40 protein-coding genes (2 of these 40 running past the window's edge) are annotated in these 57,671 nt (G+C 73.1%); 12 read left to right on the top strand and 28 right to left on the bottom strand.

Annotated elements, in window-relative coordinates; translation table 11 throughout:
- Both SYYSPA8_RS15155 and SYYSPA8_RS15150 read right to left on the bottom strand, forming a co-directional pair.
- Nucleotides 1–572: the 5' portion of a thioesterase II family protein gene (locus SYYSPA8_RS15155; protein WP_323447675.1), read on the bottom strand. The gene continues 229 nt to the left of window position 1, outside the view; the window shows 572 of its 801 coding nt (coding positions 1–572); it begins with the start codon at nt 570–572; its stop codon lies beyond the left edge, outside the window.
- A 731-nt stretch (nt 573–1,303) separates the two neighbouring features.
- Complete coding sequence (locus SYYSPA8_RS15150; protein WP_323447674.1) at nt 1,304–2,140, bottom strand: AfsR/SARP family transcriptional regulator; 837 nt, start codon at nt 2,138–2,140, stop codon at nt 1,304–1,306.
- A 273-nt stretch (nt 2,141–2,413) separates the two neighbouring features.
- Here SYYSPA8_RS15150 and SYYSPA8_RS15145 point away from each other — a divergent pair, with 273 nt between their 5' ends.
- The 4 genes from SYYSPA8_RS15145 (at nt 2,414) to SYYSPA8_RS15130 (ending at nt 8,244) form a co-directional block, all read left to right on the top strand.
- Complete coding sequence (locus tag SYYSPA8_RS15145) at nt 2,414–2,776, top strand: TIGR04351 family putative TOMM peptide (RefSeq protein WP_323447673.1); 363 nt, start codon at nt 2,414–2,416, stop codon at nt 2,774–2,776.
- Nucleotides 2,773–5,139, top strand: coding sequence for a TOMM precursor leader peptide-binding protein (locus SYYSPA8_RS15140; protein WP_323447672.1), 2,367 nt, complete (start codon nt 2,773–2,775; stop codon nt 5,137–5,139). The genes SYYSPA8_RS15145 and SYYSPA8_RS15140 overlap by 4 nt, the downstream gene beginning before the upstream one ends.
- Nucleotides 5,140–5,266: 127 nt before the next feature.
- Nucleotides 5,267–6,970, top strand: coding sequence for a SagB/ThcOx family dehydrogenase (locus tag SYYSPA8_RS15135; RefSeq protein ID WP_323447671.1), 1,704 nt, complete (start codon nt 5,267–5,269; stop codon nt 6,968–6,970).
- 29 nt (nt 6,971–6,999) lie between these two features.
- Nucleotides 7,000–8,244, top strand: a complete 1,245-nt coding sequence (locus SYYSPA8_RS15130) for a sensor histidine kinase (RefSeq protein ID WP_323447670.1) — start codon at nt 7,000–7,002, stop codon at nt 8,242–8,244.
- A gap of 52 nt (nt 8,245–8,296) precedes the next feature.
- On the opposite strand, the gene SYYSPA8_RS15125 is transcribed toward SYYSPA8_RS15130, so the two are convergent.
- The 6 genes from SYYSPA8_RS15125 to SYYSPA8_RS15100 all read right to left on the bottom strand — a co-directional run bounded on the left by SYYSPA8_RS15125 (nt 8,297) and on the right by SYYSPA8_RS15100 (nt 16,560).
- Entirely contained in the window at nt 8,297–8,905 is a 609-nt protein-coding gene (locus SYYSPA8_RS15125) for a response regulator transcription factor (RefSeq protein WP_323447669.1), read from the bottom strand.
- A gap of 135 nt (nt 8,906–9,040) precedes the next feature.
- Nucleotides 9,041–10,126: a ScbA/BarX family gamma-butyrolactone biosynthesis protein gene (locus SYYSPA8_RS15120; protein ID WP_323447668.1), complete on the bottom strand. Its 1,086-nt coding sequence runs from the start codon at nt 10,124–10,126 to the stop codon at nt 9,041–9,043.
- A gap of 189 nt (nt 10,127–10,315) precedes the next feature.
- A complete protein-coding gene (locus SYYSPA8_RS15115) occupies nt 10,316–11,962 on the bottom strand; it encodes an FAD-dependent monooxygenase (protein WP_323447667.1) in 1,647 nt (548 codons plus the stop codon).
- On the bottom strand, nt 11,959–12,639 hold the full coding sequence (locus SYYSPA8_RS15110) for an HAD family hydrolase (protein ID WP_323447666.1): 681 nt from the start codon (nt 12,637–12,639) through the stop codon (nt 11,959–11,961). The genes SYYSPA8_RS15115 and SYYSPA8_RS15110 overlap by 4 nt, the downstream gene beginning before the upstream one ends.
- A gap of 403 nt (nt 12,640–13,042) precedes the next feature.
- Nucleotides 13,043–15,385: an MMPL family transporter gene (locus SYYSPA8_RS15105; protein ID WP_323447665.1), complete on the bottom strand. Its 2,343-nt coding sequence runs from the start codon at nt 15,383–15,385 to the stop codon at nt 13,043–13,045.
- Nucleotides 15,386–15,507: 122 nt separating this feature from the next.
- On the bottom strand, nt 15,508–16,560 hold the full coding sequence (locus tag SYYSPA8_RS15100) for a gluconolaconase (RefSeq protein ID WP_323447664.1): 1,053 nt from the start codon (nt 16,558–16,560) through the stop codon (nt 15,508–15,510).
- A gap of 546 nt (nt 16,561–17,106) precedes the next feature.
- Between SYYSPA8_RS15100 and SYYSPA8_RS15095 the strand changes: the two genes are divergently transcribed.
- The 5 genes from SYYSPA8_RS15095 to SYYSPA8_RS15075 all read left to right on the top strand — a co-directional run bounded on the left by SYYSPA8_RS15095 (nt 17,107) and on the right by SYYSPA8_RS15075 (nt 24,661).
- Nucleotides 17,107–19,023: a 2-oxoacid:acceptor oxidoreductase subunit alpha gene (locus tag SYYSPA8_RS15095; protein WP_407706007.1), complete on the top strand. Its 1,917-nt coding sequence runs from the start codon at nt 17,107–17,109 to the stop codon at nt 19,021–19,023.
- Nucleotides 19,013–20,086, top strand: coding sequence for a 2-oxoacid:ferredoxin oxidoreductase subunit beta (locus tag SYYSPA8_RS15090; RefSeq protein WP_323447663.1), 1,074 nt, complete (start codon nt 19,013–19,015; stop codon nt 20,084–20,086). The genes SYYSPA8_RS15095 and SYYSPA8_RS15090 overlap by 11 nt, the downstream gene beginning before the upstream one ends.
- 29 nt (nt 20,087–20,115) lie before the next feature.
- Entirely contained in the window at nt 20,116–20,442 is a 327-nt protein-coding gene (fdxA, locus tag SYYSPA8_RS15085) for a ferredoxin (protein ID WP_323447662.1), read from the top strand.
- A gap of 314 nt (nt 20,443–20,756) precedes the next feature.
- Nucleotides 20,757–21,821: an AfsA-related hotdog domain-containing protein gene (locus SYYSPA8_RS15080; RefSeq protein WP_323447661.1), complete on the top strand. Its 1,065-nt coding sequence runs from the start codon at nt 20,757–20,759 to the stop codon at nt 21,819–21,821.
- 89 nt (nt 21,822–21,910) lie between these two features.
- The gene (locus tag SYYSPA8_RS15075) at nt 21,911–24,661 is read left to right on the top strand and encodes an AfsR/SARP family transcriptional regulator (RefSeq protein WP_323447808.1); all 2,751 of its coding nucleotides are present in this window, start codon (nt 21,911–21,913) and stop codon (nt 24,659–24,661) included.
- A gap of 642 nt (nt 24,662–25,303) precedes the next feature.
- Here SYYSPA8_RS15075 and SYYSPA8_RS15070 read toward each other — a convergent pair.
- The 14 genes from SYYSPA8_RS15070 to SYYSPA8_RS15005 form a co-directional block, all read right to left on the bottom strand.
- Entirely contained in the window at nt 25,304–26,323 is a 1,020-nt protein-coding gene (locus SYYSPA8_RS15070; protein ID WP_323447660.1) for an alpha/beta fold hydrolase, read from the bottom strand.
- A gap of 3 nt (nt 26,324–26,326) precedes the next feature.
- Nucleotides 26,327–26,569, bottom strand: coding sequence for a hypothetical protein (locus tag SYYSPA8_RS15065; protein ID WP_323447659.1), 243 nt, complete (start codon nt 26,567–26,569; stop codon nt 26,327–26,329).
- Between the two features lie 130 nt (nt 26,570–26,699).
- Nucleotides 26,700–27,770: an alpha/beta fold hydrolase gene (locus SYYSPA8_RS15060; RefSeq protein ID WP_323447658.1), complete on the bottom strand. Its 1,071-nt coding sequence runs from the start codon at nt 27,768–27,770 to the stop codon at nt 26,700–26,702.
- Nucleotides 27,771–28,282: 512 nt separating this feature from the next.
- Nucleotides 28,283–29,212 (bottom strand): 4'-phosphopantetheinyl transferase superfamily protein, encoded by a 930-nt coding sequence (locus tag SYYSPA8_RS15055; RefSeq protein ID WP_323447657.1) that lies wholly within the window; start codon nt 29,210–29,212, stop codon nt 28,283–28,285.
- Entirely contained in the window at nt 29,145–30,002 is an 858-nt protein-coding gene (locus tag SYYSPA8_RS15050; protein ID WP_323447656.1) for a 2-oxo acid dehydrogenase subunit E2, read from the bottom strand. The genes SYYSPA8_RS15055 and SYYSPA8_RS15050 overlap by 68 nt, the downstream gene beginning before the upstream one ends.
- Nucleotides 29,999–30,226, bottom strand: a complete 228-nt coding sequence (locus tag SYYSPA8_RS15045) for an acyl carrier protein (protein WP_323447655.1) — start codon at nt 30,224–30,226, stop codon at nt 29,999–30,001. Before SYYSPA8_RS15045 ends, SYYSPA8_RS15050 begins: the two co-directional genes overlap by 4 nt.
- 133 nt (nt 30,227–30,359) lie before the next feature.
- Nucleotides 30,360–31,400, bottom strand: a complete 1,041-nt coding sequence (locus tag SYYSPA8_RS15040; RefSeq protein ID WP_323447654.1) for a 3-oxoacyl-ACP synthase III family protein — start codon at nt 31,398–31,400, stop codon at nt 30,360–30,362.
- A gap of 433 nt (nt 31,401–31,833) precedes the next feature.
- Nucleotides 31,834–34,872 (bottom strand): type I polyketide synthase, encoded by a 3,039-nt coding sequence (locus SYYSPA8_RS15035; protein WP_323447653.1) that lies wholly within the window; start codon nt 34,870–34,872, stop codon nt 31,834–31,836.
- Entirely contained in the window at nt 34,869–35,186 is a 318-nt protein-coding gene (locus tag SYYSPA8_RS15030; RefSeq protein WP_323447652.1) for an acyl carrier protein, read from the bottom strand. The genes SYYSPA8_RS15035 and SYYSPA8_RS15030 overlap by 4 nt, the downstream gene beginning before the upstream one ends.
- A gap of 34 nt (nt 35,187–35,220) precedes the next feature.
- On the bottom strand, nt 35,221–37,083 hold the full coding sequence (locus SYYSPA8_RS15025) for an acyl-CoA dehydrogenase (RefSeq protein ID WP_323447651.1): 1,863 nt from the start codon (nt 37,081–37,083) through the stop codon (nt 35,221–35,223).
- A complete protein-coding gene (locus SYYSPA8_RS15020; protein ID WP_323447650.1) occupies nt 37,077–39,056 on the bottom strand; it encodes an acyl-CoA dehydrogenase family protein in 1,980 nt (659 codons plus the stop codon). The genes SYYSPA8_RS15025 and SYYSPA8_RS15020 overlap by 7 nt, the downstream gene beginning before the upstream one ends.
- A 3-nt stretch (nt 39,057–39,059) precedes the next feature.
- The gene (locus tag SYYSPA8_RS15015; protein ID WP_407706006.1) at nt 39,060–40,913 is read right to left on the bottom strand and encodes a fatty acyl-AMP ligase; all 1,854 of its coding nucleotides are present in this window, start codon (nt 40,911–40,913) and stop codon (nt 39,060–39,062) included.
- Between the two features lie 314 nt (nt 40,914–41,227).
- The gene (locus SYYSPA8_RS15010) at nt 41,228–41,713 is read right to left on the bottom strand and encodes a DUF6059 family protein (RefSeq protein ID WP_323447648.1); all 486 of its coding nucleotides are present in this window, start codon (nt 41,711–41,713) and stop codon (nt 41,228–41,230) included.
- A complete protein-coding gene (locus SYYSPA8_RS15005; RefSeq protein ID WP_323447647.1) occupies nt 41,710–43,674 on the bottom strand; it encodes an HAD-IIIC family phosphatase in 1,965 nt (654 codons plus the stop codon). Before SYYSPA8_RS15005 ends, SYYSPA8_RS15010 begins: the two co-directional genes overlap by 4 nt.
- A 380-nt stretch (nt 43,675–44,054) precedes the next feature.
- On the opposite strand from SYYSPA8_RS15005, the gene SYYSPA8_RS15000 reads away from it, so the two are divergent.
- Entirely contained in the window at nt 44,055–45,866 is a 1,812-nt protein-coding gene (locus tag SYYSPA8_RS15000) for an ABC transporter ATP-binding protein (RefSeq protein WP_323447646.1), read from the top strand.
- A 3-nt stretch (nt 45,867–45,869) separates the two neighbouring features.
- On the opposite strand, the gene SYYSPA8_RS14995 is transcribed toward SYYSPA8_RS15000, so the two are convergent.
- Together SYYSPA8_RS14995 and SYYSPA8_RS14990 are read right to left on the bottom strand one after the other, a co-directional pair.
- Complete coding sequence (locus tag SYYSPA8_RS14995) at nt 45,870–46,961, bottom strand: NAD(P)-binding domain-containing protein (RefSeq protein ID WP_323447645.1); 1,092 nt, start codon at nt 46,959–46,961, stop codon at nt 45,870–45,872.
- Nucleotides 46,962–47,017: 56 nt separating this feature from the next.
- Nucleotides 47,018–48,199, bottom strand: a complete 1,182-nt coding sequence (locus tag SYYSPA8_RS14990; RefSeq protein WP_407706005.1) for an NAD(P)/FAD-dependent oxidoreductase — start codon at nt 48,197–48,199, stop codon at nt 47,018–47,020.
- Between SYYSPA8_RS14990 and SYYSPA8_RS14985 the strand changes: the two genes are divergently transcribed.
- A complete protein-coding gene (locus tag SYYSPA8_RS14985) occupies nt 48,198–48,620 on the top strand; it encodes a YjbQ family protein (protein WP_323447643.1) in 423 nt (140 codons plus the stop codon). The two genes, SYYSPA8_RS14990 and SYYSPA8_RS14985, sit on opposite strands and share 2 nt — an antisense overlap.
- Nucleotides 48,621–48,743: 123 nt before the next feature.
- Here SYYSPA8_RS14985 and SYYSPA8_RS14980 read toward each other — a convergent pair whose 3' ends face one another.
- Nucleotides 48,744–49,784, bottom strand: a complete 1,041-nt coding sequence (locus SYYSPA8_RS14980; protein ID WP_323447642.1) for a vWA domain-containing protein — start codon at nt 49,782–49,784, stop codon at nt 48,744–48,746.
- A gap of 461 nt (nt 49,785–50,245) precedes the next feature.
- On the opposite strand from SYYSPA8_RS14980, the gene SYYSPA8_RS14975 reads away from it, so the two are divergent.
- Nucleotides 50,246–51,274 carry an IS481 family transposase gene (locus SYYSPA8_RS14975; protein WP_323447641.1) on the top strand — a complete coding sequence of 343 codons (1,029 nt, stop codon included), beginning with the start codon at nt 50,246–50,248 and terminating at the stop codon, nt 51,272–51,274.
- A gap of 457 nt (nt 51,275–51,731) precedes the next feature.
- Here the strand turns inward: SYYSPA8_RS14975 and SYYSPA8_RS14970 are convergent, their stop codons facing one another.
- The 3 genes from SYYSPA8_RS14970 to SYYSPA8_RS14960 all read right to left on the bottom strand — a co-directional run.
- A complete protein-coding gene (locus tag SYYSPA8_RS14970) occupies nt 51,732–53,903 on the bottom strand; it encodes a hypothetical protein (protein WP_323447640.1) in 2,172 nt (723 codons plus the stop codon).
- 410 nt (nt 53,904–54,313) lie between these two features.
- Complete coding sequence (locus tag SYYSPA8_RS14965; protein ID WP_323447639.1) at nt 54,314–54,643, bottom strand: hypothetical protein; 330 nt, start codon at nt 54,641–54,643, stop codon at nt 54,314–54,316.
- A 136-nt stretch (nt 54,644–54,779) separates the two neighbouring features.
- Nucleotides 54,780–57,671, bottom strand: the 3' portion of a protein-coding gene (locus SYYSPA8_RS14960) for a putative T7SS-secreted protein (RefSeq protein ID WP_323447638.1). 1,830 nt of this gene lie beyond the right edge of the window; 2,892 of the gene's 4,722 nt are visible here — the last part of the coding sequence; its start codon lies off the right edge, out of view; the stop codon is at nt 54,780–54,782.

Genomic DNA, 57,671 nt, shown 5'->3' with positions numbered 1-57,671 from the left:
TGCACCGGCACCGGCACCGGGGCACGCTCCACGTTCCCGGAACTGGCACACAGCAGCAGATCCCCGCGGACCACCGGCAACAGCGCCGCCAGCCACTCCGGGCGGTCGAGGAGCGCCCGGGGCAGCCCGCCCAGCTCGGCCAGGCCCCGGATCAGCTCGCCGTCGTCCGACACCCGTCCATTGGTGATCGCCGGGGGCGGCAGATGGGGCGCCCGGTGGGCACTCAGCAGCAGCGCGAGCGGCAGCTGACGGCCCCGGGCGTGACGGCGCTGCGCCAGGGCGAACGCGATCAGGGCGCCCATGCTGTGCCCGTACAGCACATGCGGGCCCTCCAGCGCGGGCCCCAGCTGCTCGTCCAGATCGTCCACGAGCGCCCGAAGATCGGTGAAGCGGGGATCCGCCATCCGCCCCTCCCGGCCCGGGAGCTGCACCGGCTGCACGTCCACCGCCGCGCCGAGCCGGCGCTGCCATCCCGCGTACGCGGAGGCGCCCCCACCCGCGTAGGGGAAGCAGAACATACGGAGGCGGCCCCCGTCGGCGGCTGACCCGCCGCGCCTCAGATAACGCGTCATATTGCCCGGTTCTCCTCTCGGTGCTCGATGTCCACCGGGCGGCCGCGGGCCGAAGGTGAGCGGGGCCCGCGGGCGCCGCCCGGTGGTGTGCCGGCCGGACCGGGGCACAGGCCCGGCACGGGAGGGGCGGGGGAGCGGCGGAACCGCCCACCGGCCCGGCCCGTACGCCTGTGCGGTGAGGACATCGGCTGACACGTATACAGCGTCGGCACCGGTGCTTAAGTGCGGCCAAACGATGGGCAATGGGACCATGTGCCACGCAAGCGACAGCGCAACCCCGTACGGCGGCACCGGGACGCGGCGGACGCGGCGGATACGGCGGCACCGGGGAGACGGTGGGTACGCCGGCGCACGGCAGCGCACAGCAGGCCGCGGCCCGCGGGTGGATCCCCGGGGCCGCGGCCTGCCGTCCGCCGTCGCCTGCGCGGCGGGTGTCCCACGGCGGGGGAGCCGCCGCGAGCCCCGCCCGGTTCCGTTAGGCCGTCTCTTACGGATCTTGCTGGGGCTCGCGTGCCCTGGCACCGCACCTCGCCGCGTTGTCGTCAATCGCCGCTGGCCCCCTGGGCCTGGCGGCCCGGGTGGGGGTGCCACCGGCGGAGCCAGGGGGAGTACCCCCACCGCAGGGACTCATTCCTCCGCCTTGCGATGCGTCCCCTCGGCCCTGGCGGGCCTGGGGAGACCCCATGCACCAGACCCCGCTCCCTCACCCAGCCTGATCCGTAAGAAACGACCTACGCCGGGGCCGTCACCAGCCAGTCCGCCGACCGGGCCGGCCCGCCGGGACCCATCGGGTGCGGCGGCTCCAGTCCCGGATCCGCCTCCAGGATCCCCTGGTGCAGCCGCTGGAGCCGGGGCGAGGGCTCCAGCGCCAGTTCGCGGACGAGCGAACGGCGCAGCCGGTGGTAGGCGCTGAGCGCGTGCGACGGTCTGCCGCAGCGGTAGAGCGCCAGCATCAGCTGCGCGTGCACCGTCTCGTGCAGCGGGTGCTGCGCGGCCAGCGCCGTCAGCTCGCCCAGCAGCGCCGCGTGCCGCCCGAGCCGCAGATCGGCCTCGATCCGGCCGTCCAGCGCGCACAGCCGCGTCTCCTCCAGCCGCAGGGTCTCCACCTCCAGCGCCCGCCCGATCTGCACATCCGCCAGCGCGGGGCCGCGCCACAGCCCGAGCGCCCGGTGGAGCAGCTGGGACGCGTCCAGGTCCCGCCCCTCCCGCAGCGCCGACTGCCCGGCCACGCACAGCCGCTGGAACTCGGTCGCGTCCACCGCCGACGTCACATCGAGCGCGTAACCCCCGTACCGCGTGCACAGCACGTCCTTGGGGCCGCGGATGCCCGCCGGGTCCAGCGCGTCCCCCAGCATGCGCCGCAACTGCCGGATGTACGTCTGGAGCGTCGCCGGCGCGGTACGCGGCGGGGCGTCCCCCCACAACTCGTCCAGCAGCGTCGACACCGTCACCACCCGCCCGGGATGCAGGGCCAGCAGGGCGAGCACCTGACGCGGCTTGGCCGCGCTCGGCACCACCGACACATGGTCGAGTTGCGCGACGAGCGGCCCGAGGACCCGGATCTCCATCTGGTTCTCCTTCCAACCACACCGCCCGAGTTACGTCCCCGGGGGCTCCACGATGGCATCGGGGACCCGGCCGGCCCCAGTGATCGGGTCACCGGCCCCGGGTGAATCCGCGACGGTCCGGACCATGAGGAACTCATGGTCCGCCCCTATGAAGAACTCATACGGGAGCCGTGAACGGAACACTGTCCCGGCCCCCCCGCCCGATCGCAGAATTTTCTCCCGATCCCATGGCACCGCGGCTCCGATCCACATCCGTCGAACGCGGAGGACATCATGAACGAGACCGTCTTTCTCACCCAGCAGGCCGTCAGTGATCAGGAGAGCGCCGAGTGCTCCGGGGGCGGGGACGGGCGGGACGCAGCACTCGCCCAGGAGTGGCTGGTGGAGCTGATGGCCCGGACCTGGCTCGAACCCACCCTCGCCGACCGCTACCGGGCCGACGCCCGCTCCGTGCTCGACGAGTTCGGCTTCACCCTCGCCGTCGGCGAACAGGCCCCCCCGCTCCCCGAGTCACCCGTGTCCGAACTCTCCATCGAGGAACTCAACCGGCCGGTGAACGCCCATCAGTCGGGCTGCTTCTGCCTCCAGATGGACTCCGTGTCGACCTCGGCCGCGAGCCGGACGATCCTGCGGTGACCTCCGTCCACGGGGAGCCCCCCGCCAGAGCCGCGGAGTCCACGCGAGGCCGCCGCGTGGGCTTCCGCAGCCACATCAGGGCCGAGGTCGTCGCCGGGGACGCCGCATATCTTCTGTCGGACCGGGGGGTCACCGCACTCCAGGGCGACCAGATCGAGACGCTCGTACCGCTTCTCGACGGCACCCGCGACCTCCCGTCGGTACTGCGCGAAGCGGCCCGGACCATCCCCGCCGAACAGGCCGGACGGCTCATCGGGCGGCTCGCCCAGGCCGGCCTCGTCGGCTACTCAGCGGCCGCCCCCGACCTGGGCGCCGACCCGGTGCGCGGCCCCGCCCGCGCCTACTGGGAACTGGCCGGCCTGGACGGGGCGGACGCCCTCCAGAGGCTGGCCGCCGCCCGGGTCCAGGTGCTCGCCGTCGGCGGCGCCGACGCGGCCCCGGTGCTCGACGCCTGCGCCGCCGGCGGACTGGCCGCCGTCGCCGCCGACGCCCGCGACTACGGCGCCACCGTCGCCACCGGCCAGCTCTCCGTCGTCGTCTGCGACGACTACCTCGACCCCGGGCTGCGCGAGATCGACGCCGTGCACCAGGTCACCGGACGCCCCTGGCTGCCCGCCCGCACCGGCGGCTCGACCGCCTGGGTCGGCCCCGTGTTCACCCCCGGCGTGGGCGCCTGCTGGTCCTGCCTCGCCCACCGGCTGCGCGGCCACCGCCTCGCCGAGGCACCCGTCCGCCGCGCCCTCGGGCTGAGTGGCCCCGTGCCCCGCCCCGCCGCCCGCGTCTCCCCTTCCAGCGCCGGCGCCGCCCAGCTCACCGCCCTCGAAGCGGCCAAGTGGCTCGCCGGATACCGCTACCCGGGTCAGTCCGCCGTCCTGACCCTGGAGACGCTGTCCCTCACGACCCGCCACCACGAACTGCGCCGCCGCCCCCAGTGCCCCGACTGCGGGGACCCCGCGCTCGTCGCCGAGCAGGTACGGCGCCCCGTGACCCTGGTCTCCCGGACCCCGCACGCCTCCGGCGGCCACCGCGCCCGCTCCGCCCAGCAGGTCCAGGACGCCTACGGACACCTCGTCAGCCCGGTCACCGGCGTCGTCGACACCATCCGCCGCGACCCGCGCGCCCCCGCCGGACTCCACTGCTACGTCTCCGGCCGCAACCCCGCCGTCGGCGCCACCGACCTCGCCCAGCTGCGGATGGGACTGCGCCAGATCAGCGGCGGCAAGGGCGCCACCCCGCTGGACGCCGAGGTGAGCGCCCTGTGCGAGGCGCTGGAACGCTACAGCGGCACCCTCCAGGGCGACGAACCGCGCGTCCGCGACACCCTGCGCGGCCTCGGCGCGAGCGCGCTCTCCCCGGACCGCTGCCAGCTCTTCGCCCCCCAGCAGTTCCGCGAACGCGACCGCTGGAACGCCCTGCACTCCCCGTACCAGCACGTCCCCGAGCCCTTCGACGAGCGCGCGCCGGTCGACTGGACCCCCGTGTGGTCCCTGACCGAGCGGCGCCAGCGGCTGCTGCCCACCGGGATGCTGTACTTCACCGGCCCGCCCGACGGCACCGTCCCCCGGCTCGCCGGCCGCCGCTCGCTGCGCGCCGACTCCAACGGGAACGCCGCCGGGGCCAGCCTGGAGGACGCGATCCTGCACGGCTTCCTGGAGCTGGTGGAACGGGACGCGGTCGCCCTGTGGTGGTACAACCGCACCCGCCAGCCCGGGGTGCGCCTCGACGGCCGCGGCGGCTTCGGCGACGCGTGGGCCACGGAGCTGACCGGCGTCTACCGGGAGCTGAACCGCGAGGTGTGGGCCCTCGACCTCACCTCCGACCTCGGCATCCCCGTCTTCGCGGCGCTGTCCCGGCGTACCGACAAACCCGCCGAGGACATCATGTTCGGCTTCGGCGCGCACCTCGACCCGGTGATCGCGCTGCGCCGGGCGCTGACCGAGATGAACCAGTTCCTGCCCGCCGTCGTCGACGCCCGCGCCGACGGCTCCGGTTACGGCTCGGTCGCCCCCGAACCGCTCGGCTGGTGGTGGGGCGCGACCGTGCGCAACCAGCCCTATCTGCTGCCCGACCCGGCCGCCGCCCCGCGCGGCCCGGGGGACTTCGCCCACCGCCCCGGCACCGACCTGCGGGAGGACGTCGACGCGGCCGTGGACCTGCTGCGGGCCCACGGCATGGAACTGCTGGTGCTGGACCAGACCAGGCCCGACATCGGTGTCCCCGTGGTGAAGGTCGTCGTCCCGGGACTGCGCCACTTCTGGGCCCGGTTCGCGCCGGGCCGGCTCTACGACGTGCCGGTGCGGATGGGCCGGCTGGCCGCTCCCACACCGTACGACGATCTCAACCCCGTACCCCTGTTCGTCTGACCCGCCCGACCCGCCTTACCGGCCCGACCTGTCCCGATCCGCCCCACCGGCCCGACCCGTCCGATCCCTTCCGACGCCTGATGAGCCGCCCCCACCGGCCCGCCCCCGTGCCCCGCCAGGAGTTCCCATGCCAGTTGAGAGGTCGTCCCAGGCCCCCCCGACCGTTCGCCGCGGCAGACGGCGCAGTCTCTCCCTCTGGGCGCTCCGCGAGGACGTCCTGGTCGAGACGGGCTGCCCGAGCGGTTCCGTCGTGCTCTCCGGCCGCTGGGGCGAGATCCGGCTGCGCCATGCGCGGCCCACGGTCCGGGAAGCGCTGCGGCGGATGAGCCTCGGCCCCATCTCGCTGGCCAACGTGGTGGCGGACACGGTGGCGTCGTCCGCGCCCGCGGACGGGGCCGCGCACGGCGCCGGGGAGGGCGCCGGAACCCCGATCGAGGGCTCGCTCGCCGAGATCCTCATGGTCCTCCAGCGGCTCCAGCACCTCGTGGTGCGCTCCCTGAGCCTGGACAGCCCCGACCACTTGCTGATGTCGGTGGTCCCCATCTCGCAGTCGGCGCGGTTCGCCCCCGCCGCCGTCGGCGCGACGCACCCCATCCGCCTCTCCCACTTCGCCTTCCTGCGCAGCGAGGGCAAGGGCTTTGTCCTGGAGGCGCCCACCTCCCTGCACCGGGTGGTGCTGCACTGCCCCGAGGCGGCGTGGGTCGTCGGCATGCTCGGCCGGCCGGTCACCAGCGCGGAGGTGGCGGAGGCGGTGCCCCTGCCCGTCGAGGCGACCATGGAGATCATCGCCCATCTGCTGGCGACCGGGATGGCCGTCCCGGCGGAACCGGTCCCCGACGGCGCCACCGTCGCGGAACTGGAGGGTCCGGGGGCGTCCCCGGCCCCGCACCGGTGCGGGCCGCCCGATGCGTCGGGCCCCGACTTCGCCGAGGACCGGGACCCGGCGCTCGCCTCCTGGTCCGCGCTCGACCTGCTCTTCCACACCCGTTCCACCCTGGGCCGGCACGACGCCGACTTCGGCGCCACCTACCCCCTCGCCGACCGGATGGCACCCGCCCCGGCGGTCAAACCGCTGCCGGAGGGGCCCCGGATCTTCCTCGACCGGCCCAAGCTGGCCGAGGTCCCCGCCGCCGACCCGCCGCTGACCACCGTGCTGGAGGAGCGCCGCTCCATGCGGACCTTCGGCTCCAGCCGGCTCACCGCGGCCACGCTGGGGGAGTTCCTCTACCGGGCGCTGCGGGTGCGCTCCCTGCACGAGAACCCCGGGAACGGCCAGGAGGGCCCGTTCACCGACCGCCCCTATCCGAGCGGAGGCCGCGCCTATGAGCTGGAGTTCTATCTGGCGGTACGGGACTGCGCCGGAATCCCGCCGGGCATCCACTACTACGCCCCGCTGGAGCACTGCCTGGTGCGGGTCGGGGACGCGGAGCCCGATTCGGCCATGGCGGAGATGTTCGACGAGGCACGGATCGCGGCCGGTCTCACCGACCCGCCGTCCGTGGTCATGACGATCACGTCCCGGATCCACCGGCTCACCTGGAAGTACAGCGGTCTGGCCTACGCGCTGACGCTCAAGCACGTCGGGGCGGTGACCCAGAACCTCTACCTCATCGGCACCGCGATGGGCCTGGCCTCCTGCGCGCTCGGCAGCGGCGACATCGAACTCTCCGCGCGGGCCACCGGCATCGACTGGCGGGTCGAGCCGTGCGTCGGCGGATTCGTCCTGGGAACCTTCCCCGACAAACCAGAACATACCGCCGCTTCGGCGCGGGAAATTCACAGGTCTAATCCACAAAGCGGCGGTGAAGTCCGCAGCCTCTACATAAACTGACCTCCCTGATGCCGTTCGCGGGGGAATGCATGGAAGCCACGGCGAGCTCGGGCAGAGCCAAGGCCGGCAGCAGCACAGCGGACGACGTCGAGACGGGGACGGGCGGCATCCCCGCGCTCTCGACAGCGGTACGCACCCTCGGCGTCGACGCGCCACCTCCCCAAGTCGCTCTGAGCATCCTGGTGCTGGTGATGAGCGGATTCATGCTGGTCGGGTTCCTCAACATCCTGGAGGCCTCGTCGTCGCCCACGATCCTGATCGTCACCGGTGCGGGCTTCGTCGCCATCTTCGGCCTCCAGCTCGTCCACTCCGCCCACCGGCTGCGCCGGTTACGGGCCCGCTGGGGCCGCTGGACCCTCGCGCTCCAGGCGCTGCTGACCTATCTGCCGCTCTTCACCCTCGGGCTCGCCTGGGGCGGCATGGGCGGCTTCCTGGGCGCATCCGTCCTGCTGGTGCTCCCCGCCCGCGCCGCCTGGCCGCTCTTCGGCGCCGTCGGCGCGATCGCCTGCGTCACCGGACCCCTGCTCGACCAGGGAGTCATCAGCTCCGTCTACATCGGGGTCTCCACCATCCTCACCGGCCTGATCGTGTACGGGCTCAGCCGGCTCGCCAACCTGGTGGTCGAGGTGCAGGGGGCCCAGCAGGCGCTGGCCCGGCTCGCCGTCGGCCAGGAGCGGCTGCGCTTCGCCCGCGACCTGCACGACCTCCTCGGCTACAGCCTCTCCGCGATCACCCTCAAGAGCGAGCTGGCCCGCCGGCTGGTGCACTGCGAGGCCGACCGCGCCCTGGTGGAGCTGGAGAACATCCTGGAGATCTCCCGCCAGGCGCTCGCCGACGTCCGCACGGTCGCCCGCGGCTACCGCGACATGTCCCTGGCCACGGAGGCCGTCTCGGCGCGCGCCGTCCTGGAGGCCGGGGGCATCCACGCCACCGTGGAGATCCGGGGCCAGCTGCCCGAGGGGGAGACCAGCACCATCATGGCGACCGTCCTGAGGGAGGCCGTCACCAATCTGCTCCGGCACAGCAAGGCGGAGCACTGCCGGATCGAGAGCTGGACCACCCCGGCCGGGCGGCTGGTGCTCACCATCGCCAACGACGGGGTGGAGAAGGCGGGTCCCGGCGCCGCCGGCGTCCCCTCCGGCCGGGACGGCAGCGGACTGCACAACCTTCAGTTCCGCCTCGCGGCGATCGGCGGACGGCTCTCCTCCGGCATCGACGACAAGGGCTGGTTCGTCCTCACGGCCGAGGCGCCGATCGCGGTGGAGCACGACTGAGCCCGGCCCGGGGCGGCGGACGGGGGCGGGGCCGGCGGTGGCCGGCCCCGGATCACATCAGCCAGCCGCTCTCCCGCGCCACCCGGATCGCGTCCACCCGGTTGCGCGCGTTGAGCTTGGTGACGATGGTCGTCAGATAGTTCCGCACCGTCCCCACCGAGAGGAACAGCCGGACGGCGATCTCCGCGGCCTCCGCCCCGTCCGCGGCCATCCGCAACACCTCCACCTCGCGGGGTGTCAGCGGATTGTCCCCGTTGTCGAAGGCCGCCAGGGCGAGCTGCGGGTCGATCACCCGCTTCCCGGCGGCCACTTCCCGTACGGCGTCGGCCAGCCGGGCCGGCGGGGCCTCCTTGAGCAGGAAGCCGCCGACCCGCGCCGCGAGCGCCTTGCGCAGGGTGCCCGGCCGCCCCAGGCTGGTCAGGATCAGGGTCCGGCACCACGGCGTCTGCTGCGCGAGCAGCGCCGCGGCGCTCAGCCCGTCCAGACCCGGCAGATCGACGTCGATGATGGCGATGTCGGGGCGGTGCTCCAGTACCTGGCTGACGATGACGTCTCCCCGCTCGACCTCGGCGACGACCTCCAGGTCGCTCTCCAGAGCCAGTAGTGCGACGAGCGCCCCGCGGACCATGTGCATGTCTTCGGCGAGCAGGATGCGTATCAAAGCGGTCCCCCGTCGGGCTCGGTCGATTGGCCGACACCTTTTGGGCGCAAATGGTACTGGATGGAACGTTTGTATGGGGTTTCCGGGAAGTTACTCCTGACCCCAAAACGCCGATCACTCACGTGAGTCGAGAACTCACTTCCATTGTGCCACCTCCAGGCGGAGCGCCGTGGTCGTCCGGCCCTCCTGAAGGGCCTCGACTGCCACCGGCACCGTGAATCTGCCCAGCTGCTCGTCCCACTGGAAGCCGTCGACCGTCGCCCGCAACCGGGTGATCTGGTCCAGCTCGGTGTAGTCCGTGAAGCTGGTCGTGATGGAGCCGACCGCGAGGGAGTACGGGTCGAGCCCGTGCAGCCGGGCCACCGAGGCTATCGCCAACTGCCGCGCCGCTTCCACCTGGAGGTGCCCCGGAACATGGTCCAGGGGGTGGTCGAACATGTGCGGGTGACTGGTGTCGACCACCAGCTGGGCGAAGAACTCCCGGTGGTCGCCCTCCGAGACCGGATCCGTGATGAAGACGTTCCGCGCGTCCCGCCGGCCCACCTCCGCCGGAGCGGCGGCCGAGAACCGGGGCAGCAGCCACCCCGGGTGGTCGGGCACCAGCCGCTTGCTGCGCAGCACCCGGTAGGCCGCCTTCGAGACGATCAGCAGCCCGCCCTGGCCGATCAGCGCCGGCTCCCCGTCGACATGGATGTCCCCGGTGAAGCTGAAGCCCTGGACCCGGCCCGCCCGGTTGCGCTTGGGCCGCGCGTCCAGCGCCATGACGACGTTCGCCGGCTTGGTGCCGATGCGCAGCGGATCAAAACCGATCGTCCGCAGCGAGAGGTCGCTCAGGATGAACGCCGAGGCCAGCGGCACATCGAGATGGCGGTGCGCGGCCAGCACCCCGGCCTGCCGCACCACTTCGAGCAGCAGGGTGAAGTCGTACAGCGGCCCCTCGCCGATGAGGTGGCCCCGGGGCAGCTGCGCCGCCACGGCGAAGGCGTCCTCGCCGGTCTGCCGGGAGTCGGTGACGAACACCTCGGCGACCGACGACCGGTGGACCAGCTCCCGGGGCACGGTCGACTCGAAGCTCATCCCCGCCGGGGCGAGCGGCGGGGGAGCGACCGGCGGGACGACGGGAAGCCCGGCGCCGGACTGCGGCGGGGCGTCACGACCCGCGGTCTCGACGGTGGTCCGGGACGCCGGAGCGGACGCAGGAACGGACGTGGGTACGGACATGGTGAGGGTGTTCCCTTCGATGGGGTGTACGCCGCCGCGACCCGTCGGCCGGGACGGCCGGGCACGGCGGTACGGGACGGTCGGGCACGAGGATCCGGGGATCAGGAATCAGGGATCAGGGGTACCGGGGGACACGGACACGGCACGGGTACGGGAGGCACGGCCGCCGTCGGGGACTGCCGGGGGCTGTCAGGGGCTGTTGGCCGGCGCGCGCTCCCGCAGCGCCGGCCCCCGGGGCAGCCGCTCCAGCAGCGGACCGAGGCCCGGGAGACCGCAGCGGGCCCCCACCACCCCGTCGGGCCGGACATAGGCGAGCCAGCCGGACCCCCCGCCCCGCAACGCCCCCCGCTCCCGCTCACGGGTGATGTCGCAGCCGGCGGCGATGGCCCGCCCGGGGTCGGGACCCGGCCCCGACGGCTGGATCCACACCACCTTCACCGCGTCGTCGGCCCCCCGCCCCCGCAGCAGCTCACCGGCGCGCGCCGCCTGCTCCCCGGCGGCCTGCCCGCCGTACGCGAGCAGCGTGTGCCGCCCGTCGGCGAGATGGGCGTGGAGGGACAGGGCCGTCGGACCGTGCACCGGGACCAGGGCCGCGTCCGGTGCCCTGCGGCCCGTACGCACCACGCCCGGAGCGCCGGCGGCCCCGTCCAGATCGGCCACCGCCGGGCTCGCGGAGTGGTCCAGGTCGAGCTGGGCGAGCAGCGGCACCACCCGGCTCTCCAGCAGCCCCGCGCGCGACAGCGCCCGCAGGGCGGTGTCCCGTGCGGCCCGCGCCAGCGGATTGCGCAACAGCCACATCCGGATCTGCTGGTCGCCGTTGCGGACCGCGCGGACCGACGGCGGGCGGCGCTCCGCCTCGAAGCTGTCCAGCAGCGCCGCATCCAGGCCCCGCACCACGGCCGCCAGCTTCCAGCCGATGTCGTAGCCGTCCTGCACACCGGTGTTGAGCCCCTGGCCGCCCGCGGTGGTGTGCGCGTGGACCGCGTCGCCGGCCAGCAGCACCGGGCCCGCGCGGAACCGGGGCGCGACCTTGGCATGGACCTGGAACCGGCTGGTCCACCAGGCGTCGTGGAACCGCAGCCCGCCGGGCCCGCGCTCGTCCAGGAGCCGCTGCAACAGCTCCACCGACGGCCGCCCGGTCTCCCCGTCGCTCTCCAGGTCGAAGAAGACCCGGTGCCCGCCGGGCTGGGGCACGATCACCAGCACCCCGTCCGGGGCGATGTGGTGCTGCACCTCCGCCTCCGCGGGCGCCCCCGTCAGCAGACCGTCGCCGATGAGGAACGTCCGGTCGAAGGTGTGGCCGTCGAAGGGGATGCCGACGCTCTCGCGGATCGTGCTGCGCGAGCCGTCGGCGGCGATCAGCCAGGGGACCGTCAGCCGCTCCGTACCGGCGGCGGAACGCAGCTCCACGTCGACCGAGTCACCGGCGCCCGGCCCCCGCACCGAGACCTCCGCGGCCTCGGTGCCCCACTCCACCGAGCCGCCCAGCTCCGTCAGCCGCGCGTACAGGGCCCGTTCGGTGACGGGCTGGGGCACGCACAGCGGCCCGGGGAAGGCGGTGTCCCGCAGCCCGCCGAACCGTACGCCGCCGATCCGTCTGCCCCGGGACCAGTACGAGGCTCCGGACAGCGGCAGGGCCTCGGCGGCGAGGGCGTCGGTGACGCCCAGCCGGCGCAGGCACTCCAGCGCGCCGCTCCACAGCACCAGGCCCTTGGGGGCGGTCCCGGGGCCCTCGCGCCGGTCCACGACCCGGCAGGGCACGCCCAGCGACCACAGCGCGCAGGCGGCGGTGAGCCCGGTGGGCCCGGCGCCGACCACCAGCACGGGACCGGTCACCGGACACCTCCCAGGGCCGCCGGGACGGGGGCGGGCGCCGCCGGTCCGGCGAGGACCGCGTCGATCGCGTCGATCGCGGACGCGGTGTCGGTGAAGAGCACCGAGCGGATCCCGAGCGCGGTCGCGGCGGCGCAGTTCTCCTCCGTGTCGTCCACGAACAGGACGCTCCGCGGTTCGGCCGCCAGCCGCTCCAGCAGGATCCGGTAGATCTCCGGGTCGGGCTTGCGCACGCCTTCGCGGTGCGAGTCCACGACGACGTCGAAGAGTTCGTCCACCGGGAGCTGGGCCCGCCACAGGGGCTCCCACTCGCGGACGTTGTTGGTGAGGAGCGCCAGCCGCAGTCCCCGGGCGCGCAGCGCGCGCAGATGCCCGACGAAGGGGGCGTTGGCGTGGCGGCCGCGGAACCACAGCTCGCCGAAGCTCCGCCCGCCGTCCAGGATCCGGCCGGAGCCCTCCGGCAGCAGCTCCAGGATCCGGTCCGCCATCTGGCGCTCGGTGATCTCACCGGTCTCCAGCGCGGCCATGGGGGTGGTCCCGTACCGCTCGGTCGCGGCGGCGAACGCCCCGGCCAGGTCACCGGGGTCGATGCCGGCCAGCCGGGCGAAGGCCGTGAAGGTCTCCGCGAGCGGGTTGGTCAGCACCCCTCCGTAGTCGACGACGACCGTGTCGACGGTCATGGTGCCTCCTTGTCGTACCGGGGTCGTAGCGGGTTGTCGCGGTTCGTACCGGTTCAGGTGAACGCCCGCGCCACGGCCGGCCGGCCGCCGCGGTCGAGGTCTGGTCGGGCCTGGTCGGGCCTGGTCGGTCCGTGCTCTCCGGCGTCCGCTGTGGTGCGGTGCAACGGACGGTAGAGCGGCGCCCTTGCGGATCGGCAAAACCGCCGGCCCGTCCAGGGGCGCTCGGGCCGGGTACCAGCGGCCGGGTGGGGATGACCCCTTCCGCGTACGAGGACGGGTACGGGTACGGGGACGACTCGCCGCGCCGGTCCGGTCCGGGCCGCGCGGCGGTGGCCCGGCCCGGAAACGACGAACGGGCGCGCGGGCCGAGGTTCCCGCGCACCCGTCGCCCGCCACGGCCGGATCAGCCGGGCGCGTTCGTCCCCGCCGCCACCCGGGGCTCCGCCGGATCCACCTGCTCCGCCCCCGGCGGCCCGGCCGGGGCGTCAGGAGCGGCAGGGGCCGACACGGGCCCGCCCTCGCTGATCCCGAAACGGTCGTGCAGCCGGCGCAACGGCTTCGGCGCCCACCAGGTCGCCTTCCCGGTCAGCCGGAGCACGGCCGGCACCAGCAGCGTCCGGATCACCATCGCGTCCATGAGGATGGCGAGCGCCACCCCCAGACCCAGCATCTTGGTGTTGGTGATCCGCGAACTGCCGATCGCCACCATCACCACCGCGAGCACCACGGCCGCCGCCGTGATCACCCCGCCGGTGCCCCGGATGCCCTCGACCACGGCGGACGCGTGGTCGGGCTGCCGGTCCCGCTCCTCCTTGATCCGGGAGAGCAGGAACACCCCGTAGTCCATGGAGAGTCCGAAGGCCAGGCAGAACATCAGCACCGGCAGCGCCGTCTCGATGCTGCCCGTCGGCGTGAAGCCCAGCACCCCGGAGAGGTTCCCGTCCTGGAAGACCCAGACCACCGCGCCCAGCATCGCGGTCAGGCTGAGCGCGTTCAGCAGCACCGCCTGGACCGGCACCAGCACACTGCCGGTGAGGAGGAAGACGAGGACCAGCGTCGCCAGCACGATGATCCCCACCGCCCAGGGCAGCCCGCGCCCGATCGCCGACTGGGTGTCGATCAGCGCGGCCGTCGTCCCGGAGACATCGGCCCGGAACGGCGCGTCCACGGCCCGGACCTCCCGTACCAGATCCTTGGCCCCGGCCGAGATCGGCTCCAGCGCCGGCACGGCCGTCAGATGGGTGACCCGGTCGGAGGTACGGGCCGGCTGGGCCGGTCCCGACCGCTCGCCGTCGGTGTACCGGCCGCCGGGCCCGTCCACCCGGAGCACCCCCGGCAGTGTGGAGATCCGCTGGGCGTACGTGTCCAGCGCGGCCGCGTCCGCGTCCTGGGCGACGATGTCGACGGTGCCGGTGGGGCTGCCCTCGAAGTCGTCCCGGACACTCTCCTGCACCACCCGCGACTCGGCCGACGTCGGCAGCTGCCGGTAGTCGGCGGTACCGAAGTCCACGTTGAGGAAGGGCGCGCCGAGCAGCAGCAGCACGGCGAGGGTGCCGGTCGCGACCAGCGGCGCCCGCCGCATCACCCCCCGCGCCAGCCGGGCCCAGCCCTCGCCCTCGCGCCGCTCCTTCGGCGGGGCCGAACGGCGCCGTACCAGCCTGCGGATGTCCCAGGCGTCGATCCGGGGGCCGAGGACCGCGAGCAGCGCCGGCAGCACCAGCAGCGCCGCGACGGCCGCCAGGACCACCACACTGATCCCCGCGTACGCCAGCGACCGCAGGAAGTACAGCGGGAACACCATCATGGCGGCGAGCGACACCGCCACCGTCGCGGCGGAGAACAGGACCGTCCGCCCGGCCGTGTTGAGCGTGACGGCGAGGGCGTCCGGGCCCGCCCGGCCGCCCTTCAGCTCCTCCCGGTAGCGGCGCACGATCAACAGGGCGTAATCGATGGCGAGTCCGAGCCCCAGCGCGGTCGTCAGATTGCTCGCGAAGATCGAGACATCGGTGAACTCGGTGATGATCCGCAGCACCGCGTTGGTGCCCAGGATCGCGATCACCCCGATGCCGATCGGCAGCAGCGCGGCGACGGCACTGCCGAAGACCACCATCAGGATGATGAGAGTGATCGGCAGCGCGATCAGCTCGGCCCGGATCAGATCGTCCGCGATGAACGTCTGCTGCTCCTGCTGGACGGCGACACTGCCGCCGATCCGCACCTCCAGCGGCCCCCGGGCGCCGTCGAAGGCGGGCACGATCCGGTCCTTGAGGGTGCGCTCGGCCGCCAGCTCGTCCCCGTCGATCCGGGCGACGATCAGCGCCTGCGTACCGTCCTTCGACCGCAGCGCGGGCGTCCGCGCGTCCCAGTACGACGTCACACCGCTGATCAGCGGGATGTCGGCCAGCTGCGCGGCCAGTTCGGCACCGGCCCGCGCGCTCTGCGCGTCGTCGACCGAACCCCCGGTCCGTGCCAGCAGCACCAGATTGGGGCGGGCACCCGGGAACTCGCGCTCCAGGACCTCCGCCGCGAACGACGACTCCGACGCCGGGTCGACCACACCGCCGCTGCCGCCGCTGCGCAGCCGGTCGGCCACACCACCGCCGAGGACGACGGCCCCGACCAGCAGCACCAGGGTGAACGCCAGCAACAGCCGGGGCCGGCCACCGGTCAGCCGGGCGAGCGCGGTGAAGACACCGCGCGGCGGGGAACCGGTACGCGGAGGTCCTGCGGAAGGCGGTTGGGGCATGGCGGTACTCCCGGGAGAATCGGGGTGGCGTACGCGCCGGGAGAAGTGCTCACGGTCCGCAGCCACCGTGGAACGGTGCGGATGAGATGCGTACGACCCGGTGGGCGGTGGCCCCCGGACCGTCAGCGACGGCGTAGATGGAAACGGCCGGGAGTGGGCGACGGGACCCCGGTGAGGATCTCCCGGAGCCCACCGCTGATGACGTAGTCGCCATACGGGGTCACGGCGGCCGTGGTCGGATCCTGGATCGGCCAGGAATGATCGGAAGCGGTACGGGCGGACCGCCAGCCGTCCGTGGAACGCAGCACGAGCACCGCGTCCCGGCCGGCCGTCGACAGACCGTTCGAGACGACGAGCACCGAGCCGTCGGGCCGCAGCGCGAGACCGTCGATGGAATCCGGCGCACGATCCAGCCGGACCTCACTGACCTGGGGCCGGGCGGAGCGGGGACGGTCGACCCGGAACAGCCGGCCACCGGAGTAACGCCCCACCAGCAGAAAACCGCCGGGGTGATGGACGATGCCGTTGGGCCCGGTCTCCGCCGTGACGAAACGCTCGTCACGGATCACCCCCAGCACCTCGCCGTCCCGGCCCACCCGGGTGACCGTGTCGACCTCGGTGTCCGTGACATAGATGTCGCCGTGGCCGTCGACCGTCACATCATTGACCCGGGGCTCGATCGGAGCACCCGTGGACACCGGAACGGTCCGCAGGACCGCACCCGACCGCAGATCGAACACCCCGACACCGTTCACCGGCGGCTTCGTGACATCCACCAGACCGAGCCTGCGGTGGAAGAAGTCGCTGTACGCGGCGACCACCTGGCCACGCCGGGCATCCGCATGCAGACCGAGGACCGAGACCTGCGCGAAAGGCGTCACCAGCGGAGTGATCGAACCATCCGCGCGGACCACCGAAATCGTGCCCTGCACACTGGAGGACACCAGGAAAGCCCGGCGTCCCCGGTCCCAGGCCACACCCTCCGGATACAGATTCGGGGCAAGGACCGAGAGCGTACGAGGCAGCCGGCAACGATCGGTGGAACGGCTCGAACCGCTCACCGCCCCCGTCCGTGCGAGCGCGGGGGAAGGAACGGCGGCGAGGGCACCGCCTGCCGCGCCGGCGGCCGCGAGACGCAGCAGGGTCCGGCGGGTGGCCTGATCTGACGAGTACAAGACGCCTTCTCTCCTTTTTCAGGCTCGGTTCGCCTCCGGGGCGCCCAAGCGAGTGTCGACGGTCGATCGTGCTCGACCGCTCGTTCCTCACGGCCTCCGCGCGTTCTCCCTTTCGACACCCGCGCGCCCCTTTGGCTCACTCGCGGCAGGGGCACCGTCCAGAGGGCGAGGTCCCGGTTCGGTGCGGGGATGTCTGCGGGTCGACCGGCGGCAGGGGCACCGCCAACAGACTGGAGGCGGTCGGGTGGTGCGGCATGCGGGTCGGCGGCCGCACGGGAGGCAGGGCAAGGCAGGGGGCCGAGGCCCTGGTTCGGTGCGGGGTGCGGGGTGAACCGTCCGATCGACCCCGGCAAGCGTCTCCAGCGGCTCTGAAGAACGGCTGGATCACCACTGGAAGGAGTGGGCGGGCCGGCCCTGCGCCGGCCGGGTCCCCGGCCCTCCGCCGGGGCGCGCGCTTTGGCTGTCCTCAAGGCCGCGTGCCTAGCGTCCAGCACGTCAGTGCGCGGGCCGCGCCGCCCGACCGGGTACCCAGAGGGGACGAAGAGCGTGACGGTAGACACGGTAGACGTCGATGTGGCCGAGCCGGTGTCGGCCCCAGCGGGCACCAAGGAGGTTCGCCGGTTGGATCGGGTGATCATCCGGTTCGCGGGGGACTCGGGTGATGGTATGCAGCTCACGGGTGACCGGTTCACTTCGGAGACGGCGTCGTTCGGGAACGATCTGTCGACGCTGCCGAACTTCCCGGCGGAGATCCGGGCGCCTGCCGGGACCCTGCCGGGGGTGTCGTCGTTCCAGCTGCATTTCGCCGATCATGACATCCTCACCCCCGGTGACGCCCCCGATGTGCTGGTCGCGATGAACCCGGCCGCCCTGAAGGCCAACCTCGCCGACGTGCCCCGCGGCGGGGAGATCATCGTGAACACCGACGAGTTCGCGAAACGGGCGATGGCGAAGGTCGGCTGGACGGCCTCCCCGCTGGAGGACGGGACCCTGGAGGGCTACCGCGTCCACCCCGTCCCGTTGACCACGCTGACCATCGAAGCCCTGAAGGACTTCGGCCTCTCCCGCAAGGAGGCCGAACGCTCCAAGAACATGTTCGCGCTCGGACTGCTGTCGTGGATGTACCACCGGCCCACCGAGGGCACCGAGAGCTTTCTGCGCCGCAAGTTCGCCAAACGGCCGCAGATCGCCGAGGCGAACATCACCGCGTTCCGCGCGGGCTGGAACTTCGGCGAGACGACCGAGGACTTCGCCGTCTCCTACGAAGTCGCCCCCGCCGCGGCCGCGTTCCCCACCGGCACCTACCGCAACATGTCCGGGAACCTGGCCCTCTCCCTCGGCCTGGTCGCCGCCTCGGTGCGGGCGGACCTGCCGCTGTATCTGGGCTCGTATCCGATCACGCCGGCCTCCGACATCCTGCACGAGCTGTCCAAGCACAAGAACTTCGGTGTGCGGACCTTCCAGGCCGAGGACGAGATCGCCGGCATCGGCGCCGCCCTCGGCGCCGCGTTCGGCGGCGCGCTCGCGGTGACGACGACGTCAGGGCCCGGCGTGGCGCTCAAGTCGGAGACGATCGGGCTGGCGGTGTCCCTGGAGCTGCCGCTGATCATCGTGGACATCCAGCGCGGCGGCCCGTCGACGGGTCTGCCGACGAAGACGGAGCAGGCCGACCTCCTCCAGGCGATGTACGGGCGCAACGGCGAGGCCCCGGTGCCGGTGATCGCCCCCCAGACCCCCGGCGACTGCTTCGACGCCGCCCTGGAAGCCGCCCGCATCGCCCTCACCTACCGCACCCCCGTCTTCCTCCTCTCCGACGGCTACCTCGCCAACGGCTCCGAGCCGTGGCGGATCCCCGAAACGCAGGAGCTGCCCGACCTGCGGACCGAGTTCGCCACCGGACCCAACCACACCCTCGCGGACGGTGTGGAGGTGTTCTGGCCCTACAAACGCGACCCCCACACCCTCGCCCGCCCCTGGGCCGTCCCCGGCACACCCGGCCTCGAACACCGCATCGGCGGAATCGAGAAACAGGACGGCACCGGCAACATCTCCTACGACCCCGCCAACCACGAACACATGGTCCGCACCCGCCAGGCCAAGATCGACCAGCTCACCGTCCCCGACCTCACCGTCGACGACCCCGACGGCACCGCGAAGGTCCTCGTCCTGGGCTGGGGCTCCACCTACGGCCCCATCACCGCCGCCGTCCGCCGCCTGCGCCGCGACGGTACATCGATCGCCCAGGCCCACCTGCGCCACCTCAACCCCTTCCCCCCCAACCTCGCCACCGTCCTCGCACAGTACGAGCGCGTCGTCATCCCCGAAATGAACCTCGGCCAGCTCGCCACCCTCATCCGCGCCAGATACCTCACCCCCGCCCACTCCCACACCCAGGTCAACGGCATGCCCTTCAAAGCAGCCCAGCTCGCCGCCGCCCTCAAGGAGCACACCGATGACTGCTGAACCCCTCACCCTCATCCCCAAAGCCGCAGCCCAGCAGACCATGAAGGACTTCAAGTCCGACCAGGAAGTCCGCTGGTGCCCCGGCTGCGGCGACTACGCCATCCTCGCCGCCGTACAAGGCTTCATGCCCGAACTCGGCCTCGCACGCGAGAACATCGTCTTCGTCTCCGGCATCGGCTGCTCCTCCCGCTTCCCCTACTACATGAACACCTACGGGATGCACTCCATCCACGGCCGCGCCCCCGCCATCGCCACCGGCCTCTCCACCTCACGCCGAGACCTGTCCGTCTGGGTCGTCACCGGCGACGGCGACGCCCTCTCCATCGGCGGCAACCACCTCATCCACGCCCTCCGGCGCAACGTCAACCTCAAAATCCTCCTCTTCAACAACCGCATCTACGGCCTCACCAAAGGCCAGTACAGCCCCACTTCCGAGACGGGGAAGATCACCAAATCCACCCCCATGGGCTCCCTCGACGCCCCCTTCAACCCCGTCTCCCTCGCCATCGGAGCCGAAGCCACCTTCGTCGCCCGCACCATCGACTCCGACCGCAAACACCTCACCGACGTCCTGCGCGCAGCCGCCGCCCACCCCGGCACCGCCCTCGTCGAGATCTACCAGAACTGCAACATCTTCAACGACGGCGCCTTCGAAGCCCTCAAGGACAAAGAACAGGCCCAACACGCCGTCATCCGGCTCGAACACGGCCAACCCGTCACCTTCGGCCCCGACCACACCCAGGGCGTCATCCGCGACCCCCACACCGGCGACCTCACCGCCACCACCCTCACCCCCGACAACCGACACCACCTCATCACCCACAACGCCCACCACCCCTCCCCCACCCCCGCCTTCGCCCTCTCCCGCCTCGCCGACCCCGACACCCTCCACCACACCCCCATCGGCATCTTCCGCGACATCCAACGCCCCGTATACGACACCCAAATGGCCGAGCAACTGGACACGGCCGGCGAGCGCTTCGGGCCGGGGGACCTGGACTCGATCCTCGCCGGGGGCGACACCTGGACCGTCGGCTCCGCCGCCCGTACCCCACTGTCCTGATTCCGCACCGCCCCATCCAGGAGAGCGCCATGACGTATGTGATCGCCCAGCCCTGCGTCGACGTCAAGGACCGGGCCTGCATCGACGAATGCCCGGTCGACTGCATCTACGAGGGCCCCCGCAAGCTCTACATCCAGCCCGACGAATGCGTGGACTGCGGCGCCTGTGAACCCGTCTGCCCGGTCGAGGCCATCTTCTTCGCCGACGACGTGCCCGCGGAGTGGGAGGAGTACCGCACGGCGGACACCGAGATCTTTGCGACGATCGGCTCCCCGGGCGGGGCCAGTGGCGCGGGGCCCCTGGCCGACGACCACCCCCTGGTGGCGGCCCGGCCCGCCCTGGAACCCCAGCCCTGAAGGCTGGATCAGGTCATTTACCCGAGCCGGCCGACCGGAAGACAGCCCAGTACAGTACCGGTCCAGAACGAGTCCAGAGCGATTGCAGCGGCACGGGAGAACGTGGTGGCGGTGGCGGAATCACGCCACCGCCCTTGTTCTTCACGGCTCCCGCGGCATCCACCGCGCGGGCCGTCGCCCGCCCGTCCGGCAGCCCGGTGGATCGCCTCGGGGGAGCCGGGCGTGAGCGGCCCTGGGGCGGCGGAGCACCCGCCGCACGATCGACGATCGCTCAAGTCCCCGGCAGGGCCGGAGGACACATCGAAGGAGCTGGAATGGACATCGTGTTCGATGCCGCCGCCGCACCCGTCGGCTCTCCCGCGCCTCCCGTCGCACGCGCCCCGGCCGGCCCCCCGTCCCTCTCCCCGGCGGGCTCCCCCCTCCATCTGCTGCACAGACCCGTCACCCCGGAGGGATTCCTGCTCGACGCGACCGCACCGGTCGAACAGCACTTCGCGCTCTCCGCGGAACTCCCCGAGGGGCACGGCGTCTTCAACGACGGACCCGGCACCTTCCACGATCTCCTCTTCGCCGCCGAGTCCCTCCGCCAGGCCACCCACTTCGTCGCCCACCAGTACTTCCGGGTCCCCGCCGAGCGTCCCGCCGTCTTCGTCTCCAGCGGCATGGACATCGCGGACCTCACCCCCTGGCGACGGACCGGCCGCCCCGCCCATATGACCCTCGACATCACCCTCACCCCCGTCGACGTGGTCAACGGGATCCCGCGCGGCCTCGACTGCCGGGGCGCCGTCGCCATCGACGGCACGCCCTGCGGCGGCGGCACCGCCCGGCTCCTCTTCCTGATGCCCCGGGTCTACCGCGCCCACCGCGAACTCGGCCGCCGCGAAAGCCTCCAGGGAAACGTATCTGCCGAGGCATCGGGGTCGGCACCGGCACCGGCGGGGACCACCGGCCGGCCGGCCGTGGGACCGGACCGGGTCGCCCGCGACGACCCCGGCAATGTCCTCGTCGGACCACCGCTGCGGGCCATCGACGGAGAGTTCGTCCTGCCGGTCGCCGCCGCGCCCGGCCATGAACTGTTCGACGGCGGCGCCGAGGGACACATCCCCGGCCCCGTCTTCCTGGAGGCGTCGCGCCAGGCGGCCCTGATCGTCGCCGCCGAACTCCACGGCTTCAGCCCCGCCCACGCCGTCCTCACCCACTGGTGGGCGTCCTTCCGCGGCTTCGGCGAAACAGATCTGCCCCTCACCTGCACCATCACCGCCCGCGACCCGCTCAGGGACACCGCGGGCCGCCCCACCGTCCGTACGCGGATCGCCTTCAGCCAGGGCAGTCGTGTCCTGGCCACCGCGACGGCCACCCTGCTCCAGGACTGCTGAACCATCACGGGCCCCCACCCCATCCCCCACTCCCCGTCGCCACCGAGAGGAGCCTCTTCATGCGTTTCCGGGTTTTGGGGCCGGTGAGCATGTCTCCCCGCACCCCATCCGCCGCGAAGCCGCGCGCGCTGCTCGCCACCCTGCTGGTACGGGTCGGCGAGGTCGTGCCCGCCCACAGCCTGATCGACGAACTGTGGGGCACCGAGCCGCCGCGGACCGCCACCACCACCCTCCAGGTGTACGTCTCCCAGCTCCGGAAGGTCCTCGCCGAGGACGGCACCACGCCCGGCCCGGCGACCCCGCCGCCCGCCGCCCACCCCGGCGGCCTGCTGCTCACCCGCGCACCGGGCTATCTGCTCCAGCTCCCCGACAAGGAGAACGAGTTCGACCTGCCGCGCTTCGAACGGCTGCGGACCGACGGCCGCACCGCCTACCAGCAACGCGACTTCTCGCACGCCTCCGTGCTGCTGCACCGGGCTCTCGACCTGTGGGCCGGACCCGCGCTCTCCGGGATCCCCCACGGCGTACGGCTCGAATCCGCCGCGATCCGCCTGGACGAACTGCGCATGGAGGTCCTGGAACAGCGGATCGTCGCCGACCTCCGCCTCGGCCGCCACCAGGAACTCGCCGGCGAACTCCTCGCCCTCGCCAACGAGCACCCGCTCCGCGAGACCCTGCACGGACACCTCATGGTCGCCCTCTACCGCACCGGCAGGGGCTCCGACGCCCTGCGGGTGTACGGCAGGCTGCGCCACTCCCTCGTCGAGGAACTGGGCGTCGAACCCGGCCCCGGCCTCGCCCGGCTCCACGAACGCGTCCTGCGCCGCGACCCGTCGCTCGACTGGCGCCCGCCGCGCCCCGTGCCGGCGCCGGACGGCCGCCCCGAGCGCGGCACCCCCGGCGACACCGCCCGCCGCCCCGCCCCCACCCCGCCGGTGCTGCCCGCCGAGGCCCCCGGCTTCGTCGGCCGCCACGAGGAACTGGCCTACGGGGAACGCGTCCTGCGCGGCCGCACCGGCCAGAACCCCGTACGCATACTCGCCGTCTCCGGCCGGGCCGGCGTCGGCAAGTCGGCGCTGGCGCTGCGGCTCGCCCACCGCATGGGCGAACTCTTCCCCGACGGACGGCTCCTGGTGAACCTGCGCGGCGCCCAGGGCCGCCCGCTGACCCCCGCCCAGGCCGCGGCCGCCGTCCTGCGCCGGCTCTCCGGCGACACGCCCGGCGACCGCACGGCCGCCTCCGCCGACGCCACCGAACTGGCCGCCCGCGTCCGCCAGGCCCTGCACAACCGGCGCGTCCTGCTCGTCCTGGACGACGTCTCGGCCGAGGAACAGATCCGTCCGCTGCTGCCGCCCACCGAGGGCAGCGCGATCGTCCTCACCGGCCGCCGCACCGCCGCCGCGCTCGACGGCGCCGAACACCTGGTCCTCGGCGCCGTACGCCCCGACGAAGCCGTCGAACTGCTGCTCACGGCGGCGGGGGAGCGGATCACCGACGACCCCGCCGCAGCGGCCGAGATCGCCCGGCTCTGCGGCTATCTGCCGCTCGCGCTGCGGGTCGCCGCCGCCGCCCTGACCGCCCGCCCGCACACCACCGCCGCCGCCCTCGCCGAACGGCTCCGCGACGAACGCACCCGCCTCGGCGTGCTGCGCGAGGGCGACCTCGACCTCCGCACCAGCCTGCTGACCGGCTACCAGGAGGCAGGACCCGCCCAGCAGCGGGCGTTCCGGCTGCTCACCCTCGCCCCCGCACAGGACTTCGCCGGCTGGACCGCCGCCGCCCTCCTCGACACCGGACCCGCCGCGGCCGAGGAACTCGCCGAGGAACTCGTCCGCGCGCAGCTCCTGGAGGCACGGCCCGGCGGCCGCCCGCCCCGCTACGGCTTCCACTCGCTGCTGCGGGTACTGGCCGTGGAACTGCGCGAGGCCGAGACGGCCCGGGAACGCGACGGCGGCCGCACCCGGCGGGCCGTGGAACGGCTCTGCCACGCCTACCTGGCCCTGGCCCGGTACGCCGACGGCCGGCTCGCCCCCGGCCGCGACTGGCGCGGCCGGCCCCCGGGCCGGGAAGCACGCCCAGGCGCCCCGGCGGTCCTCGCCGACGGCGCGTCCGTCGTCGGCGAAGGACCCCTGCGCTGGTTCCAGGACGAGGCCACCGGCCTCGTCGAAGCCGTCCGCCAGGCCCACGCGGCGGGACTGTGGCGCCTGGTGTGGGAACTCGCCGACAGCGCCACCGGCTACTTCCACGCCTGCGCCGCCTGGGACGAGTGGGAGGAGACCCACCGCCTCGCGCTCGATGCCGCGCTGCGGGCCGGCGACACGGCGGCGGAAGCCGCGGTCCGCTACTCCCTGGGCGGCCTCGCCTGGCAGCGCCGGGAGGCCCACCGGGCGCTGGCCCACTACACGACCGCCCAGCACTGCTTCGACCGGGTACGCGACCGGATCGGCTCGGCCCGCTGCCGGATCGGGGTGGCCGACATCCTCCTCGGCCAGGACCGGCTGGGGCCCGCCGCGCGCCGCTACGGGCGGGCCCTCGCCCTGTGCACGGCGGCCCGCGACCTGTGGGGCGGGGTGGCCGCGCTCAACGGGCTCGCCCTGGTCAATCTGCGGCTGGGCCGGCGGGAGACCGCGATGGGCCAGCTCGCGCAGTGCCGCAGGGCGGCGGAGCGGCTGGGGGACCGCCGCTGGGCCGAGTACACCCGTCGTACCGAGGCCCGGGTGGCGGCCACTTCCGTACGCCGCCCCGCGGCCCAGGCGGTCGAGGTCCGCCCGGGCATGTGGCTGATCGGCTCCCCGCCACCGTCCCGGCTCCCTGCCCCGGCCCCGGCACTGGCCGGCTGAGCCCGCGGACCGGCTTCCCGACCCGCGTCCCGCCGACCTGGCGACCTGCGGTTCCGCTGTCCTGCCGGCCCGGCCGCCGGGCCGGGCCCGAACCGCGCTTCCCGGGACCGCGCGGGCCTGGGCCCTCCCGTCCGGATCCTGCCGGGCCCACGTGCCCTGGCGCCGCTCCCCCTGGGCCCTTCGGCCCGGGTGGGGGTACCCCTGCCCTCCGCGTTGCGATCCGTCCCCCCGCGCCCCTGGGGCCCGGGGAGATACCGTCTCTCGTCCGCCGGGGGTCAGGGGGACCCCACCCCTCATCCGCCGACGGGCCCGGGGGAGACCCCACGCACCAGACCCGCTCCCTGAGCCGACCTGATCCGGAAAATGGATCTGGTGTCCCGGGACGGCGCGGTGGAGTGTCTTCTGCGGAGTGCGGTCGCGGCGGTGTTCTTGTGCCGGGAAGCCGGACCGGATCCGGGGGTCGGCCGGTTCCCGCCGCCCTGGTCCGGGTGTTGACGTGCCTCCACCCCGGTCGGGGGAGGCGGGCTCCCGGACCCCCGGCGCCCTGGCGCGGCGGGGCGCCCGACCCCCGGATCCGGGCCCGGACGTGACGGTGCCGGGGCGGACGAGGTCCGCCCCGGCACCCCGCCGGGTACGGGCGGATCAGCCCACGGCGCGGGGCCCGGCGGGTTCGCTGGGGCCGGGCTCCCGGTGGCGCTGGTTGCGGAGCAGCCGGCGCCACTCCTCCGCGACGAACGGCGCGGGCTCGGTCGTCTCGATGAAGTCGTGCAGCACGGACAGGAAGCGCTGGGGGTCGGCCCGGAAGGGGAAGTGCCCCGCCTCCTCGAACATCTCCAGCCTGCTGCCCGGCATCGAGACATGGCCCAGGCTCGCCTGGACCGCCGGGATCACCACGTCCCGGCCGCCCCACACGATCATCGTCGGCATGCCCCTGGTCAGATAGCTGCGGTCGAGCAGCGTCGCCACCTGCCCCCGCCAGTCCACCCCGGCGCGCAGGGTCCGCACGAAGGCGCCCCGCGAGCCCGCGTCCGGCAGCGAGTCGATCGCGCGCAGCAACTCCGCCGCGTCCACGCCGAGATCGGTGTCGAAGGTCCGCAGCAGACGCAGGTACTGCTCCAGCTGCCAGCGCACGGTCGGCAGCCGCAGCGCCGCCAGGACCAGGGAGGCACCCGGCAGGGTCGCCGCCCGCAGCAGCGGCGTGAGCCGGCGGCCGAGGCCGCCGCTGGCGACCAGCACAAGACGCTCGGTGCGCTCGGGGAACTGGTAGGCGAACTGCGCGGCGACCGCGCCGCCGAGGGAGTGCCCCACCAGGGTCGCCCGCTCCACGCCGAGGGCGCTCAGGAGGTCGCGGATGCCGTTGGCGTACGCGCCGGGGGAGTAGTCGCCCCGGGGTTTCGCGGAGGCCCCGTGGCCCTGGAGGTCGGGTGCGATCACCCGGTACCGCCCGGCCAGTGAGGGAAGGACCTCGGCCCAGGTGGACGAGGAGTCCCCGATGCCGTGGATGAGGACGACGGCGTCGCCCCGGCCCGCCATCCGGTACGCCTGGCGGTAGCCGTGCAGGGCGCGTGTACGCAGCCGGACCTCGTTCCCGGGCACGGCGCGCGGCCGGGGCGCACGGGGCGCCCTGGACGGCCGGGAACGGCCGCCGGTGGTGCCGGTCACGGGTCAGTCCTCCCGGGGGTCCCGGCCGGAGCCGTCGCCGTCCCCGCCGTCCCCGAAGTCGGCACCGGCCGGGGCGGCCTGGGCGGCAGCGGCGTTCATGGACGGCTGCCCCTCGGTCTCCCCGAAGTCGAGCAGGCCTCCGAAGCCGGGATCGATGCCCAGCGACGCGAGGGAGCGCCAGGGAAGGACGGTGCCCTGGGCCGCGGTGTGCAGCCGGTTACGGGGACGGGTGGTCGTAGCGGACATGGCAACCGCCTCTCGGTCGCTGTACATGGGTGCGCCCGGACGGGCGTGGCGCCGGTGGCCGGGTACGGCCGTCGCGGAGCCGGGGGGAGGGCCGGGGGCCGCTCCGTGTGTGCCTGGGTCGTGAGACGGCCTAGGGTCCGGCCGTGACCGGTGGCGGGGCCGGTACGGGCGCGGGGCCGGGCCCGCCGCCGAACCGGGCCCGCAGCAGCGAGCCGATCAGCCAGCCCCGCATCGGCCCGAGGTGCGCGGGGGAGCCGTGCACGTCGTCGAACTCCTTGAAGCGCACCCGGGGCAGCGCCGCCGCCAGCAGCCGCTGGTCCCCCGCGGGGATGATCTCGTCCCGGGAGCTGACGACGTAACCGACGGGGACGCGCACCGACGCCAGGGTGTCCGGGCCGAGCGGGAAGTCCTGGAGCAGCCGGCGCAGGGCGTCCTCGTCGGCCGTGCCGGTGAGCCGGCGCAGTGTCTCCACGGTGATGCCGGGCACCCGGGGCCACCACCGCGGGTCGGAGAAGAATCCGGCCACGGGGGCACCGACGGTGTGGACGCTGCGGATCCGGGGGTCGTGGGCGGCGGCCCGCAGGGCGAGATGGCCGCTGAAGCTGAGCCCGAGGACATGGGTCCGCTCGACGCGGGCCCTCCCCGCCAGCCGGTCCAGCAGGAACGGCAGCAGCCGCCAGGAGTCCGGCCCGTACCGCAGGGTGTTCTCGCCGACGCCGGGCATCTCGGTCGCCACCGCCGCCCAGCCGAGCCGGGCCAGCTTCGGGAGCAGGGGGGCCCACTGCTCCTTCACGCTGACGATGCCGCCCGAGACGACGACGAGCGGCCTGCGGCGGCGGGCGTCGAGCCCGGCCGTCCAGCAGGCCACGGTGCCGTCGGGGTGGTCGAGGACGAGCCGGCCGATGCCCCGCCGCCGGCGCCAGTCGTCGAAGGTGCGGACGCAGTTGGCCTGCGCGCGGGCCCGGTCCGTGTCCCCGTGGTGGGGGAAGCGGGCGAGGGCGTAGCGGCGGCAGGCGTCCAGGGGCCGGCCGGCGCGGGCCAGCCGGTCGGCCTCGGCCGTCCAGACGCGGGCCCAGGAGGCGGGGTGCCCCGGCTCGTCGTTGGTGATCCGTGGCAGCACCGCCGCCACCTGGCGTTCGGTGATGCCCTGACCGCGGGCGTGCAGCCGGGCGAACGCCTTCAGCTCGTCGAGATGGTCCATGGCGTGCCGTCCTTAAGTCTCCCTCGGAACCGAGGGCCCCGTGCCAGGTGTGCCGGCCGGGGGCCGTTCCTGGGATGTGCGCCGTGCGGAGCCGTGCCGTGCTGTCGGTCCGTACCGTTCCGGCAGGGGCCGGATGGTGCCGTTCCGCCGCCGCCCGGCGGGAGACCGCGAGCACTGTGGCGGCCGCGTGATACGGGCGGGCGCCGTGCCGGGGTGGGGGGATGTGCCCCGGTCGAGCGCCCGCCCGGAGACAAATCTGCCGCCTGCCCCTTAAGGAACGCTTGTCGCCCGCCGGAGCGTGCGCCCGGACCCGTGCCGGACCCGGGCCGGAGCCGTGCCGGACCCGGGCCGGAGCCGTGCGGACGGACGGAAGGGCGCCGTGGCCAAAGGGAGTGCTTCCCTTTGGCCACGGCGCCCTTCAGCCGGTCGCCCGGCCGGCGCCGGATCGCCGTCGGCCCTGCCCTGCCCGCCCTGCCTGCCCTGACGCATCCGGCGTGGCCCTGACAACGTCGTCAGCGTGCGAACGCGCCCCGCGCCCACTCGCCGCCGTCGCTCCACACATCGGTGTCCGAGCCGGCCGTGCTGTCTGTGGGGTCCTCGTCCTCGCCCAGGGCCTCGGTCAGCAGGTCCACCACATGCGGATCGAGCATGGTCTTGGCCGCCGTGTCCCGCACGCCGCCGAAACCGGAATCGCTCACCGCGACACTGACGGCATAGCCGCCGGCCACCGAGAAGGTGCCGAACTCCCACTCGACACCTGTGCCGGGTGCGCCGTCCGGGGCGAGTACCCGGGTGGGCTGACCGTCGGGACCGAACCCGAAGTCGGTGAAGCGGAAGCGCAGCCCCTGGCCGATCGCCTTGCTGTACGCCTCCTTGAGGGTCCACAGCCGCACCAGGGCCGCGCCCCGCTCCTCGGGCGGCAGCCGGGCCAGCGCGCCCAGTTCGTGCGGGGTGCAGACATGCCGGTGCAGCCCCCGGGTGTAGAGCGGGCGGTCCTCGCGTTCGGCGTCCACGCCGATCAGACCCCGGGTGGTGAGGCCGATCAGCAGCAGGTCCTCGGTATGGCTGAGACTGATGTCCACGGCGTCGCAGCCGCGCAGATAGGGCCGGCCGGTGGGGCCGTAGCCGAGTTCGATGACCTGCGGCGGCACCCGCAGTGCCACCGCCGCCGCGAACTTCAGCAGCATCCGCGAGGCGGCGAACCGCATCCGCACATCCGGGTGCGTCATCTCCAGATAGCGTTCCCAGTCCCGGCCGAGCAGGGTCCGCAGCCGCGGCCCGCCGGTCTGGTCGGGCCGCCAGTCGGCGAGCCGGGCGTGCAGCACCGCGACCGAGCGCTCCTCCAGATCGGCGCGGACCCGGTCCCAGGCACCGTCACGTCCGGAGATCTTGACCGGTTCCCCGAACGAAGGTCTGGAAGCCGTCCCCCTTCGCGCCGTCATCGAACTCCTCCAAGGTGGTCTTGAGATCGCCGAGCACATCCGCGGCCGCCGCGCCGTCGATGATCCGGTGGTCGAACGTGAGCCCGAGCCGCATCACCGGGGCGACCGTGACCCGTCCGTCCCGGACGACGGCCCGGTCCACGACCCGGCCCGCGCACAGGGTGACGGCGGTGCCGCCGCTGGAGTGGAAGCCGTCCACCGGCCGGTGGCCGAGCGAACTGACCGAGACCGTGCCGAAGACGGCGGGCCGGCGGCGCGGATCGCGCAGGGCCGCGGCGAAGGCGAGCCGCCCCAGCGGCGCCGGCAGCCGGCCCAGCAGCCGCACCCCCCGGAACTCCGGCAGTTCGGCGGCCCCCGGGCCGCGATAGCGCTCGATCCGCTCCTGGATCTCGGCAAGAGCGGCGCTCTCCAGCCCCGGGAGCAGCGCGGAGAGCACCGTCCGCTCCCCGTCCACGGTCCGGTCCAGGGCCAGCTTGGCGGTGACCCCGGGGAAGCGGACGGTACGCGGCCCGCGCGCCCCGAACGGCCGGGGCGCCAGCGCGGCGTTCGCCGCCGGATGCCGGTGCAGCACCCGGCCGGCCGCGTACAGCAGATACGCGACCACGGACGAGCGCCGCCCCTCGGCACGGGCGGCGGCCCGGTGCGCCTCGACCCGGCTCATGTCGATGTCCGTGTCCAGGTGCACGGGCCGCTGTCGCGCCGCGTGTTCCAGGAAGTAGAGCGTGTGGGCGCGGCGCCGCTCGGAGTGCGTCCGCGCCGGGTCCCGCGCGGATCCGGCGGACCCGCTCATGTCCGTACCGCCAGCTGGTAGATCTCCTGGAGGCTGCGGGCCTCCAGGAGCCGCCCGACCGGTAGCGGCCGGCCGGTGGTCTGTTCCAGGACGGTGACGAGTTTCAGCAGGTAGAGGGAGTCCCACTCGGGGAGTTGATCGAGGTCGGACTCGACCTCGTGGTCCTGGAGCGGCATGCCCAGCTCGTCCCTGACGAGGCGGACGAAGTCGTCGATGGTCTGCATCGGTGGTGCCCTCCCGGGCGGCGCGGAACGGATGGGGGAACGGACGGAAAGCGGGTGGGGAGCGGACGGGCCCGTCCCGGCGGGAGTCGACGGGACGGCCCGGAGCCACGGTGTACGACGGGGGTGCCGGCCGTCAGGCTTTCTCCAGCGCGAAACCGGATTTGATCCATTTGCTGGACTCGACGGCGACGGCAAGCGCTCTCTGACCCTCCGTCATTTGTCCTACGAGAGCGTCCAGTTGCAGGAAGGGAAGGGCGTTTCCATTGTTGCCCGTGTCCGCGACGCACGACACCTCGACGGCGCCCGGCAGGTTCAATCGCTGGGTGATACGCCGCGTCATATGACCGGAAAGCTGCGGCGGAAGGAGGAAGTCCACATCGTCCGTGGACCAGCCGAGATCCTCCAGCAGCTCCCAGAGGATCTCCTCGGCGATGACCGGGACGGACTCCTCGATAGCCTTGTAGTCCTCCCGTACCGCCTGCCGGTCCTCGTGCCGGTCGGCCAGCCCGAACCAGTCGATGACCTGGCCGGGCTCCCGGCCCAGGCCGGTGAAGCGGTTGAGCACCCGCCGCACCGCGATCCGCTGCCCGCGCGGCTCGGCGGTGAGCACCGCCGCGCCCGCGCCGTCCCCGAAGAGCACATAGTTGACGAGGTCGCTCGGCGGGGCGCCGGACAGATCGCGGTCGAGTTCCAGGTGCTTGCTGCACACATCGCCGCCGATCACCAGGCCGGCGCGGTAACCGCCGCCCGTGATCAGCGTACGGCCCAGCTCCAGCGCCTGGACCGCGCCCGCACAGCCCGACTGGAGCTGATAGGTCGGGATCTGGTCCAGACCCAGCAGATCCGCGACGGTGTTCACGGTCGCGGGCATCAGATGGTCCGGGGTCGCGGTGCCCATCACCACGAACTCGATCTCCTCGGGGGCCACCCGGGAGGCGGCGATGGCCCGCTCGCCCGCCTGCGCGCACAGATCGGCGAGCGACCAGCGGACCTCACCGCTGTCCAGATCGCGGGCGAAGTGCCGGGTCCGGGTCCCGATGAAGACATCGATCCACTCGTCGTTGACGCCGAGTGTCTTGGCCAGTTTGGTGTTGTCCACCGGATCGCCCGGCAGGGCCGTGCCGACGGCGGCGAGATACGCCACCGCCCCGGGGGACGCCTGGGGTGACTGCATCGTGCGGTCCTTTCTGTCCTAGGCCGTTTCTTACGGATCTTGCTGGGGCTCGCGTGCCCTGGTGCCGCACTCCCCCTGGGCCTTGCGGCCCGGGAGGTACCCCCACGCCGCGTTGTCGTCAATCGCCGCTGGCCCCCTGGGCCTGGCGGCCCGGGAGGTGCCCCCACCGCAGGGACTCATTCCTCCGCCTTGCGATGCGTCCCCTCGGCCCTGGCGGGCCTGGGGAGACCCCATGCACCAGACCCCGCTCCCTGACCCAGCCTGATCCGTAAGAAACGACCTAGCGGTTGTGCGGTCGGCCGTCCCGCGGACGGGGAAGGCGATCGGCGGGGCCGGGCCCGGGCGCGTCCCCCGGCACAGGGAGCAGGGGGACGCGCCCGGTCCGGGCGTACGAGGGGTCCGGCCCGGCGGCGGAACCGGCCGCCGTGCCGGGTCACGCGGCGGTGGCGGAGTCGGCCCGTTCGCGCAGATAGCCGATGAGGTCGCCCACCGACGACAGGCGCGGCAGGAGATCCTGCACGCTCATCGCCTCCATGCCGGGCAGCCGGTCCTGGATCCGGTCCTTCAGCTCCATCACCATCACCGAGTCGAAGCCCAGGTCCTCGTAGAGCAGCGACAGCGGGGAGATCTCGTCGACGGCGTAGCCGCCGACCTCCGCCACCGCCTCGATCACGGCGCGCTCGACCGGGTGGCCCACCGCCTCCCGGGCCGCCCGCGCCACCGGCTCACCGGCGCCCGGCCCCACCGCGGGGGCCACCACCGGCTCGCCGGGGACCTGCGGCGCCGGCACCACCGGTTCCGTACCGGCGGACTTCCGGATCGGCTCACGGGTCCAGAACCGGTGCGCGTCGGAGAAGTGGTACGGCGCCAGCCGCGTCCGCAGCCGGTCCTCCTCCGCGTACACCGCGCTCCACCGGGGATCGAGACCGGTGCGGTACAGCTCCGCCACCGCCCGCGCCAGCTCCCCGCCGTCGGTCTCCGGGCCGGGGACCAGGGCCACCGTGTGCCCCCGCTCCCCGGCGGCCGGACGCAGCTTGCGCGCCATCCGGGAGAGCACCGGCTGAGGGCCGACCTCCACCAGATGCGTCGGACCGGCGTCCAGCAGCTGCGCCGCCGCGTCTCCGAACAGCACCGGGGCGCTGACGTGCTCCGTCCAGTACTTGGCGTCCATCGGCTCGGCCTGGAGCAGCCGCCCGCGCACCGTCGAGTACACCGGCAGCTTGGGCACCCCGCCGCCCGCCTCGTCGGCGACCCGGGCGAACCGCTCCAGCATCGGTTCCATCAGCGGCGAGTGGAACGCGTGCGACACGTCCAGCCGCCGCGACCGCACCCCCTGCCGCAGCAGCACCGACTCGATCCGGGCCAGCGCCCTCAGATCGCCCGACAGCACCGTCGACTTCGGGCCGTTCACGGCCGCGACGCCGACCAGCGGCTCTCCGTCCACCAGCTCCGCGACGTCCGACGGGTCCGCGCGGACCGCCATCATCCCGCCGCCCTCGGGCAGCCGCTCCATCAGCGCGCCCCGGGCCGCGACCAGCCGGGCGGCCTGCTCCAGCGGGAACACCTCCGCCACCACGGCGGCGGCGTACTCGCCCACGCTGTGCCCGAGCAGCAGCGCCGGCGGCACCCCCAGCTCGTGCACGCTCGCGGCGAGCGCGTACCCGACCGCGAACAGCGCCGGCTGGGTCCACCCCGTACGGTGCACCGCGCCGTCGCCCGACAGCAGCAGCTCCCGGACCGAACCGCCGGTGTGCGGCGCGAGCGCCCCGTCCGCCTCGTCCAGATAGCGGCGGTACAGCGGCGACTCCTGGTAGAGCCGGGCCGTCATCGCCGGATACTGCGAGCCCTGACCGGTGAACAGGAGCGCCACCAGCGGCCTGCCGGCCGCCTGCCCCGTCAGCCGGGCCAGTGCCTCCTCGTCGCCCGCCGCCTCGCGCAGCGCCGCCGCCAGCGCGGCACTGTCGGACGCGGGCAGCGCGAACCGGTGCCGGTGGCCCGTCTTCACCAGATTGCTGCTCCAGCACAGCGGCCCCACCGGCACCCGGCGCCGCTGCACGGCGTCCGCCTGCGCCAGCAGGTTCCGCCGCAGCGCCGCCGCCGACGGGGCGCTCAGCGTGAACACCCCGCTGCCCAGCCCCGTACGCCCGTGGGCCGTCTCCGACGAACCCTCCCGGGGCTGCTCGGCCTCCGGCCGCGCCGCGTACGAAGGCGCCGACTCCAGCACCGCGTGGGCGTTGGTGCCGCCCATGCCGAAGCTGCTCAGCCCGCCGATCGTGGGCCGGTTCTGCAACCGGAGCGGAGTCTTCAGCAGCCGCAGCCCCTGGGCGTTCAGCTTGAGCGCCGGATTCTCCTTGGTCGCGTACCGGCTCGCCGGAACCACCCGGTGGTGCAGGGACAGGGCCACCTTGATCAGCCCGGCGATGCCCGCCGCGCCCTCCGTGTGCCCGATGCTGCCCTTGACCGAACCGAACGACAGGGGACGGCCCGAGCGGGCCGCGTGCAGCCCGCCCAGCGCCTTCACCTCGATCATGTCGCCGAGGACCGTGCCCGTGCCGTGCGCCTCCATGAAGGTCACGTCCGACGGCTCCACCCCGGCCCGCCGGTACGCGGACGACAGCACCTCCTGCTGCGACCAGCGGTTCGGCGCGGTGATCCCGTTGCTGCGGCCGTCCTGGTTGACGGCGGTGCCGCGGATCACCGCGTACACCGGCTGACCGTCCGCGATGGCGTCCTCCAGCCGGCGCAGCACCACCGCGCCCACGCCCTCACCCCGGCCGATGCCGTCGGCGTCGGCGCTGAACGGCTTGCACCGGCCGTCCGGCGCCGACAGACCCGCCTGGGTGTAGAAGATCCCCAGCGCCGGGGTGAGGGCCACGTTCACCCCGCCCGCGATGGCCGTGTCGCACTCGCCCGACAGCAGCGCGTTGCACGCCAGATGGACCGCGACCAGCGACGACGAGCAGGCCGTGTCCACCGCCAGGCTCGGACCCTTCAGATCCAGGTGGTACGAGACCCGGTTGGCCGTCATGCAGTAGCCGTTGCCGGAGCCCACCTGGGCCGTGACCCGGGCGTAGTCCGTCAGATGGAGCTGCGCCCACTCATTGCCCATGATCCCGACGAAGACGCCGGTATTGCTGCCCGCCAGCTTCGCCGGCGCGATCCCGGCGTCCTCCACGGCCCGCCAGGCGCACTGGAGCAGCAGCCGCTGCTGCGGGTCCATCGCCTGCGCTTCGCGCGGCGAGATGGTGAAGAACTCGTTGTCGAAGGCGTCGGGGTCGGTGATGAACCCGCCCTCGGTGGTGTTGGAATGCCCCTCGGCCCCGGCGGGGGAGTGGAAGTCCCGGGCGTTCCAGCGCTGCCCCGGTACCTTCCCCACCCCCTCGCCGGAACGCATCAGCATCTCCCAGTAGGCGCCGGCGTCCGGCGCCCCCGGGAAACGGCAGTCGAGGCCGACGATGGCGACCGGCCTCATCGGGCATCACTCGCGACCGCCCGCAGTTCTTCCACCAGGTGTCCGGCCAGGGCGTCGATGGTGGGGTAGTCCCAGGCCACGGTGGGCTCCAGGACGAGGTCGAAGTCCTCCTCGATGTCTCCGCAGAGGCTGAGCGCGGCCACCGAGTCCAGGCCGTACTCGGCCAGCGGCACGGAGGGCACGATCTCGGACGGCGACCGCTTGAGGTAGAGCGCGATCCGGTCGGCGAGCCAGCCGCTCAGCGACTCGAAGCTGTGCTCGGCGCGCTCGGTCCGGGCGGAGCCGTCGGCGGAAACAGACGCGGGAACAGACATGGGGTACTCCTTGTGAGGGCGCGCGGGCCGGATCTCAGCCGGCCAGCGGGGTGTCGTAGAGGTCGTAACTGCGGCGTTCGTGGAAGCGTCGGAGCACCTCCTCGTGCACCCGGCCCTCGCACGAGGGCGGCAGCGCGGCCGGGCGCCGGCCCAGCCTGCGGACCAGCCGGTGCAGCGCGGCGGCGGCCCAGGCCGGGTCGGCCAGGAAGGGATCGCCGCCGTCGTCCCGCGCGGACCGCCACACGCCCAGGACGGACGCCGCCGCCAGGAGGACGGCATAGCGGTCGGCCAGCGCGAAACTGGCGGGGGAGGCGAGGGCCGTACGGTCCTGCGGCGAGAGGTTCAGGCTCTCCTCCTGGAGCTGGCGCAGCTCGTCCAGCAGCTTCATCACCAGCGCCTGCACGGCCAGCTCCTCCGGCGAGCCGCTGGGCAGGCCGTCGACGGACGCGACCAGCGACGCGCTCAGGCTGTCCTTGCCGCTGGCCAGGGCGAGCCGGTCGAACGGGAGACCCGGCAGGCCCTCCCGGGGGCTGAAGAGCGCACGGGGCGCCTCGTCGCCCGAGAACCACGCCCGCCGCGCCAGCCGGGACAGCTGCGGAATGATCGTCGCCTGGCAGGCGGCGGAACCCGCGTGCCCCAGGCTCAGCACCGGAAGGTCCCGTACATGCTTCTGGAAGAGCCCGAACTCGCCCTCCCGCACATAGAACCGGGCCCCGAGCACGATCGACAGGTCGTACATGGTGTCCGTCAGCGTCTTCGGCACCAGGTACTTCACCGCCGCCGCGTACACACTGGTCTCGTCGGGCAGCAGATGCACCGCGCGGGTGCCGACCAGCGCCATGCTGTCGCAGATCAGCAGGTCGAGGAAGGCCCCGTTCAGAGTCTCGGCGGCATGCGGGATCTCCATCACGGACCGCCGGTACAGCTGCCGTCCCAGCGCGAACCGCACCACCGTCCGCAGACTCGTGTCCAGCGCGCCGACCGCCATCCCCGGGATCGCGCTGCGGGTGATCTGGAAGGAGCGCAGCGCCAGTTCGACACCCTGCCCCACCTCGCCCACCAGCGCGTCACCGGCCACCGGGCAGTCGTCGAACTCCAGCCCCGTCAGCCGGCAGCCGCGCACGCCCACCGCCTCGTACCGCGGCAGGACCGCGAACCGCTCCGGGTCCAGCCGGTCCCGCTCCACGAACAGCACCGAGTGGCTGCGGCTGCCCGGCTTCCCGTCGGTCCGGCTGAAGAGGGAGAAGGCCGCCGCCCGGTCGGCGTTGTTGATGACCTCCTTGCGGCCCCGCAGCCGGTAGCCGCCCGCGACGGGATCCGCCCGGAACTCGTTGCGGACGAAGTCGTTCCCGTGCGGCAGCTCGTGGTACGCGACGGAGATCTTCTGATTGTCGAGCAGCAGCTCCGCGAGTCTGCGGCGCTGCTCCCCGCTGCCGGCGGTCCACACGTTCGCCGCCGCCATGAAGGAGGTGATGCCGTAGCCGAGACCGAGGGCCACGTCGCGCCGGAAGACCTGGCGCATCACCCGGACCAGCGTGTCCAGCCGGTCCAGCCGCCCGCCCAGCGCGGTCGGCACGTACTCGGCGTTGAAGACCAGCTCGTCCAGGAGCCGTTCCCCGGCCCGCGGCAGCTCACCGGCCTCGTCGGCGGTGAGGATATGCGCGGCGGACAGGGGGTTGCCCTCGTCGTCGGGGTCCCCGAAACGCTTCTCCAGATCGGCGATCCGGGCCTGGACGGCGCTCTCCTGGGCCTCGTGGGCGCCTGTGCCGCCGACCGGTGCGCCGCCCACCGGGTCGGTGCCGGCCGGATCGGTGCCGGGACGCGCCCCGGCGGCGTTGTCGGTGCCGGTCGGGGCAGCCTCGCCGCGCAGCCCCGGGACGGCGGGATCACTCAGCATGACGTCCCCTCGGAAGTCCGGTCCCCGCCCGCGGGCGGTTTCCCGGTGTCGGTGTGTGCGAACGCGGTGGTGGCGCCGGACCGGACGGCCCCGGGAGCCGCGGTGGTGGTCCCGGTGCCGGTGCTCTCCCGGACGGCCCCGCCGGGCGTGGTGCCGGTGCCGGTGGGCGGGGCGGTGGCCGACAGGCGCAGCGGCAGCAGGGAGAACAGCTCCCCCGCCGCACCGGCCGCCCGCAGCTGCTCCAGCAGCCGCGGATAGGCGTCCGGCTCCGGCCCGTCCTGCTCGCCGAGGCGCACCAGCAGCCGGTCGAGCACCGGCCACAGCCAGACGGCGTCCTGCCACAGCCCGCCCGTGCGGCCCGCGCGCGCCGCACGGCGGTTGTGCGCCCACAGCCCCAGCGCCGCCGCCCCGGCCAGGCACAGGCAGTACCTGCGGGCCAGGTCGAACGCGGCGGGCGGCACATCGGAGACGACCGCGCGGTACGTGTCCATCTCCTCGTGGACCCGCCCGGCCACGGCCAGCAGCCGCTCCGCCGTCCCCAGCGCGCCCTTCAGCTCCGGCCGCCCGGTCGCCTCGGCCCGCAGCGCCGCCACCGACTCCGGCAGCGTCGCCATGATGCCGCTGCCGCGCCGGGCCACCAGCGTCAGCCGCTCGGGCCGCAGCGCCGGCAGCCCACCGGCGAGGTCGAAGGCACCGGCCGCCCCCGCGGTGTCGCCCGTACCCCGCTGCCAGCCCCTGGCCAGCGAACGGAACTGGTTGACCAGCGAGTTCAGATTGACCAGCGTGTTGCCGTCGAAGAGGCCCACGATCCGGTGGTCGCGGTCCACCTTCTGGAACATGCCCCGGGCGTGCACTCCCTTGAGGAACGCGCGCGCGCCCAGCAGCCGCGTCAGCTCGGCGATCACGGCCTCCGTGCCGGTCGGCAGCAGATACTTGGTCGCGGCCGCCGCGACGCTCAGCTCGTCGGTGAGGGTGTGCACCGAACGCGCCGCCACCGTCGCCAGCGCCTCACCGGCCAGCACGTCCGCCGCCGCCCCGGCCAGCACCTGGCGGGCCTGCGGCAGATCCACCAGCCGCCGCCCGTACAGCTCCCGCCGCTCGGCGAAGTCCAGGGCGATCCGCAGCGCGTGGTCCGCCGCGCCCAGCGACAGCGACGCGCACATCGTCCGGGTGAGCTGGAGCGCCTTGAGCACGGTCTCCAGACCGGCGCCCTCCGCGCCGACCGCCGCGTCCGCCGGCACCGGGGCGCCGTCGAAGACGATGCCGCTGATGTCCGCGCCCCGGATGCCGTGCGTGGGGATCTTCGGCACCTGCCGGTAGTGCTCGCCCGGCGTCAGGGTCCGCTTGTCCACCAGCAGCACGGTGAATCCGCGCGGGCCGCCCTCCGGCCGGGTACGGGTGAGGACCGACAGCAGACTGCCCCGGGTGGCGTTGTTGATCAGCCACTTCTCCCCGCTGAGCCGCCAGCCACCGCCGTTTCCGGCACGGTCCTCAGTGCCGTCGATGCCGTCTATGTCATTGACGCCGTCGAGGTCGTCGGCCGCCGTTCCGACCACGTCCCCGGCGAGCAGATCGCTGCCGTGGGCCCGCTCGGTGAGGGCCAGCGACACCGGCAGCCCCGAGCGGATGTCCCCGGCGAGCCGCCGGGCCTGCTCCTCCGTCCCCGCGACCCAGACGCACACCCCGCCCAGATAGGTCTTGCCGTGCCCGATGGCGACGGTCAGATCGCGGCGGGCGACGACCCGCATCACCTGCATCACGGTCTCGTAGTCGGTCAGCCGGCCGCCGTACTCCGCCGGGACGTAGTACTCCTGGAGCCCCCAGGACTCCAGCGCACGGCAGATCTCCGCCGGGAACTCCTCCCGCTCGTCCAGCTCCAGGCAGTGGGCGTGGGAGAAGACGGCCTCGGGATCCTCGGGGTCACCCAGCAGCCGTTCCAGCTCCTGCGCGACGGAAAAGGGACGATGCTCCATGGGTCAGCCCACCGGAGCCGGCTCGGGAACGGCGACCTCGGCGTCCGCTGCGGTCGCCGCACCCACCGCACTGGCCGTGCTCGCTGTGTTTGCTGTGCTTGCTGTGTTCTCGATGAGCTCCCGCACCGCGGGGTCCACCACCGCGTGCAGCGGCGCCACCGCACCCCGCAGGAACAGCTTCTGCATCAGCGTCCGCTGGATCTTCCCGCTGGTCGTCCGCCGGATGGTGCCCGGCCGCACCAGCACCACGCTCCCCGCCGGAACCGCGAACTCCCGCCCGACCATCCGCTGGATCTCCGCCGCGAGCGCCTTCAGCTCCGTACGCGCCGCCGCCGCCTTGATCTCGTGGATCACCACCAGGTGCTCCTGGCCCCCGGCGTCGATCCCGAACACCGCCCCCGTGCCAATCGCCGGATCGAGTCCGCGCACCGCGCTCTCCACGTCGTACGGATAGATGTTCCGGCCGTTGATCAGGACCATCTCCTTGAGCCGGCCCGTGACGAACAGCTCGGCCCCGTCCAGGACACCCAGGTCACCGGTGCGCAGCCAGGGCCCCAGCTCCTCCTGGCCGGCGATCCGGGCCCCGAAGACCTCGGCGTTCACCTCGGGGCGCTCCCAGTAGCCCGCGGCCACGCTCGCCCCGCGGATCCAGATCTCGCCGACCCGGCCCGCGGGCCGCTCGGCACGCGTGTCCGGATCCACCACCCGGACCTCGAAGTCCTCGCCGTCCGCCACCCCGCTGCTGACCAGCTCCCGCCGGGGCGAGCCCAGATACGGGCCCTCGACCGAACCCCGCTCCAGACCGGCCGCGTCCACCTCGCGCACCAGCGCGCCCCGGCCCCGGGGCGTACCCGTCACCAGCAGCGTCGTCTCCGCCATGCCGTAGCAGGGGAACATCACCTCGCTGCGGAAGCCGTACGGCCCGAAACGCTCGGTGAACGCCCGCAGGGTCTCGGCCCGTACCGGCTCGGCGCCGTTGCACGCCGTCTGCCAGCTCGACAGGTCCACACCCTCCAGCTGGGCGTCGGTGATCCGGCGGACACACAGGTCGTACGCGAAGTTGGGGCCGCCGCTGCCGTGCACGCCGTACTCGCTGATCATCTGGAGCCAGCGGGCCGGCTTGCGCAGGAAGGACACCGGGGACATCAGCACGCTCACGGCCCCCAGCCACAGCGGCTGGAGCACATGCCCGATCAGCCCCATGTCGTGGTAGAAGGGCAGCCAGCCGCCGACGACCATGTCGGGCGTGTTGCCGGTCGCGCGGGCGATGGCGGCCTCGTTGGCGAGCAGATTGCCGTGGGACACCATCACCCCCTTCGGCGCGTTGGTCGAACCCGACGTGTACTGGAGGAAGGCGAGGTCGTCCGGGCGCAGCCGGGGGTCGCGCCAGGTGCCGATGTCGCCGACCGGGCCCCGGTCGGTGGGCAGGCACACCACGTCGGCGAAGTTCTCGGCCGCGAGCCACGCCTCGACGTCGGGGGCGTGCGCGGCGAGGGTGAGCACCGCCCCGACCCGGGCGTCCCGGACGATCCCGGAGACCCGCTGGAAGTGCTGGCCCTGCTCCGAGGGGAGCGGCGCGGGCACGGCGACCGCGCCCGCGTACAGGCAGGCCACGAACGCCTTGACGAAGTCGAGGCCCGAGGGGTAGAGCAGGAGCACCTGGCGCCCCTGGAGCCCGTGTTCCTGAAGCCATGACGCCAGATCCTTGGCGGCCCGGTCCAGTTCCCGATAGGGCAGCCGCTCGGCCTCCGTGCCGCCCCTGCCCTCCGCGAGGAACACGAACGCGTCCGCGTCACCCCGTTCGTCCGAACGCGTCAGCACGAGCTCCGCGAATGAACCGAATTGCGCCACCGTCATCCCCTCGCCTGTTTGAAGCGATGTGAGTTTCTTTGGACCGTCTGGTCTGCCGACTGTTCTGCCGATGGTCGGCCCCCGCTCTAAAGCCGGTCTTGCGCTTCACCCGAGCCGGGTCTTGACAAGCCGGCCAGTCCGTCCGAACGGCAGGTGCGCGGGGTGCGGACGGGTCCGGTGGTACGCGGACACGGGCTGGTACGCGGATACGGGCTGGTACGCGGACACGGGCACCGGCGCGCACACGGCCGTGCCGGGGGCCGCGCCGGGGGCGGGGGACCGACCCGGCACGACCCCCGGCACGCTCGGGGGACGCGGGCTCAGGCGGGCGGGGCGGGCCCCTCCAGCTGCGCCCACAGCGCGCGCTCGCCCTCGCTGGGCGGGCGTGGCACCAGCCGCTCGGGATGGGCCGGCGGAGGGGCGTCCAGCGGGAAGGCGCCCGGCGTGCGGGCACCTGGCGTGAGGGCACCTGGGGTGAGGCCGCCCGGCGGGAGAGCGCCGCCGGTGCCTGCCCGGTCCCAGGGGAACCACACGTTCCCGGCCTCGGGCACCGGCCCGGCGGGCGGGGACACCCACGGCGGGGGCGGCTCCCGCCCCGGCGCGGACCGGGACGGAGCCGTGCCCCGCCCGTCCCGCTCCTCTCGTCCGTCCCGCTCGTCCCACTCCTTCGCCGCCGCGCGGAAGTGATCCGCCGGGAGGACGCCGAACATCGCGGCCAGCGAGGCGAGACCCCGCACCAGGAACCGGCCGGCCCGACGACCCGCCCGCAGCACCGGGCCGGTCCCCGCGCCGGGGATCGTGGTCATCCCTGTGCCCCCGGGGCCGGGGCCCGCGACACGTGCGCCGTCAGCCGGACATGGTCCGGCACCGACGGCAGCGCCTCCTCCGCCAGATCGTGCCGGAAGTCCACCGACCCCGCGTCGCCCCGGGCGCTCTCCACGAAGCCCACGCCCGGATAGAGCCCGCCCACCTTGTGGTTCTTGGCCGTGGGCCGGAAGCGCGCGTACACCGCGCCCGCGCCCGCCGCCCGCGCCGCGCGCACCACCGCCGCCAGGCACGACTGCTCGATGCCCCGCGCGAACACCCGGCAGCTCAGCAGCATGTTGTCGATGTGCCAGCCGCCGCCGTCCCGGGCGGTGTCGATGAACACCGCCCCCACCAGGCCGTTGTCCCCGAAGCGGTCCCGGGAACGGATCGCCAGCACCAGATGGCCCGGGGAGTCCAGCCGGGCCCGCACATCGGCCTGCTGCAACCGCTCGGTCGTCAGATTGAACTGGTTGGTGCGCAGCGTGACCTGCGAGACCCGGGCGATCTCGTGCTCCCGCACCGGCGACAGTTCGACCTCGACCCCGAGCCCCGCCAGATACTCCTCCATCGAGCCCGCGCTCTCCTGGAGGTCCTGCCGGGCCGCGTCGGTACGGTACTGGGCGGCCCGCGCCCGGTCCTCCGCCGTCAGCTCCGGCACGTCGAACCAGCCGTCCGCGAGCAGCCGCTCCACGTGCAGCGCCGGCTCCTCGTCCAGCCGGACCACGGCCACCCCGGGCAGGCTGCTCGCCACGAGACCGCACTCGAACGGCGAGTCGTCGGCGAAGACCAGGCTGTCCACCCCGAGGTTGAGCCGCTGCGCGATGTCCAGCAGATTGCCGTCCTTCGGCTCCCAGTTGGCGTTGACCCGGACGAAGTCCGTCTCCCGCAGCACCATGTCGGGATGGCCGCGCAGCACGTTCAGCACCGGCTCGCGGTCGTTCTTGCTGCACACGGCGAGCAGGACGCCCTGAGCGCCGATCTGGCCGACGGCCTTCTGGAAGCGGCCGAACGCCTCGCCCCGGTAGGTTGTGGCGGCGGCGATGCCCTCCGGGCCGTCGTCGCCGAGGATGCCGTCCCACAGGGTGTTGTCGAGATCGACGACCAGCACCTTCTTCGTCCGGCCGCGCAGCCCCCGGGCGAGGTGCCCGACCTCCCGGGCGTACCCCGCGAGCAGCTCGTCGCCGAGGAGCACCTTGGCGTAGGCGGCGAGCCGGGGGTCCTGCACCGGCCCCGAGGAGGCCACCAGCGGATCGAGGTCCACCACATGGACCCGGTCGTGGGCGGCCGCGAGCCGCAGCAGCCCCGCGTTCAACTCCCGCCAGGCCACCCCCAGCCGGGCCCGGGAACGGGCGTCCACCAGCCGGCGGGCCTGGCCGCGCAGCAGGGGCAGCGTATTGAGGACCAGGGTGCCGGAGCCCTCGGTGACATACCGCTCGGCGAGCGACCCGATCAGCGCCAGCTTGGCCGCCGCCACCCGCTCCACGTCCTCCACCAGCCAGGGGTGCGGCAGCTCGTCGAAGACGACCTGCGCGTCCAGCACACAGAGCACCACGTCGGCCCGTGCCGCGTACAGCTCGCTGCCGGTGTCCTGGAGATCGCGGAACCATGAGCCGAAGTCCCCGGAACGCAGCCGGGGCAGCAGCCCGTGCCGGGAGAGTTCGGCGGTCAGCGGGGCGGTGAGCCCGCTCAGCGTCGAGTGGCCGGTGACCGCGACCGTGACCGCGTCGGCGGTGGGGTGCGCGGCCAGTACCTCGTCGGCGTCGAGGCGGGCGAGCAGCTGGCCCGCCCGCACCAGATCCGGGGCGGGCGGGCCGGCGGGGTCGCCGCCCGCCGTCAGTTCGGCGAGCAGGCCCGGCACCTCGGGGTACGCCGGGACAAGACGTCCTTCGCGATGAAGGGCGCGCAGCCGGTCCAGTGGTCCGGTCCGCTCGCCCACGGTGGTGCTCGCAACCGTGGCCATGGTGTCTCCGTTCGCTGACGTTCACGTGCCGGCGCGTTCCGGAAGAGCCGCCCCGCCCGGCCGTGCGCGCCGGGGCCACGGACGTCCCGGCGGCCCCGGCGGCCCAGGCCCTGCCACCTCCGTGCCGCCGGTGGACGACGGCCCGAGCCTCGCGGAGACGGCTTAAGAACCCCTTGCGGCCGGTGCGCCCGCCCGGGCACGCGGACCGGCGGGGGCAGGGCGTACGGGCCGCCGGGGCGCCGCCGGCGGCCGCGGAGCCGGCGGGCCCACCGGGGCCCCACCCGCCCCCTGCCCGTACGCTCGGACGATCAGCACACGACCACCCGCCACCGCACCCCGTGGCACCCGCGGTGGCGTGCCCGGACCACCCGAAGGAGCCCATGCGCCCCGAACGAATCTCCTGGACACCCCCGCCCGCCGCGGCGGGCCGGCCACCCGACCCCGTCGACATACGCCGGATCCTGCGGCTCTTCGTCCCCTACCGGGGCCGGATCGCGCTGGTCGCCCTGCTCGTCGGCGCCTCCGCGCTGGTCTCGGTCGCCTCCCCCTTCCTGCTGCGCGAGATCCTGGACACCGCGATCCCCGAGGGCCGCACCGGCCTCCTCGGCCTGCTCGCCGCCGGCATGATCCTCACCGCCGTGCTCACCGGCGTCCTCGGGGTGCTCCAGACCCTCATCTCCACCACCGTCGGCCAGCGGGTCATGCACGATCTGCGGACGGGGGTCTACGCGCGGCTCCAGCGGATGCCGCTCGCGTTCTTCACCCACACCCGCGGCGGCGAGGTCCAGTCACGGATCGCGAACGACATCGGCGGGATGCAGGCGACGGTGACGTCCACGGCGACCTCCCTCGTCTCCAACCTCACCGCCGTCGTCGCCACCGTTGTCGCCATGGTCGCCCTGGACTGGCGGCTCACCGTGGTCTCCCTCCTGCTGCTCCCCGTCTTCGTGGGCATCAGCCGCCGGGTGGGCCGCGAACGCGAGCGGATCACCTCCGCCCGCCAGAAGCAGATGGCGGTCCTGTCGGCGACCGTCACCGAGTCCCTGTCGGTGAGCGGCATCCTGCTGGGCCGCACGATGGGCCGCTCGGACTCGCTGACCCGCACCTTCGCCCAGGAGTCCGAGCGCCTGGTGGAGCTGGAGATCCGCGCGGGCACGGCCGGCCGCTGGCGGATGTCGGTCATCGGGATCGTGATGGCCGCGATGCCCGCGCTGCTGTACTGGGCCGCGGGCATCGCCCTGCACCAGGGCGGGGCGCCGCTGTCGCTGGGCACCCTGGTGGCGTTCGTCACCCTCCAGCAGGGCCTGTTCCGGCCCACGGTCTCCCTGCTCTCCACCGGTGTCGACATGCGGACCTCGCTCGCGCTCTTCCGGCGCGTCTTCGAGTACCTGGACCTGCCGGTCGACATCACCGAGCCCGCCGAACCGGTGCCGCTGCCCCGCGTACGGGGCGAGGTCCGCTTCGAGAAGGTCACCTTCGCGTACGGCCCGGGGCGGCCCACGCTCGACGGCGTCGACATCACCGTCCCGGCGGGCGCCACCCTCGCCGTGGTCGGCCCCACCGGCTCGGGCAAGTCCACGCTGGGAGCGCTGGTGCCGAGGCTGTACGACGTGACGGGCGGCCGGGTCACCCTCGACGGGGTCGACGTGCGCGACCTGGACTTCGACACCCTCGCCCGCGCGGTGGGGGTGGTCTCGCAGGAGACGTACCTCTTCCACGCATCCGTCGCCGACAACCTCCGCTTCGCCCGGCCGGACGCCACCGACGCGGAGATCGAGGCGGCGGCGCGGGCGGCCCAGATCCACGACCATGTGGCCGCGCTGCCGGACGGCTACGACACCCTGGTGGGGGAGCGGGGCCACCGCTTCTCCGGCGGCGAGAAACAGCGCCTCGCGATCGCCCGGACGATCCTGCGCGACCCGCCCGTCCTCATCCTGGACGAGGCGACCAGCGCCCTGGACACCCGTACCGAACAGGCCGTCCAGACGGCGCTGGACACCCTTTCGGCGGGCCGGACCACGATCACGATCGCGCACCGGCTGTCGACGGTCCGGGACGCGGACGAGATCGTCGTGCTGGACGGCGGACGGATCGCGGAACGCGGCACGCACGAGGAACTGCTCGGGAGGGACGGCCGGTATGCGGCGCTGACCAGGGGCGACGAGCGGACGAAGGCGCCGCTGACCCCGTAGGCCTCACGTCACCGCCGGTACGCGGTCGAGCACCTTCAGCACATCGCGGACGGCGGCGCGGCCGGCGCGGTTGGCGCCGATGGTCGAGGCGGAGGGCCCGTACCCGACGAGGTGGACCCGCTCGTCCCGGACGGCCCGGGTGCCCTCCAGCCGGATGCCGCCGCCGCTCTCGCGCAGCCCGAGCGGCGCGAGATGGTCGAGCGCGGCCCGGAAACCGGTCGCCCAGAGGATCACGTCGGCGTCGACCCGGCGCCCACCGGCCCAGACCGCCCCATCCGGCACGATCCGCTCGAACATCGGCTGCCGGTCGAGAATCCCCTGCTCACGGGCGTGCCGCAGGGCGTCGTTGAGGGGCAGCCCGGTCACCGAGACCACGCTCTGCGGCGGCAGCCCCCGGCGTACCCGCTCCTCGACCAGGGCCACGGCGGCCCGCCCGGCGCCCTCGTCGAAGGGGCCCTCGACGAAGACCGGGGGCCGGCGGGTGACCCAGGTGGTCGCGGCGGCCGGCGGGGCGATCTCCAGCAGGTGCTGGGTCCCGGAGGCCCCGCCACCGACGACGATCACCCGCTGCCCGGCGAACTCCTCGGGACCCCGGTAACCGGCCGTGTGCAGCTGCCGGCCCCGGAAGGTCTCCTGCCCCGGGTAGCGGGGCCAGAAGGGCCGCTCCCAGGTGCCCGTGGCGTTGATCAGGGCACGTGCGGACCAGTCGCCGTCGGTGGTCGCGACGAGCAGCCGCCCGCCGGTGCCCTCCTCCAGGGACCGCACGGACCGCACGCCGACCGGCCGGCGCACCCGGAGCCCGAAGCGTTCCTCGTACGCGGTGAAGTAGTCGCCGATCACCTCGGAGGCGGGACGGGAGGGGTCCGCGCCGGTCAGCTCCATGCCGGGCAGGGCGTGCATGCCGTGGACCCGGCCGTAGGTGAGGGTGGGCCAGCGGAACTGCCAGGCGCCGCCGGGCCGGGGCGCGTGGTCGAGCACGACGAAGTCGCGGTCGGGGACGAGCCCGACCCGCCGCAGATGGTGGGCGGCGGAGAGCCCTGCCTGCCCGGCTCCGATGACGACCACGTCGACGGTACGCACCCCAAGATTGTTCACGTTTCTACTAACGTGGCGCGGTGCGAAGATCTTCCCTGGCCCCGGGGCTCGTGGGGTCAGATGATGTGCCCTTCGGGCCGGGGGGAGCCGCCGCCGGCCCGGAACCGGTCGGCGGAGAGGGGACCGACGTCCACGAAGGGGGTCCGCCCCAGCAGCAGATCGCGGACGACCTCGCCGACGGCGGGCGCCTGGAGGAAGCCGTGCCCGGAGAACCCCGTCGCGTACCAGAAGCCGTCGGGGGCGGCCGCCCGGCCGATGAGGGCGTTCCGGTCGGGGGTCATCTCGTACAGCCCGGCCCAGCCCTCGCGCACCTCCAGCGCCGCCAGCGCGGGCACCCGCCGCCGGGCCGCCGCCCGGAACGGCTCCAGCCACTCCCGGCTGAACTCCCGCCCGAAACCGGGCTCCTGCCCAGGGTCGGAGAAACCGAGCACCAGCCCGCCGGAGCGGTCCCCGTGGAAGTAGAGCGTCGAACCGAAGTCGAGCGTGAAGGGGATCACCGGCGGCAGGGGGCGCAGCGGCCCCGTGAACCCGATCTGCCGCCGCAGCGGGACCACCGGCAGCTCCACCCCCGCCATCGCCCCGACAGCCGCCGACCAGGCCCCGGCGGCACAGACCACGGCCCCGGTCCGGACCGTCCCGGCATCGGTCCGCACCGCCCGCACGCCGCCACCCGCCACCTCGATCCCGGTCACCGCACACCGCGTCCACACCCGGGCCCCGAGCCGCCGCGCCGCCCGCAGATACCCCCGGACGGCCGCCGGCGGCAGGGCGTTCCCGTCGGCGGGGGAGTACGCAGCGGCCAGCAGCGACCGGGGGTCGACATAGGGACACAGCTCCCGCGCCTCCCGCGCGCCGACGATCCTGCTCGGCACCCCCAGGGCCCGCTGCACGACGACCGCGCGCTCGCACATCGCCACCTCCTCCGCGCTGCCGAGGAGGAAGAGATAGCCGGTGCTCTCCAGCCGGACGTCCGCCCCGGGCCGGGCGGCGAACGCGCGCCACGCCGCCAGGCTGCGCTGCCCCAGCGCGATGTTCAGCGGATCCGAGAACTGCGCCCGGATCCCCCCGATGGGCTTCCCGGACGACCCGCCCCCGACCCGGCCCCGCTCCACGACGAGCACCCGCCCCACACCGGCCTCGGCAAGATGAAAGGCGACCGAGGCCCCGACGACACCGCCCCCGACGACCACGACGTCAGCGGTGGTCACGGCCTCCCCCGCGCGAGAGGATGCCCCCATGCCCGCCCCTTTCGCCACCCGCCTGCTCACCCTCACCACCGGCCCCGAGGAATCGGTCACGGACCTCACGACGCCGTGCGCGGACTTCCTCCGCACGACGGCCGCCGGCCGCGACGGCCTCCTCAACATCTTCGTCCCCCACGCCACGGCCGGCATCGCCATCATCGAAACCGGCTCCGGCAGCGACGACGACCTCCTCGCGGCGCTCCACACCCTCCTCCCTGCGGACAACCGCTGGCAACACCGCCACGGCACCCCGGGCCACGGCCGCGACCACGTCCTCCCGGCCTTCCTTCCGCCGCACGCGACCCTTCCGGTCCTGTCGGGCCGGCTGGAACTGGGCACGTGGCAATCGGTCTGCCTCGTCGACACGAACGTCGACAATCCGCAGCGCCAGGTTCGGCTGAGCTTCCTCGGCTGATCGGGCTCCCTGCCGCCGGCACCCGGATCCGGTGGGCTTCCGGGCCCGGCAGCGGGCGCTGCACGTCGAGCCGGAACGCAGCGGCCCGCGACGCTGTCATGGCGGCGGGGCTCCGCAGGCGTTTCAGTGCATCAGCAACAGCCGCGTGTTCGGCACGAGTTTGCGGTTCACGCTGGTGCTCTGCACGAAGATGGTGAAGTCGTCGTTGTGGTCCGGCTTGATACGGACCTCCACATCCGGCAGGCCGAGCAGGGCTCGGGCCTCGGGCCCCGTGTACACCCGGTCCGTCCCCTTCTCCAGCACCGCGATCTGCTTCCGCGCCTGGATCTTCTCCGTCTTGCTCAGCTGGTAGAAAGCACCACCGGTACGGTAGGCGTGCCCGGATTCGACGACCCAGTTCCGGATCGCCGTGTCACGGTCCACCGGGATCAGCGCGAACGTCGACGGGTCGACCGGGGTGAGGCCGGCCGCCTGGATGGTGTCCTTGTTGACCGCCTCCGTACCCGTGGAGAACACCGCTCGCGATCCCCGGATGCCCTTGGTGCGGCCCACCATGAATTTCTCGGTGGCCTCCCGGATGACCTGCCCGGCCTCCTCCAGCCCCTGGGTGGTCGTCGCGTCCCAGACGGCTATGTTGTCCTTCGGGAAACCGCACTGCATCGCCTCGCGCTTGCCCACCTGGTCAGGCACCAGGACGGCCAGCGTCCAGTTGTCGTTCTGCGTCTCGATCATTCCCGTCACCGCCTGGACCAGCTCCTGCGGATTCCTGCTGGGGGCATCCGGGCAGCGATGGCTCGCGTTCTCCTGCCCGTCGGTGAGCACGAACGTCAGGAAGCTGTGGTCGCCGTACAGCTGGGCCGTCTGCGCCAGCTCCCGCTGCGACTTCAGCGCCGCCGCCAGCAGGGCCGTCATACCACCGGCCCGGTACAACTGCTTCAGGGACGGCATCCGCAGCACGTCCTTGTCGTAGATGACGCACTCCACCGTGTCGGCGAAGACGTACACCGTGACACGGGTCTCCTGGTCCAGCTCCCCCGACCGGCGCGCGAGATACGCGATCTGCTGGTCGGCGACCTCGACGACCTTGCGGCTCAGGTGCGACATCGAAGAACTGGCATCCAGCACAAGAGCGACGTGGTTGATGTAGTTCTGGCTTCCGGACACGGACAGCTCCCCCTCGTGACGAGTCGATGCTCCGTACCGTCTCACCCACCACTGACAATCGACTCCGGCTCCCGGACCGGACGGCGAGCCCACCCGCTCCCGGCACTACCGACCGGCATCCGGCTGACAGCAACCGGAATCGGCGGTGCTCGGGGGAGGGCACGGTTCTCACCCTCGCTGTTCCGCTCAAGCGGTTCGGGTTCAGGCTCGTCCCCGGACATGAGGTCGTCTCGGTCGAGACGGTTCGTGCGCTGGGCGGCGGAGTGCCGGAGGTAGGCTGACCGTTGTCTTTGCGGAGGTTGGCCGACACGAATGTCGACAACGTTGAGCGTCAGGTGCGGCTGAGCTTCATCGGCTAGGTGTATTGACCACGAGCGTTGTTGACTGTGTCGGGTCTTGATCATGACGAAGACCTCCGGTGTGGTGGAGGTGTCTAAGCTGCACCGCACACGGAGGTCTTCGTGTCCCACCGTAATGCCCGGCTGACCGTTCACGGCAGACGGATCCTGGTCGAACGTGTTCTTGCGGGCCGTCCGGTCGCGCATGTGGCGGCCGAGATGGGTATTTCCCGGCCGACCGCGCACAAGTGGGTGCGACGCTGGCGGGCCGAGGGCGACGCGGGTCTTCTCGACCGCTCCAGCCGTCCGCACACGACCCCGCACCGCACCCCGGCCGTGGTGGAGGGCGAGGTGTGCCGTCTGCGGACTGCGCGCAAGCTCGGCCCGGCCCGCATCGGCCCGGCCCGCATCGGCCCGGCCCGCATCGGCCCGGCCCGCATCGGCCCGGTCCTGGGCCTGCCGGCCTCGACCGTGCACCGGATCCTGGTCCGCCACGGCCTGAACCGCCTGGCCTTCCTGGACCGGCCCACCGGCCGGGTGATCCGCCGCTACGAACACGCCCGGCCGGGCGAACTGGTCCATGTCGACATCAAGAAACTGGGCAACGTCCCCGACGGCGGCGGCTGGCGTGTCGTGGGCAGAGCCGCCGGCGAAGCGAACCGCCAGGCCACCACCGACAGCCGCAAGAGCTCCAAACCGGTGATCGGCTACAGCTACGTCCATTCGGCCGTCGACGACCACTCCCGCCTGGCCTACAGCGAAGTCCTGCCCGACGAACGCCAGCACACGGCTGCGGGCTTCTGGCAGCGGGCCAACGCATTCTTCGCCGCCCACGGCATCACCGTCCAGCGGGTCCTCACCGACAACGACTCCTGCTGCAAAGCCCGGCTGTTCACCCGGACCCTGGCCGCCGACGGCATCACCCACAAGAAGATCCGGCCCTACCGGCCGCAGACCAACGGCAAGGTCGAACGCTTCAACCGCACCCTCCTGGACGAGTGGGCCTACCAGCGGCCCTACACCTCAGACCACGAACGCCGGGAAGCGTTCACCGACTGGATCGACTGGTACAACTACCACCGACCCCACACCGGAATCAGCGGCCACACACCCGCCAGCTGCGTCAACAACCTCCCCGAACAACACACCTAGTGGTGTACCGCAGGACTGGAGACGCGATGCCCGGCCGCACCGAGTGACGGCGTGGCCCGCGTACCGGCAGGTTCTTCGTCTGTCGGTGGCACACCAGAACCCTGCCAGGTGATCTGCGTTGCGGCAGTGTTCGAGACCGGGGAACGGCCTTCCGGCAACGGGACGGCGTACATGTCGGCTGCCTCACCCATCGCAGTTCTCCTGGGCCTCTGCCGCTTCGTCATCAGGCTGGAGGAGACCGAGGAGATCCTGCACGGCCCAGTCCGGAAGGGTGACTGCCGTGATGGATGGCAGGCCGGCTCTCCGTAGCAGAGAGCCTTCCTCGAGAAGGGCTGTCGGGATGCCCTGCGGCCGCGTCGGCGAACTGCTCCACATCGGGGTGCCGAGTGGTTGTGGCGACAGAGCGCTGTCCGATGCGCTGTCCATGGAGTCCTCATCAGTCCTGCGGGCGGGAGGTTCAGGTGCTGTCGGGGCGGGCGGAGCGGGCCCGGGCCAGCAGTTCGCGCACGATGCGGTGCCACTGGCGGGAGTCCTCGGTGCAGGAGCGGTCTTCACCGTCGGGGTCCCACTTCTCCAGTCCCCGGAGCTGCTCGGTGAACTGCTCGAAACGGCCGGGGCCGAAGCCGCCACGGTCGCGGTCCATCTGCTGCGCGATGGTGTGGAGCCTGTGGGCGGCACGGTAGTGCGCGAGTTGCGCTTCAGTCAGGCGGCGGATTGCGTAGCCCGAGCATGTGCTGCACCAGTCGAAGTCCTCGCCGCTGAGAAGGTCGGCGACGGTGAGCAGATCGTCGCCGGCGACAACGCCGCGTTCACGGGTGTGGGAGCAGAACGGTGAGTGCCCCTTGCCCTGGAACCGGGGATCGGCGTTGACCGCGTACACCTGGACGTCCGCGAGCACGCCGAGGGGGATACCGCTGCCACGAGGCTTCCGCCCGCTGCCTCCGGGGGCTGCGAACGGCTTCAGGTCCAAGTCCTGGCCGGAAGCGAGGAGCCCGTGCCACACCGGGCTGGGGAGGCCGCGGGAGCGCCCGGCCCGGTCGTACCCGGCATCGAGCCTCCGTAGGTCCTGGACACCACGGGCCATCGCCAGCAGACGCAGATTGCGCTCCCGCACCCTCGCCTCGTCACCGAACACCGGCCACGCGGCCTGCTGGGCGCCCGAGTCCAGGCCCAGCTCCTCACCGAACAGCGGGTCGTCAGCGTCGCGTAGGCGCCCCGGCCACCAGCTGTCCTGGTCCTCGGGCCGCTGACCGACCTCGTCCGACCATGGTTCGATCAGGGCGGCGGGCAGGTTCGTCGTGCTCGCGACGAGAACACCCCGCCAGCCACGGGCGGCCCGTCGCTCGAGCTCCGGGAACGGCAGGACCTCTGCCCCGCCGTCCGTGGAGAACACGATGTACAGCTCGTCCTCGGCGGTTCCGGCCGAGCGCAACAGCCGCAGGTGGTCCGTGGTGAGGGGACGACGTCGGTGCACGGTCGTGTCGTCGAAGACTCCAGGGCCGAGCTGGCTTGCCTCGGCCTCGCCCTCGGCCACGGCTGCGACGGCCCCGGGCGCGGGGGAAGCGGGCTCGCGTTGCAGAGGCGAGGAGCGGAGGTGAAGCTGGTCGGCGATGAGCTGCGGCACGCGGATGGTGAGCCGGCGGTGGCCCCAGTCGGCGCCGGTGAGATGGGTGAGAAGGACCCCGATCGTCCAGTCGTCCAGGTCGGCCAGCAGACCCCTCCCGCGTCCGCGAGACCGGTACGCCCCATCTTCCTGGATCTCCGAAAGGCGCACGGTCAGCACCACCGCCGCGTCGGTGCCGGCGACCTTCGCGATCCGGCGTGCCTCGTCATCCCACGACGCCACCAACCGACCGACCGCGGCGCGGGCTTCGGCGTATCCCTTGCGGCTTTGGCGGATACCGCGGACGGCGTCGTGGGTGAGCAGAGAGCCGCCGGGGAGGCCCCAGCCGCCACGGGCCTCGCTCTGCCAGCCGGACCACATCGCCCGGAGCCGCCTGGCCACCTCCGTGCTGTCGCCGATGGCGGCGAACGCACTTTCGTCGGAGGGCAGCTCGGGCTCAACCATGCTCGCAGCAGCCGCCGCAGCCAGGAGCCCCGCGGGGGTGACGAACAGGGCCGCCTGCCCGCGGAGCGTCTCGATGAACTGCTCCTTGAGAGCCATCTTCGGCCGGGCCCAGTCGGCGAGCCAGGGGAACGAGGCGACAGTCAGCTGGGCGAGGTGGAGACTCTGTGCGGCATCACGCCATGCGGACACCACCGATTCCCGCAGGTGCTCGGCATCGTTGCGGATCTCCCAGTCCTCCTCGTCGTTGTGCTCCTCGTCCTCCTCGTCCTCCTCGTCCTCCTCGTCCTCCTCGTCCTCCTCGTCCTCCTCGTCCTCCTCGTCCTCCTTGGCGACGGGTTCGACGCGCAGCACTTCGGCAGCGTGTTCGACCTCCTCCTGGTCCACCGCGTAGTCCCGGTCCCGCTCGGTGTACCGCTGGAGTTGGTACAGAAGACCGACGCCGCCCAGTGCACGGAGGAACAGGCCTACGCCGCTGTCAGGGCGGCCCCAGTCGCCGTGGTACGCGCAGCTGGAGCACATCCGGCCGATCGTGTGGGAGTTGAGCGGCACCTCCGACGTCACGGCACCGTCGGCGCGCAGCCGGGTGCACGTACGGCGGGCGTGCAGCTTGGAGCCTTTCCCCTTCGCCGAGTAGACGGAAATGGCGTGGTCCTGGAACGGGCCGAGCGGGACATCAGCCGTCAGCGCACAGTCGAGCGCGTAACTCCCCTATCGGTCTCGGCCTGCGAGCCTAACGCGGCGTGCTGACACACGCCCCGACGACGACAACTCCGCCGGGGCGAGAGGGAACGGAGAGGCCGGGCGTAGCGGTACCGTCACCCGGCTGCTCAAGCCGGGGCCATGCTCGCGGGCCCGGGCGAATCGTTACGCCTCCAGACCGGAGACCGTGGGACGCTCGCACGTTCGGGATCGTGGTGCCGCCGATGGGCTCGGGCAGTGCATCCGGCGAGGGGTTCTGCGGAATCCAGGCTCTATTCCAGTTCCGCCGCGCGCCTCTTGAGGTCCTCGGCGAACACGTCCCAGTCGGGTCCGAAGGACAGCAGGTCCGAGGCTGCTTCCCGGAGCAATTGCGGGTCGTCGGGACGTTGCAGGCAGGCCAGACGGTAGGCGAGGTTCCGGGCCCAGGGCGGCAGGGCCATCCAGTCCTCGGTGAGGACGTCCTCGAGCATGGCGAGGATTTCGTCCGCCGTGGCGAAGGTGAGCTTCTCGACGAACTCACGGGTCGTTTCGTTGACCTGCCGGCTGTCACCGCCGTCGATCGCCTGGCTGAGACTCCTGGCCGCAGGGGTCGGATCGGGCATGGCGCGCTTCTCCAGACGGATTGCTTCCGGCGCTCCGGGGCGCCGGGGTGCTGGACGGAATGGGGCGTCCAGACCCTAGCAGTCGACCCGGCGCCGCCCGGGCAGCCGGTGCGGTAGCCGGGCTCGGGGCCCGTCCCTAGGGATTGAGCCAGTAGGTGGACAGTTGGTAGGCACCGTCGGGCCGCTGAACGACCCGGTAGCCGACGTCGTGCCCGTCGATCTGCACCGACCTGTCGAGCGGGCCACTGAAATCGGGGGTCCTGGCGCGGGGAACGACCCCGCCGTCCTTCATGTACGCGTACACGTCGGAGACGATCGCTTGTTCGATCCGGTTGGGCTGCAAGTCGGTGGTCCGCAGATCGTTCGTGGTTCCGTCCGGGCCGGTGTGGGCTCGGTCGTAGCCGTGGCCGGTGTTGAAGTGCCACTGGTCGTCGCCCACCATGGCGGAGCGTTTGAGATCCTGCCCCTCGCCTTTGGCGGTGTACTCGCCGATGGCCGGGGCGTCGCCGTTCGGGTACGGCGACAGGCCGAAGGGGTCGCAAACGGTGTGCGGGTTGGTCACATAGGCGACCGGGTTCGGCGCCGGCGAGAGCCCCAGAGGGTCCGGGGACGTGTACCGGCCGGTCTCCGGGTCGTAGTGACGGAAGAGGTTGTAGTGGAGGCCGGTCTCCGGGTCGTAGTACTGGCCGGGGAAGCGAAGCGGGGTGTATGCCGTGCTGGAGCGGGACCAGGCGGTTGTTCCCCACAGCGTGGTGCGGGTGCGCCAGGCGATCTGCCCGGACTCGTCGACCAGTTCGGTGGGAGTGCCGAGCAGGTCGGTGGCCACGGCGAAGAAGCGCCGGTCGATCTCCTCCTGGCGGGCGTCCGGGGTGAGGATGCGCTCGGTCTGTGCGAGCGGCGTGAGGCCGCGGTGCTCCCAGGTGAGCACGACCGGACGAGGCAGGTCGCCGGAGACGGTGGTCTGTTCGCAGAGGGTCAGTCCGTCCCAGGTGAAGCGGATCTCCTCGGCGATTGTTCTGCCGTCCGCGGCCAGGCGCTGCTTGGCCGTGCGCCGGCCCAGGGGGTCGTAGCGGTAGCGCCAGTGGGTGTCGTCGGGGGTGACCACGGAGATGAGGCGGTCCTCGGCGTCCCACGTGTAGCGCCAGGTGTCCGGTTTGCGGGAGAGCCGGATCTTCTGGCGCAGGGTGACGCGGCCGAGGGCGTCGTGCTCAAAGCGGATGTCACCCGCACGCGTGACGGTCGTGCCGGTGTAGGCGCGAGGGCCGGTGGCCTCGTGGCCGGGGTGTGAGTCGGGCCAGGCGGCCGAGGTCTGGTTGCCGCTCGCATCGTAGGCGTACCGCTCGCTCCAGCCGGGTGCGTGGACGGCGGTGACCCGGCCGACCGGGTCGACGTCGAAAGTTCGGGCCCCCGACACCCGATCGGACGTCGCGGTGAGACGGCCGTCGGCGCGGTAGGCGTACGTGCGCTGGTTCAGGGTGCGAGAACCGGCCGTGAGGTGCTGGCCGGACAGCCGACCGGCCTCGTCCCAGGCGGACACCTGGGTGACGATGCCGGCGAAGACGCGTTCCACTTCGCGTCCGGCGGCGTCGTGCGTGAAGGTGATGTCGTGGCCTCCGGAGGTCACCCGGGTGGGACGGCCCGCGGCGTCGTAGGCGTAGCTCGTGACCAGTCCGGTAGGGGTGGTGCGACGGATCCGGCGGCCGGCGGGGTCGTAGGCGTGGTCGAGGGCACGGCCGTCGACGAGTTCGGTCCTGAGCCGGCCGCACCTGTCGTAGCGGCGCACCAGTTCGCTGTCCGGACTCGACGCCTGAATCAGGCGTCCGGCGCGGTCGTAGGCGTGGACAGTGGCCCGGCCCGCGACCTCCTTGCGGACCAGCCGGCCGAGTTCGTCGTACGCGTATGCGGCCATGCCGCCGAGATGATCGGTTCGGGTGGTGACCTGTCCGGCGGCGTCGAGGCCGTAGGTGACGGTGCGGCCGTCGAAGTCGGTCTCGGACACGAGCCGGTCGGCCCGGTCGTACCCGTACGTCCAGACGAGCCCCTGGGGGTCGGTGACCCGGGTGAGCCGCAGACCCGCGTCGTGCTCGAACTCGTATCGTGCGCCGTCGGGCCGGGTACGGGCGGCGAGGAGGTCGAAGTGGGTGTACTCGAAGCGGGACACTCCGCCCGCCGCGTCAGTGTGGGTGAGACAGTTGCCCTCGCCGTCGTAGCTCCATGACTCGGTAGCGCCGTCGGGGCCGGTGCGTCGGGCGAGTTGCCCGTCGGGGTGCCACTCCAGGCGGGTGACGCCGCCCACCGGGTTGGTGATGCGGACCGGCCTGCTGAGGGCGTCGCGTTCCAGGCGGGTGGTGCCGCCGTCAGGGGCGGTCACCTCCACCGGGCGGCCTGCCTTGTCGCAGCGCACGACGGTAGTGGCCGCCAGGGCATCGGTGACAGACGTCAGGAGACCGGACTCGTCGTAGGTGTAGCTGACGGTACGGCCGGCGGGATCGGTGACCGCCGTGCGGTTTCCCCGCTCGTCGAACTCCTGGAGCCACCGGGCGCCGTCCGGATCGTAACGCTCCGTAGGCAGACCGGACGGGCCGCGTACGACCCGGAGTTCGGTGCCGTCGGGACGTGTGACCGTGACGGGCCGGCCCTCCTCGTCGTAGGAGAACGCGGTGGTGCGGCCCAGTGGGTCCGTGCGTAATTGCAGGTCGCCGCTTGTGCCGTAGTGGAACCGGGTGGTGTTGCCGAGAGGGTCGATGGTGGCCAGGAGACGGCAGCCGGGGCCTATGAGATGCCGGGTGGTCCGGCCATCGGCGGTGGTCAGGACCGTCGTCCGGTGGCCCGTCCCGGGGTCGGGCCCGGTGTAGGCCAGGGTGATCCGGACGTGGCCGGCCTCGCCGCCCTCCGCCACGACGCGGTCGCGGTCGTCGTAGCTGTAGTCGTAGCGGCTTCCGTTGGAGTCGATCCAGGCGATGACGCGGCGGCGGTCGTCGTAGACGAATGTGGTGGTGGCACCGGACGGCTTGGTGACGGTGGTGAG

This window comes from Streptomyces yaizuensis (genome assembly GCF_034961445.1).
In the GTDB taxonomy this organism is placed as follows: Bacteria; Actinomycetota; Actinomycetes; order Streptomycetales; family Streptomycetaceae; genus Streptomyces; species Streptomyces yaizuensis.
Note: the sequence above shows the minus strand (reverse complement) of the source record. Positions and strands in the feature narration are given on the sequence as shown.

What these genes read in the sequence shown, in the direction of transcription:
- SYYSPA8_RS15150 (WP_323447674.1), bottom strand. Translation starts at nt 2,140, where the DNA reads ATGGAGATCCGGGTCCTCGGGCCGCTCGTCGCGCAACTCGACCATGTG.
- SYYSPA8_RS15145 (WP_323447673.1), top strand. Translation starts at nt 2,414, where the DNA reads ATGAACGAGACCGTCTTTCTCACCCAGCAGGCCGTCAGTGATCAGGAG.
- SYYSPA8_RS15135 (WP_323447671.1), top strand. Translation starts at nt 5,267, where the DNA reads ATGCCAGTTGAGAGGTCGTCCCAGGCCCCCCCGACCGTTCGCCGCGGC.
- SYYSPA8_RS15130 (WP_323447670.1), top strand. Translation starts at nt 7,000, where the DNA reads ATGGAAGCCACGGCGAGCTCGGGCAGAGCCAAGGCCGGCAGCAGCACA.
- SYYSPA8_RS15120 (WP_323447668.1), bottom strand. Translation starts at nt 10,126, where the DNA reads ATGTCCGTACCCACGTCCGTTCCTGCGTCCGCTCCGGCGTCCCGGACC.
- SYYSPA8_RS15110 (WP_323447666.1), bottom strand. Translation starts at nt 12,639, where the DNA reads ATGACCGTCGACACGGTCGTCGTCGACTACGGAGGGGTGCTGACCAAC.
- SYYSPA8_RS15105 (WP_323447665.1), bottom strand. Translation starts at nt 15,385, where the DNA reads ATGCCCCAACCGCCTTCCGCAGGACCTCCGCGTACCGGTTCCCCGCCG.
- SYYSPA8_RS15090 (WP_323447663.1), top strand. Translation starts at nt 19,013, where the DNA reads ATGACTGCTGAACCCCTCACCCTCATCCCCAAAGCCGCAGCCCAGCAG.
- fdxA (WP_323447662.1), top strand. Translation starts at nt 20,116, where the DNA reads ATGACGTATGTGATCGCCCAGCCCTGCGTCGACGTCAAGGACCGGGCC.
- SYYSPA8_RS15080 (WP_323447661.1), top strand. Translation starts at nt 20,757, where the DNA reads ATGGACATCGTGTTCGATGCCGCCGCCGCACCCGTCGGCTCTCCCGCG.
- SYYSPA8_RS15075 (WP_323447808.1), top strand. Translation starts at nt 21,911, where the DNA reads ATGTCTCCCCGCACCCCATCCGCCGCGAAGCCGCGCGCGCTGCTCGCC.
- SYYSPA8_RS15065 (WP_323447659.1), bottom strand. Translation starts at nt 26,569, where the DNA reads ATGTCCGCTACGACCACCCGTCCCCGTAACCGGCTGCACACCGCGGCC.
- SYYSPA8_RS15060 (WP_323447658.1), bottom strand. Translation starts at nt 27,770, where the DNA reads ATGGACCATCTCGACGAGCTGAAGGCGTTCGCCCGGCTGCACGCCCGC.
- SYYSPA8_RS15055 (WP_323447657.1), bottom strand. Translation starts at nt 29,212, where the DNA reads ATGACGGCGCGAAGGGGGACGGCTTCCAGACCTTCGTTCGGGGAACCG.
- SYYSPA8_RS15050 (WP_323447656.1), bottom strand. Translation starts at nt 30,002, where the DNA reads ATGAGCGGGTCCGCCGGATCCGCGCGGGACCCGGCGCGGACGCACTCC.
- SYYSPA8_RS15045 (WP_323447655.1), bottom strand. Translation starts at nt 30,226, where the DNA reads ATGCAGACCATCGACGACTTCGTCCGCCTCGTCAGGGACGAGCTGGGC.
- SYYSPA8_RS15040 (WP_323447654.1), bottom strand. Translation starts at nt 31,400, where the DNA reads ATGCAGTCACCCCAGGCGTCCCCCGGGGCGGTGGCGTATCTCGCCGCC.
- SYYSPA8_RS15035 (WP_323447653.1), bottom strand. Translation starts at nt 34,872, where the DNA reads ATGAGGCCGGTCGCCATCGTCGGCCTCGACTGCCGTTTCCCGGGGGCG.
- SYYSPA8_RS15030 (WP_323447652.1), bottom strand. Translation starts at nt 35,186, where the DNA reads ATGTCTGTTCCCGCGTCTGTTTCCGCCGACGGCTCCGCCCGGACCGAG.
- SYYSPA8_RS15025 (WP_323447651.1), bottom strand. Translation starts at nt 37,083, where the DNA reads ATGCTGAGTGATCCCGCCGTCCCGGGGCTGCGCGGCGAGGCTGCCCCG.
- SYYSPA8_RS15020 (WP_323447650.1), bottom strand. Translation starts at nt 39,056, where the DNA reads ATGGAGCATCGTCCCTTTTCCGTCGCGCAGGAGCTGGAACGGCTGCTG.
- SYYSPA8_RS15015 (WP_407706006.1), bottom strand. Translation starts at nt 40,913, where the DNA reads ATGACGGTGGCGCAATTCGGTTCATTCGCGGAGCTCGTGCTGACGCGT.
- SYYSPA8_RS15010 (WP_323447648.1), bottom strand. Translation starts at nt 41,713, where the DNA reads ATGACCACGATCCCCGGCGCGGGGACCGGCCCGGTGCTGCGGGCGGGT.
- SYYSPA8_RS15005 (WP_323447647.1), bottom strand. Translation starts at nt 43,674, where the DNA reads ATGGCCACGGTTGCGAGCACCACCGTGGGCGAGCGGACCGGACCACTG.
- SYYSPA8_RS15000 (WP_323447646.1), top strand. Translation starts at nt 44,055, where the DNA reads ATGCGCCCCGAACGAATCTCCTGGACACCCCCGCCCGCCGCGGCGGGC.
- SYYSPA8_RS14985 (WP_323447643.1), top strand. Translation starts at nt 48,198, where the DNA reads ATGCCCGCCCCTTTCGCCACCCGCCTGCTCACCCTCACCACCGGCCCC.
- SYYSPA8_RS14990 (WP_407706005.1), bottom strand. Translation starts at nt 48,199, where the DNA reads ATGGGGGCATCCTCTCGCGCGGGGGAGGCCGTGACCACCGCTGACGTC.
- SYYSPA8_RS14965 (WP_323447639.1), bottom strand. Translation starts at nt 54,643, where the DNA reads ATGCCCGATCCGACCCCTGCGGCCAGGAGTCTCAGCCAGGCGATCGAC.